The sequence below is a fragment of the Sporolactobacillus shoreicorticis genome (assembly GCF_024125445.1).
Lineage (GTDB): Bacteria > Bacillota > Bacilli > Bacillales > Sporolactobacillaceae > Sporolactobacillus > Sporolactobacillus shoreicorticis.
The window spans coordinates 57,672-115,342 of record NZ_JAMXWM010000011.1 but is presented as its reverse complement, the minus strand read 5'-3'; the positions used below and the strand labels follow the sequence as shown (position 1 = coordinate 115,342).

57 protein-coding genes (2 of these 57 cut by a window edge) are annotated in these 57,671 nt (G+C 43.5%); 11 read left to right on the top strand and 46 right to left on the bottom strand.

All coding sequences use genetic code 11. The features are described 5' to 3' along the window. The 15 genes from ftsA to NIE88_RS10920 form a co-directional block, all read right to left on the bottom strand. Positions 1–241, bottom strand: partial view of a cell division protein FtsA gene (gene ftsA, locus NIE88_RS10990; protein ID WP_253062106.1) — the beginning only. The gene continues 1,046 nt to the left of window position 1, outside the view; 241 of the gene's 1,287 nt are visible here — the first part of the coding sequence; its start codon is at positions 239–241; its stop codon lies off the left edge, out of view. Positions 242–652: 411 nt separating this feature from the next. Further along, positions 653–1,435 (bottom strand): cell division protein FtsQ/DivIB, encoded by a 783-nt coding sequence (locus NIE88_RS10985; protein WP_253062104.1) that lies wholly within the window; start codon positions 1,433–1,435, stop codon positions 653–655. Positions 1,436–1,607: 172 nt separating this feature from the next. Then, the gene (gene spoVE / locus NIE88_RS10980) at positions 1,608–2,705 is read right to left on the bottom strand and encodes a stage V sporulation protein E (RefSeq protein ID WP_253062102.1); all 1,098 of its coding nucleotides are present in this window, start codon (positions 2,703–2,705) and stop codon (positions 1,608–1,610) included. Between the two features lie 64 nt (positions 2,706–2,769). Then, entirely contained in the window at positions 2,770–4,131 is a 1,362-nt protein-coding gene (gene murD / locus NIE88_RS10975; protein WP_253062100.1) for a UDP-N-acetylmuramoyl-L-alanine--D-glutamate ligase, read from the bottom strand. Beyond that, a complete protein-coding gene (gene mraY, locus NIE88_RS10970; protein WP_253062098.1) occupies positions 4,128–5,105 on the bottom strand; it encodes a phospho-N-acetylmuramoyl-pentapeptide-transferase in 978 nt (325 codons plus the stop codon). The genes murD and mraY overlap by 4 nt, the downstream gene beginning before the upstream one ends. Positions 5,106–5,321: 216 nt before the next feature. Continuing rightward, the gene (locus NIE88_RS10965) at positions 5,322–6,710 is read right to left on the bottom strand and encodes a UDP-N-acetylmuramoyl-tripeptide--D-alanyl-D-alanine ligase (protein WP_253062096.1); all 1,389 of its coding nucleotides are present in this window, start codon (positions 6,708–6,710) and stop codon (positions 5,322–5,324) included. A gap of 41 nt (positions 6,711–6,751) precedes the next feature. Then, positions 6,752–8,221 carry a UDP-N-acetylmuramoyl-L-alanyl-D-glutamate--2,6-diaminopimelate ligase gene (locus NIE88_RS10960; protein WP_253062094.1) on the bottom strand — a complete coding sequence of 490 codons (1,470 nt, stop codon included), beginning with the start codon at positions 8,219–8,221 and terminating at the stop codon, positions 6,752–6,754. Between the two features lie 178 nt (positions 8,222–8,399). Beyond that, positions 8,400–10,340, bottom strand: coding sequence for a stage V sporulation protein D (locus tag NIE88_RS10955; protein ID WP_253062092.1), 1,941 nt, complete (start codon positions 10,338–10,340; stop codon positions 8,400–8,402). 74 nt (positions 10,341–10,414) lie between these two features. Further along, the gene (locus NIE88_RS10950) at positions 10,415–12,607 is read right to left on the bottom strand and encodes a PASTA domain-containing penicillin-binding protein (RefSeq protein WP_253062090.1); all 2,193 of its coding nucleotides are present in this window, start codon (positions 12,605–12,607) and stop codon (positions 10,415–10,417) included. A gap of 14 nt (positions 12,608–12,621) precedes the next feature. Continuing rightward, positions 12,622–12,978 (bottom strand): cell division protein FtsL, encoded by a 357-nt coding sequence (ftsL, locus tag NIE88_RS10945; protein ID WP_253062088.1) that lies wholly within the window; start codon positions 12,976–12,978, stop codon positions 12,622–12,624. Continuing rightward, a complete protein-coding gene (gene rsmH / locus NIE88_RS10940; protein ID WP_253062086.1) occupies positions 12,975–13,931 on the bottom strand; it encodes a 16S rRNA (cytosine(1402)-N(4))-methyltransferase RsmH in 957 nt (318 codons plus the stop codon). The genes ftsL and rsmH overlap by 4 nt, the downstream gene beginning before the upstream one ends. A 46-nt stretch (positions 13,932–13,977) precedes the next feature. Continuing rightward, positions 13,978–14,409, bottom strand: coding sequence for a division/cell wall cluster transcriptional repressor MraZ (mraZ, locus tag NIE88_RS10935; protein WP_253062084.1), 432 nt, complete (start codon positions 14,407–14,409; stop codon positions 13,978–13,980). A 214-nt stretch (positions 14,410–14,623) separates the two neighbouring features. Then, a complete protein-coding gene (locus tag NIE88_RS22425) occupies positions 14,624–15,193 on the bottom strand; it encodes an RsfA family transcriptional regulator (protein WP_290446426.1) in 570 nt (189 codons plus the stop codon). Positions 15,194–15,359: 166 nt separating this feature from the next. Then, a complete protein-coding gene (rpmF, locus tag NIE88_RS10925; RefSeq protein WP_253062082.1) occupies positions 15,360–15,533 on the bottom strand; it encodes a 50S ribosomal protein L32 in 174 nt (57 codons plus the stop codon). A gap of 24 nt (positions 15,534–15,557) precedes the next feature. Further along, on the bottom strand, positions 15,558–16,073 hold the full coding sequence (locus tag NIE88_RS10920) for a YceD family protein (RefSeq protein WP_253062080.1): 516 nt from the start codon (positions 16,071–16,073) through the stop codon (positions 15,558–15,560). Positions 16,074–16,253: 180 nt separating this feature from the next. Here NIE88_RS10920 and NIE88_RS10915 point away from each other — a divergent pair, with 180 nt between their 5' ends. Continuing rightward, positions 16,254–17,501, top strand: a complete 1,248-nt coding sequence (locus NIE88_RS10915) for a nucleotidyltransferase (RefSeq protein WP_253062078.1) — start codon at positions 16,254–16,256, stop codon at positions 17,499–17,501. Between the two features lie 41 nt (positions 17,502–17,542). On the opposite strand, the gene NIE88_RS10910 is transcribed toward NIE88_RS10915, so the two are convergent. Continuing rightward, positions 17,543–18,556, bottom strand: coding sequence for a SepM family pheromone-processing serine protease (locus NIE88_RS10910; RefSeq protein WP_253062076.1), 1,014 nt, complete (start codon positions 18,554–18,556; stop codon positions 17,543–17,545). Between the two features lie 180 nt (positions 18,557–18,736). Here NIE88_RS10910 and spoVV point away from each other — a divergent pair, with 180 nt between their 5' ends. Next, positions 18,737–19,945 carry a dipicolinic acid transporter SpoVV gene (gene spoVV / locus NIE88_RS10905; RefSeq protein WP_253062074.1) on the top strand — a complete coding sequence of 403 codons (1,209 nt, stop codon included), beginning with the start codon at positions 18,737–18,739 and terminating at the stop codon, positions 19,943–19,945. On the opposite strand, the gene coaD is transcribed toward spoVV, so the two are convergent. The 10 genes from coaD to cyoE all read right to left on the bottom strand — a co-directional run bounded on the left by coaD (position 19,934) and on the right by cyoE (position 26,943). Further along, positions 19,934–20,431 (bottom strand): pantetheine-phosphate adenylyltransferase, encoded by a 498-nt coding sequence (gene coaD, locus NIE88_RS10900; protein WP_253062072.1) that lies wholly within the window; start codon positions 20,429–20,431, stop codon positions 19,934–19,936. The genes spoVV and coaD overlap by 12 nt on opposite strands. After that, entirely contained in the window at positions 20,424–21,008 is a 585-nt protein-coding gene (gene rsmD / locus NIE88_RS10895; RefSeq protein WP_253062070.1) for a 16S rRNA (guanine(966)-N(2))-methyltransferase RsmD, read from the bottom strand. The genes coaD and rsmD overlap by 8 nt, the downstream gene beginning before the upstream one ends. A 576-nt stretch (positions 21,009–21,584) precedes the next feature. Further along, the gene (locus NIE88_RS10890; RefSeq protein WP_253062121.1) at positions 21,585–21,851 is read right to left on the bottom strand and encodes a YlbG family protein; all 267 of its coding nucleotides are present in this window, start codon (positions 21,849–21,851) and stop codon (positions 21,585–21,587) included. Between the two features lie 306 nt (positions 21,852–22,157). Beyond that, entirely contained in the window at positions 22,158–22,601 is a 444-nt protein-coding gene (locus tag NIE88_RS10885) for a YlbF/YmcA family competence regulator (protein ID WP_253062068.1), read from the bottom strand. Between the two features lie 77 nt (positions 22,602–22,678). Next, positions 22,679–22,927, bottom strand: a complete 249-nt coding sequence (locus NIE88_RS10880; RefSeq protein WP_253062066.1) for a YlbE-like family protein — start codon at positions 22,925–22,927, stop codon at positions 22,679–22,681. 16 nt (positions 22,928–22,943) lie between these two features. Further along, positions 22,944–23,390, bottom strand: coding sequence for a spore coat protein YlbD (gene ylbD / locus NIE88_RS10875; RefSeq protein WP_253062064.1), 447 nt, complete (start codon positions 23,388–23,390; stop codon positions 22,944–22,946). Positions 23,391–23,480: 90 nt separating this feature from the next. Next, positions 23,481–24,533, bottom strand: coding sequence for a CAP domain-containing protein (locus NIE88_RS10870; RefSeq protein ID WP_253062062.1), 1,053 nt, complete (start codon positions 24,531–24,533; stop codon positions 23,481–23,483). A gap of 106 nt (positions 24,534–24,639) precedes the next feature. Continuing rightward, positions 24,640–25,179: a CAP domain-containing protein gene (locus tag NIE88_RS10865; protein WP_253062060.1), complete on the bottom strand. Its 540-nt coding sequence runs from the start codon at positions 25,177–25,179 to the stop codon at positions 24,640–24,642. A gap of 128 nt (positions 25,180–25,307) precedes the next feature. Next, complete coding sequence (locus tag NIE88_RS10860; protein WP_253062058.1) at positions 25,308–25,823, bottom strand: GNAT family N-acetyltransferase; 516 nt, start codon at positions 25,821–25,823, stop codon at positions 25,308–25,310. A 196-nt stretch (positions 25,824–26,019) separates the two neighbouring features. After that, complete coding sequence (gene cyoE, locus NIE88_RS10855) at positions 26,020–26,943, bottom strand: heme o synthase (protein ID WP_373689429.1); 924 nt, start codon at positions 26,941–26,943, stop codon at positions 26,020–26,022. A gap of 478 nt (positions 26,944–27,421) precedes the next feature. Here cyoE and NIE88_RS10850 point away from each other — a divergent pair, with 478 nt between their 5' ends. Continuing rightward, entirely contained in the window at positions 27,422–28,345 is a 924-nt protein-coding gene (locus NIE88_RS10850; RefSeq protein WP_253062054.1) for a COX15/CtaA family protein, read from the top strand. A gap of 76 nt (positions 28,346–28,421) precedes the next feature. Here NIE88_RS10850 and pyc read toward each other — a convergent pair whose 3' ends face one another. From pyc to NIE88_RS10835, 3 genes are all read right to left on the bottom strand, one after another. Beyond that, on the bottom strand, positions 28,422–31,865 hold the full coding sequence (gene pyc, locus NIE88_RS10845; RefSeq protein ID WP_253062052.1) for a pyruvate carboxylase: 3,444 nt from the start codon (positions 31,863–31,865) through the stop codon (positions 28,422–28,424). A 15-nt stretch (positions 31,866–31,880) separates the two neighbouring features. Continuing rightward, positions 31,881–33,017, bottom strand: coding sequence for an FtsW/RodA/SpoVE family cell cycle protein (locus tag NIE88_RS10840; protein ID WP_373689427.1), 1,137 nt, complete (start codon positions 33,015–33,017; stop codon positions 31,881–31,883). A 198-nt stretch (positions 33,018–33,215) separates the two neighbouring features. Beyond that, positions 33,216–33,497 carry an Fpa/YlaN family protein gene (locus NIE88_RS10835; protein ID WP_253062048.1) on the bottom strand — a complete coding sequence of 94 codons (282 nt, stop codon included), beginning with the start codon at positions 33,495–33,497 and terminating at the stop codon, positions 33,216–33,218. A gap of 168 nt (positions 33,498–33,665) precedes the next feature. Here NIE88_RS10835 and NIE88_RS10830 point away from each other — a divergent pair, with 168 nt between their 5' ends. Beyond that, positions 33,666–33,881, top strand: coding sequence for a YlaI family protein (locus NIE88_RS10830; protein WP_253062046.1), 216 nt, complete (start codon positions 33,666–33,668; stop codon positions 33,879–33,881). Positions 33,882–34,008: 127 nt separating this feature from the next. Here the strand turns inward: NIE88_RS10830 and typA are convergent, their stop codons facing one another. Further along, the gene (gene typA, locus NIE88_RS10825) at positions 34,009–35,862 is read right to left on the bottom strand and encodes a translational GTPase TypA (RefSeq protein ID WP_253062044.1); all 1,854 of its coding nucleotides are present in this window, start codon (positions 35,860–35,862) and stop codon (positions 34,009–34,011) included. Between the two features lie 191 nt (positions 35,863–36,053). Here typA and NIE88_RS10820 point away from each other — a divergent pair, with 191 nt between their 5' ends. Next, a complete protein-coding gene (locus NIE88_RS10820) occupies positions 36,054–36,242 on the top strand; it encodes a hypothetical protein (protein WP_253062042.1) in 189 nt (62 codons plus the stop codon). A 9-nt stretch (positions 36,243–36,251) separates the two neighbouring features. Here NIE88_RS10820 and NIE88_RS10815 read toward each other — a convergent pair whose 3' ends face one another. After that, on the bottom strand, positions 36,252–37,082 hold the full coding sequence (locus NIE88_RS10815; RefSeq protein ID WP_253062040.1) for an inositol monophosphatase family protein: 831 nt from the start codon (positions 37,080–37,082) through the stop codon (positions 36,252–36,254). A gap of 157 nt (positions 37,083–37,239) precedes the next feature. Continuing rightward, complete coding sequence (locus NIE88_RS10810; RefSeq protein WP_253062038.1) at positions 37,240–37,428, bottom strand: YkzI domain-containing protein; 189 nt, start codon at positions 37,426–37,428, stop codon at positions 37,240–37,242. A 216-nt stretch (positions 37,429–37,644) separates the two neighbouring features. Between NIE88_RS10810 and NIE88_RS10805 the strand changes: the two genes are divergently transcribed. Beyond that, entirely contained in the window at positions 37,645–38,295 is a 651-nt protein-coding gene (locus tag NIE88_RS10805) for a YktB family protein (RefSeq protein WP_253062036.1), read from the top strand. Positions 38,296–38,365: 70 nt separating this feature from the next. Here NIE88_RS10805 and lpdA read toward each other — a convergent pair whose 3' ends face one another. The 4 genes from lpdA to pdhA all read right to left on the bottom strand — a co-directional run bounded on the left by lpdA (position 38,366) and on the right by pdhA (position 43,265). Next, positions 38,366–39,775 (bottom strand): dihydrolipoyl dehydrogenase, encoded by a 1,410-nt coding sequence (gene lpdA / locus NIE88_RS10800; protein ID WP_253062034.1) that lies wholly within the window; start codon positions 39,773–39,775, stop codon positions 38,366–38,368. Positions 39,776–39,777: 2 nt separating this feature from the next. Next, a complete protein-coding gene (locus NIE88_RS10795) occupies positions 39,778–41,064 on the bottom strand; it encodes a dihydrolipoamide acetyltransferase family protein (protein ID WP_253062032.1) in 1,287 nt (428 codons plus the stop codon). Positions 41,065–41,199: 135 nt separating this feature from the next. Continuing rightward, complete coding sequence (locus NIE88_RS10790; protein ID WP_253062030.1) at positions 41,200–42,177, bottom strand: alpha-ketoacid dehydrogenase subunit beta; 978 nt, start codon at positions 42,175–42,177, stop codon at positions 41,200–41,202. Further along, a complete protein-coding gene (pdhA, locus tag NIE88_RS10785) occupies positions 42,174–43,265 on the bottom strand; it encodes a pyruvate dehydrogenase (acetyl-transferring) E1 component subunit alpha (RefSeq protein WP_290446425.1) in 1,092 nt (363 codons plus the stop codon). Before pdhA ends, NIE88_RS10790 begins: the two co-directional genes overlap by 4 nt. Positions 43,266–43,662: 397 nt before the next feature. Between pdhA and def the strand changes: the two genes are divergently transcribed. Then, positions 43,663–44,220: a peptide deformylase gene (def, locus tag NIE88_RS10780; RefSeq protein ID WP_253062028.1), complete on the top strand. Its 558-nt coding sequence runs from the start codon at positions 43,663–43,665 to the stop codon at positions 44,218–44,220. 56 nt (positions 44,221–44,276) lie between these two features. Here the strand turns inward: def and NIE88_RS10775 are convergent, their stop codons facing one another. Next, positions 44,277–45,065 carry a Cof-type HAD-IIB family hydrolase gene (locus tag NIE88_RS10775; RefSeq protein WP_253062026.1) on the bottom strand — a complete coding sequence of 263 codons (789 nt, stop codon included), beginning with the start codon at positions 45,063–45,065 and terminating at the stop codon, positions 44,277–44,279. Between the two features lie 270 nt (positions 45,066–45,335). On the opposite strand from NIE88_RS10775, the gene NIE88_RS10770 reads away from it, so the two are divergent. Together NIE88_RS10770 and rnjA are read left to right on the top strand one after the other, a co-directional pair. Next, positions 45,336–45,545 (top strand): DNA-dependent RNA polymerase subunit epsilon, encoded by a 210-nt coding sequence (locus tag NIE88_RS10770; protein WP_253062024.1) that lies wholly within the window; start codon positions 45,336–45,338, stop codon positions 45,543–45,545. Between the two features lie 4 nt (positions 45,546–45,549). Next, complete coding sequence (rnjA, locus tag NIE88_RS10765) at positions 45,550–47,256, top strand: ribonuclease J1 (RefSeq protein ID WP_253062022.1); 1,707 nt, start codon at positions 45,550–45,552, stop codon at positions 47,254–47,256. Between the two features lie 110 nt (positions 47,257–47,366). On the opposite strand, the gene NIE88_RS10760 is transcribed toward rnjA, so the two are convergent. Together NIE88_RS10760 and NIE88_RS10755 are read right to left on the bottom strand one after the other, a co-directional pair. Next, positions 47,367–47,882 (bottom strand): GNAT family N-acetyltransferase, encoded by a 516-nt coding sequence (locus tag NIE88_RS10760; protein ID WP_253062020.1) that lies wholly within the window; start codon positions 47,880–47,882, stop codon positions 47,367–47,369. 235 nt (positions 47,883–48,117) lie between these two features. Next, a complete protein-coding gene (locus NIE88_RS10755) occupies positions 48,118–49,131 on the bottom strand; it encodes a cytochrome d ubiquinol oxidase subunit II (protein ID WP_253062018.1) in 1,014 nt (337 codons plus the stop codon). A 1-nt stretch (position 49,132) separates the two neighbouring features. Here NIE88_RS10755 and NIE88_RS10750 point away from each other — a divergent pair, with 1 nt between their 5' ends. Then, positions 49,133–49,387, top strand: a complete 255-nt coding sequence (locus NIE88_RS10750; RefSeq protein ID WP_253062016.1) for a hypothetical protein — start codon at positions 49,133–49,135, stop codon at positions 49,385–49,387. 56 nt (positions 49,388–49,443) lie between these two features. On the opposite strand, the gene NIE88_RS10745 is transcribed toward NIE88_RS10750, so the two are convergent. The 6 genes from NIE88_RS10745 to ccpC all read right to left on the bottom strand — a co-directional run bounded on the left by NIE88_RS10745 (position 49,444) and on the right by ccpC (position 57,034). Further along, complete coding sequence (locus tag NIE88_RS10745) at positions 49,444–51,258, bottom strand: ABC transporter ATP-binding protein (protein WP_253062014.1); 1,815 nt, start codon at positions 51,256–51,258, stop codon at positions 49,444–49,446. Further along, on the bottom strand, positions 51,255–53,024 hold the full coding sequence (locus tag NIE88_RS10740; RefSeq protein WP_253062012.1) for an ABC transporter ATP-binding protein: 1,770 nt from the start codon (positions 53,022–53,024) through the stop codon (positions 51,255–51,257). The genes NIE88_RS10745 and NIE88_RS10740 overlap by 4 nt, the downstream gene beginning before the upstream one ends. Positions 53,025–53,369: 345 nt before the next feature. Then, positions 53,370–53,918 (bottom strand): peroxiredoxin, encoded by a 549-nt coding sequence (locus tag NIE88_RS10735; protein WP_253062010.1) that lies wholly within the window; start codon positions 53,916–53,918, stop codon positions 53,370–53,372. 338 nt (positions 53,919–54,256) lie between these two features. Beyond that, positions 54,257–55,366, bottom strand: coding sequence for an N-acetyldiaminopimelate deacetylase (locus tag NIE88_RS10730; RefSeq protein ID WP_253062008.1), 1,110 nt, complete (start codon positions 55,364–55,366; stop codon positions 54,257–54,259). 42 nt (positions 55,367–55,408) lie between these two features. Continuing rightward, the gene (gene dapD / locus NIE88_RS10725; RefSeq protein WP_253062006.1) at positions 55,409–56,119 is read right to left on the bottom strand and encodes a 2,3,4,5-tetrahydropyridine-2,6-dicarboxylate N-acetyltransferase; all 711 of its coding nucleotides are present in this window, start codon (positions 56,117–56,119) and stop codon (positions 55,409–55,411) included. A gap of 45 nt (positions 56,120–56,164) precedes the next feature. After that, positions 56,165–57,034 (bottom strand): transcriptional regulator CcpC, encoded by an 870-nt coding sequence (gene ccpC, locus NIE88_RS10720; RefSeq protein ID WP_253062004.1) that lies wholly within the window; start codon positions 57,032–57,034, stop codon positions 56,165–56,167. A gap of 150 nt (positions 57,035–57,184) precedes the next feature. Between ccpC and NIE88_RS10715 the strand changes: the two genes are divergently transcribed. Further along, positions 57,185–57,394, top strand: a complete 210-nt coding sequence (locus tag NIE88_RS10715; RefSeq protein WP_253062002.1) for an aspartyl-phosphate phosphatase Spo0E family protein — start codon at positions 57,185–57,187, stop codon at positions 57,392–57,394. A 225-nt stretch (positions 57,395–57,619) separates the two neighbouring features. Here the strand turns inward: NIE88_RS10715 and NIE88_RS10710 are convergent, their stop codons facing one another. Continuing rightward, positions 57,620–57,671: the end of an inorganic phosphate transporter gene (locus NIE88_RS10710; protein ID WP_253062000.1), read on the bottom strand. 956 nt of this gene lie beyond the right edge of the window; only the last 52 of its 1,008 coding nucleotides appear in the window; its start codon lies off the right edge, out of view; it ends in the stop codon at positions 57,620–57,622.

Below are 57,671 nucleotides of genomic sequence, written 5' to 3'. Positions count from 1 at the left end.
CGGAAATGCCGACAATCACACTTTTAATATTAATACCCACCATACGTTCTGCCTGTTCAACAGCGTTGCCAATTGAGCGGACCGTCGCATCAATGTCGACAATCGCTCCTTTTTTTATCCCGTACGAAGACGCTTCACCAACACCAATAACATTTAAACGTTCCCCTGCCATCTCGCCGATCACGGTCTTTATACTGGACGTGCCGATATCCAGACTGACAAAAACATCTTCACTGTTCATTCTGTGGCACCCCCTTTTTCTTGAATATCTTTGATGATTTCTCTATTCAGGGATGATTGGATCGAGCAAGCTGCATACGAATATCCGTAATTCATTTTTAGAGACATTATTTTCAACCCAATACTTTTTCTGTTCCGGTAAATAGAATCAAACCTCAATACTGTTTGTATTCTACAAAATGGAGCATTTCCCTTTTAAAATTTCAAACCTTATTCAAATTGATCTTATTTCACAAATATATCGGCATTTATTCAGACAAAATGAATAGATATATAGCCCTATTCACTGAAAAGGCCGAAAAGAGTTCATGCTATTAAATTCTTAGCTATTTAATAGTCTACACCAACTTGAAGGACTAGAAAAGATTAATTTGCTTGTTTTGCAAATTGACCGAGGAGATTTTTCATACTTTCACTTTTTACTTGCATTCTGGGTTGCACCTTGCTCCGTATCATTCGGAATGAAATAGGTACCAACACTTAGATGGATCGTACCGGGCTTTCCTTTTGGCAGATTGGCAGCAATCTCAGGATATAATTTGATGTTCTGAGCAAAGGTCTGTGTACTGGCAATGACTTTGTTGCCGTCATTCATGTACAAAACAAGATCGTCTGCGCTTCCTGATTTTCCTATGTAATGAATATCAGAAATATTATGTGCCATCTGTCTGGAAATCTTAGAAAGACCTTCAGCGACTTTTTTTAATGGTCCGGATTTTGAGAATCCAAACAGTACGGGTGCATCGACAGGCAATTTACCGCTTTGAAGCTTGCTCAGCACCGCACCATTTTGAAGAATGGGATAAAAATTGCCGTCCTTTTGCAAATAGGCTTTACGTGTATATTCGGTAATTGTAATCTTAACCTGATTCGGAAATTCCTTCTCAATCACGGCCGTTCTTACTGTAGGCAGCTTTTCAATATTTTGCGCAACAGCCTTCTTACGAATATCCCATATATGTGTTTTATTCGTGATGCGGCTCACTTTTATGACTTTATCGCTGCTTACGATTTGCTCACCTTCAACAGCAATTGAGTGGACTCGGCTTAAAGGAGATTGAAAATAAACGACAATGAGTATTAAGAAAAAAAATAGAGAAGCATAAAAAGCAAAACGCCGATTCGCTTTCCGTTTTCGTTCCTTCTTTAACTGAGGAAGCCGATCCTCAAGCGCGACAACCTTCTTCTTATCCATAACACTCTCTCCTCTGCATACCTTGAACTGAAAATACGATCGGTATCCTGCGGGCATTGTATCTTTTGCTTATCTGGCCCCTTCTATTGTATTTTTTTTCGAAAAAAACAGCAAACCCTGTTTACTGAAAAACAGGGCTACAGTCAAACCATTGATGTGTGTGAACAGACGGTTAATTTATGTGACTGCTGACGTTTAATAGAATACCGATTGACACGAGCATAAGTGTCAGTGACGACCCTCCATAACTCAGAAATGGCAAGGTAATCCCGGTTACCGGAATCAGCCCGGTCACCACCGCAATATTAATCATAATCTGAATGGCAATCATACCGGTAATTCCAACAGCCAGCAGTGTTCCGAAAAGATCCGGAGCCTTTATGGCGATCACAATGCCGCGCCAAAGCATGAGGCAAAAGAGCAGAAGCACAAAAGTCGCACCGATAAATCCAAGTTCTTCACATACAATAGAAAAAATAAAGTCAGTCTGCGGTTCCGGCAGATACTGATATTTCTGCCTGCTTTGTCCCAATCCGAATCCAAGCAGCCCGCCCGGTCCGATCGCAAGCAAGGACTGCGTGATTTGAAAGCCGCCGTTTTTCGGATCCTGCCACGGATTAAAAAAAGCCGACAAGCGTTTCAAGCGATACGGAGCAGAAATAATTAACCCTGCGAAACCAAGGATACCTACCAATCCCATTAAGACAAAATGTTTGATACGCGCCCCGGCGACAAAAATCATGAGCACGCAAGTAAGCACCAGCACCATGCCTGTTCCAAGATCAGGCTGCAGCATGATCAGTCCGAATGCTAAGATTACCGGCATAAGTGCCGGAACAAGTCCCTTGCGAAATGATGGCAGACGTGACTGATGCTCCGAAAGATATTTTGCTAGAAATAAAATCAGTGCCACCTTGGTAAACTCCGACGGCTGGATTGAAAAGGCGCCGACACCGAGCCAGCTGCTCGCTCCGCCCCTTACAAGACCAACCCCTGGAATTAAAACAATCACAAGCAGAAAATAGCAGCCAATCAACCCTATTTTCGCCCACGCTCTCCAAAAATGGTAGTCAATGTGCATGACAGCAAACATCAAGGCTGCCCCGATCGAAGCAAAAAACAACTGACGCTTCAAAAAATACAGTGAATCGCCGAAATCATTGGCTGCCTTTACAGCACTTGCACTATAAACCATCATCAGCCCTATAGTCAGCAAAGCAAAAGTTAGGATAAGCAGCATGAGATCAGGTGATTGACGATACTTGCGCATGAGCAACACTCCGTTCAGATCAGGGACACGGATTGCCGAAGCTCCTCATAACCGGCCTGTCCCCTTATCTAAACTTATTCACTTCTGCGATAAAAATGTCACCGCGCTGCTCAAAAGATTTATATTGATCCCAACTTGCGCAGGCCGGAGAAAGCAAAAGAACATCGCCTGGTTTAGATAAAGCAAATGCCTCCGGTACAGCAGCTTCGACGTTCTCAACCTCCCTGATCACGGGAATTGAAGCTTTTTCACAGGCATCAAGCAGCTTCTTCTGCGTCTGACCGAAAAGAAGCACCGCTTTAATAGGGGCTTTCTTTAATTCGGGAATTAATGCGTCAAATGTGTTGCCGCGGTCGAGACCGCCGGCAAGTAGCACAATTTCTTTTCCCGGAAAAGCATGCAGTGCTTTGGATGTCGCGATAATATTCGTCGCCTTGGAATCATTGTAGATGGTTCGGCCCTGCACGACGTCCACATATTCCAGACGATGACGCGCTCCTTTAAAGGAACGCAGCACATCAGCAATATGCTGCTTCGGAACCCCGTACACACCGGCAACAGCTACAGCAGCAAGGGCATTCATCAGGTTGTGCTCGCCCGGCAGGCCCATCTCATCAGCCTTCATGATCGGTTCATCCTTAAAATAAATGACTTTTTCAGAAACATAGGCACCATCTGCCACTTTTGTTTTTAAAGAAAAAGGAACTTTTTGTGCTCTCGATTTTTCAGCAATATAAGTGACAACACGTTCACTGTCAGCATTATAAATAAGCGCGTCTGCCGCCGTCTGATTGGCTGTAATTCGCGCCTTAGCCTCGGCATAGTTTTCAACCGTTCCGTGATAGTCCAGATGATGATCAAATATGTTCAGAACAACAGCAGCATGTGGATGAAATTCTCTCGTTCCGAGAAGTTGAAAACTTGAAAGTTCAGCCACAATCACATTTTCTTCAGTTGCTTTTTGAACAACTGAAGTCAGCGCCGTTCCAATGTTCCCGGCGACAATCGGGGCATAGTTCGAGCCCTTCATCATCTCTCCGATCAGCATCGTCGTTGTCGTTTTTCCATTTGATCCCGTTATACCAATAAACGGCGCATCGGATAACAGGCCTGCAATTTCCACTTCGGTCACAATAGATATATTCAGCTCAAGGGCTTTTTGGACCATAGGATTTGTGTAGGGAATGCCCGGATTTTTGATCATTAAATCAATGCCGTCGAGCAGCTCAAGGGGATGTCCGCTGTCAACAACACGTATCCCTGTCGCCTTTAAATCGCGTGCATGATCGTTTTTACTTAAATCACTGCGATCATTAACCGTGACATCAGCACCCAAGCCTCTGATTAATTTGGCAGCGGCATAACCGCTCTTGCCCAAACCTAAAACAAGGACTTTTTTGCTTTTGAACCTATTCAACGTTTTCAACTGACAATCCCCACTTTCAGATAAACTCCGATGACTGCAAGCATAAGTCCAACAATCCAGAAGACGGTTACGACTTTCCATTCCGACCATCCTGACAATTCAAAATGGTGATGAATCGGACTCATCTTAAATACCCTGTGTCCCGTTGTCTTAAAGGCAATCACTTGAATAATGACGGATAACGTCTCGATCGCAAAGACACCGCCAATGATCGCAAGCAGAATTTCCGTATTTGTTAATATAGCCATACCGGCAAGTGCGCCGCCAATCGCAAGCGAACCTGTATCACCCATGAATACGCGTGCCGGATGCGCATTAAAGATTAAAAAGCCGAGAAGTGCACCGAGCATCACGATTGCAAAAACAGCAACACCCAGATTCATTGTAAACCAGGCAATCACCGCATAGGCACCAAAGGCAATGACAGCAAGACCGGAAAGGAGTCCGTCCATACCGTCCGTTAAATTTGTTGCATTTGGAACACCGATTAAAAGAAAGATAACAAAAAGCGGATAAAACCAATGCATATTGATCATAAAGTTGGTCCCGGGAAAGGACAAGTAGGTAGAGTAGTCATACCGTGTTACTATGAACCAAAAAATAAGCGAGATGATAATTTGTGCTGCCATTTTCTGTTTCGATGTCAGCCCCATATTCCGCTTCATCGAAATTTTAATAAAGTCATCAAGCAGCCCGACTAAGCCGAAACCTAAGGTTACAAACAGCAGCATATAGGTATCTTGCGAATTTACGTGATATTTCAATCCCATTACAAGAATACCGACGAGTAATCCGATCAAAAAAATAACGCCGCCCATTGTCGGTGTCCCGCTTTTTTTTTGATGACTCTTAGGCCCCTCTTCCCGGATATACTGTCCGAAATGAAATCTCCTTAAAAGCGGAATAAAAAAAGGTGCAAAAACAAGTGTCACAAGAAAAGAAATCGCTAATCCAAATAATAAGGTCAATGTCATGAATTCTTTCGCTCCTTTTAATGCGCGACTGCCCATTAGCAAAACATAATAAATTTTTATACAGATGATGAGATGAAACGTTCGCACTGTTGGTTGAATCAATGACTGCTAATCTGTGAACGCTGGAAGGAACCCAGGCTTTCGTGCCCTGTTTTCATTAAACCCTTCGGCAATCTGTCTGCTCTTAAAGACTCGCTCATCTGCTCATTCACAAATTCACCGATTGGTCGATTCTTTAGCGCGGAGGCCTGCCGATAATTCTTCAAGTTTAAGCAGTCGCGATGCTTTAAACAGCATCACTGTTTGATCATCCAGCAATGATTTGAGATAAGCATGCGCAGCTGCCTTTGTTTCATATGACCGCACATCAATAGTTTGATCGCCGCCCGTTTCACGCAAACCATCCGCAATCCACGCACCCTTTTCGCCGATCGTAATCACATGTGTCAATGGAGCAGTCAGGCTCTTGGCAATGCTTTTGTGCTGATTTTTCTCATTCTTACCAAGCTCATACATATCACCAAGCACCGCCACTCTACGCTTAAAACCAGGCAATTTCTTCAAGGTTTCAAGAGAAGCAATCATTGATGACGGACTGGCATTATAACAGTCTTCGATTAGAAGCGATCCATTCAGCCCATCAACCTTTTGAAAGCGTAATTTTGTCACGTGCAGATGTTCTAATCCATAGCGAATCGTTTCCATATCCGCCCCCATAATTCTGGCAGCGGCAAAACTGAGAACGGCATTTCTTACATTATGTTTGCCAAGCACCGGGATGCGAAAATAATCCTTCTGATTGTTCAGTGAGAAACGGCTTCCGTCCACAGATTCAACAATATCCGCAATGCACCAATTGTTCTGGACGCCGAAGCCGCAGCGCACAATTTGATAGGCATAGGTCTGAATGTTTGCAAGCAGCGGTTCGTCACCGTCCAAAATCAGAGTGCCTCGTTTTTTCAACCCATTGACAATTTCGAGTTTTGCTTTCGCAATTCCTTCCCTACTCCCCAAATACTCAATATGTGATTCACCAATGTTGGTGATGATCGCAATATCGGGTTTTGCCATTTGGCTCAGAAAAGTCAGTTCGCCGAAATGGTTCATTCCCATTTCAAGTACGAGCACTTGCGTATCTTCCGCCATTGACAATATAGTCAGCGGAACGCCGATATGATTATTTAAATTTCCTTGCGTTTTCGCTGTTCTGAACGTCTGAGAAAGAATACTGAAGATCATATCCTTTGTTGTCGTTTTTCCATTCGATCCGGTGACTGCAATTATTTTCGGCCGAACTTGATTCAAGTAACTTTTCGCCATGCTTTGGAGAGCGGTTAACGTATCACGGACAAAAAAAACAGGAAAATCTGCCGGCAATAAGTCGGGCAGCGGTTCTCTTTCCATCCAGAGCGCGGCAACTGCTCCGCTCAATATTGCCTGCTTTAAAAATTGGTGACCATTGAAGTTTGCCCCTACTAAAGGTACAAAAAGACCGCTTGCAACCGATTTGCGGCTGTCGGTCATGATCGTTAATCGATCAATATGTCCGGCGTCACCGATCGACTGAATCGCCTGACCTCTGACTATATCTACTCCAATACTCATCGATACTCTCCCCTAATGTCATGCGAACAATTGATGTTCGATTATTTTATATTATTGCGCTCAAGAATCGCTGATTGCGCTTCTTCGCGATCGTCAAAGTGATGTTTTGTCGTGCCGATGATCTGATAATCTTCATGTCCCTTGCCCGCAATCAAAACGATGTCGCCACTTTCGGCGTGCCGCATTGCAAATTGTATGGCTTCACGGCGGTCAACAATTTTTTTATAAGAACGCCCTTTCACGCCGTGCTCCATTTCTCGAAGGATCGCCTCAGGATCCTCAGTGCGCGGGTTGTCGGACGTCAGGATCGCCAAATCACTCTTATCGACAGCGATTTTAGCCATAAGCGGACGCTTTCCGCGCTCACGGTCTCCTCCGCATCCGACAATCGCGATCACACGTTTCTTAGCGAATTCTCTGATTGTATCAAGCGCATTCTCCAAACTGTCCGGTGTATGTGAATAGTCAACAATCACAGTGAAGTTCTGTCCCGCATCAACAGGTTCAAAGCGCCCGGATACACCTTTTATTTGTTCGACCGCGCGAATCATCTCGGTTATGGCCAATCCGCGTACGGAGCATGCGGCGAGCGCTGCCAAGACGTTGTACACACTGAATTTACCAATTAATTTCATCGATACCGGGTAAGTCTCTCCCCCGGTCTCCAGAATAAAATCCGTGCCCGCTGGTTTGATTTGAATCGATGCCGCATGGAAATCAGCGGCTTTATTAATACCATACGAAATGACAGGGACAGCCGTCATGTGTCTGTATACATCAGATGCCGGATCATCTGCATTCAGGACAGCAGCCTTTTTCTGACCGCCGTAGCTGTTGCCTAGCTGTGAGAAAAGCAGACTCTTCGCATACATGTAGTCCTTCATTGTTCCATGAAGATCCAAATGGTCTTCGGTCAAGTTGGTAAAAATACCAATGTTAAAATCACAGCCGTGAACCCGCCCATCGTAGAGTGCGTTTGACGACGTTTCCATAACGGCAGAGACAGCTCCCCGTGCCTTCATTTCGGCTAAATTTTTATGGATAAGATGGACTTCGGGCGTCGTATTCGCTACCGGAATCAATTCATTTTTATAGCGCATGCCCATCGTACCAATAAGACCCGTATTCATTCCTGCCGCCTCTTGGATGGACTGCACGAGATACGTGATCGTCGTTTTTCCGTTTGTCCCGGTAACGCCGATCATGTGGAGGCTGTGACTCGGATGGCCGTAATAATGATCAGCCACCATGGCTAAAGCGCGATGCGTATCGCTGACATAAATTACAGGAATCGAAACATCAATACGATTCTGGGCAATGATGGCTGCCGCACCGTTCTTTTCAGCCTGGACAGCGAAACGGTGTCCGTCGACATGGTGGCCTTTGATGCAAAAAAACAAGGCCCCCGGCTTTACAAGCCGTGAATCGATAATGAGATCATTAATTTCTGGATTTCCCATTCCTTCTTGCTTAAAAGAGGCAAGCGCCCTCAGGCAATCCGCAAGTTTCATTGATTGACACATCCCTCATCAACTTTATCTGAACCACATACATAACCCGTCATCAGTAGTTCTTCCATGCAGCAGATCATTGAACAGGGTACAGGGTTTCCCGATCACCCTTCAAGGCTTATGTATGCCCGGGAGCCGGCTTTAAGACACGCCGGCTCCCTTGCGTCCATTGATTATTTTAATCGTCTGCTTTCTTTTTGTCACCTAAGTATATCATTATTGTTGAACCTTGTTTGACCTTAACCCCTGCTTTCGGAGACTGCATAGTGACAACGTCACCACTTCCTTCCGTTTTCAGTTTCAGGTCAATTAAGGTGTTGCGCAAATCATTTTTATCCATTCCTTTTAAATTCGGAATGGTGATCATCGGCTGGTCGGGCCAGCGAGCTTCTTTCTCTAATCCGCCCGTCTGCTTTTTAACACCCATAGCGCTCAAGCTGTCGCTGATGATGCGTCCGGCAATCGGTGCGGAAACTGTGCCGCCGAACTGGACGGTTCCTTTAGGATTGTCAACCGCCACGTACACGACGATTTTCGGATTATTTGCTGGTGCAAATCCCATAAACGATACAATGTAGTTATTACTCATATAGCGTCCGGTCTTTGGATCCACCTTTTGTGCCGTCCCCGTTTTTCCTCCGATCCGATAGCCTTGAACATAAGCATTGCGCCCCGTACCTTGCGCGACGACACTTTCCAAGGTATTTCGTACCGCTTTTGATGTTGCTTCTGAAATAACATGACGCTTCATCACAGGTTCAATTCGATTAATCGTCTTTCCGGTATCCGTATCAATCCAAGCCTTCGCCAGCTGAGGCTGATAGAGGTAGCCACCATTAACCGCAGCAGAAACAGCCGTGATTTGCTGAATCGGCGTTACGGATACTCCTTGACCAAAGGCTGTCGTTGCTGCTTCCAAAGGACCTATTTTGTCTTTATTAAACAGAATACCTTTCGCTTCGCCTTGAAGATCAATGCCCGTCTTCTCTCCAAAACCAAATTTATCGATATAGGAAAATAATTTATCTTTTCCGATCCGCTCGCCAAGGGCTACAAAACCCGGGTTGCATGAATTCTGCACGACTTGCAGAAATGTTTCAGATCCGTGCCCCCCTTTTTTCCAGCAATGCAGCTTAGAACCTGCCACTTCGATCGATCCTGAATCGTAGAAGTGATCCTTTTTCAAATCCACCGCTTTTTCTTGAAGGGCTGCCGCGAGTGTGATGACCTTAAACGTTGATCCCGGTTCATAGGTTTTCCAAATCGGTAAATTATGATTGTACACTTCCGGCGATACCTTTTTATAGTTCTCAGGATTAAAGTCAGGTTTCGACGACATACCCAGAATTGCACCGGTATTAGGGTCCATAGCAATCGCCATAGCGCTGTCCGGATTATAGGCGGCAACCGCATTATTCAGTTCACGCTCAATAATCGACTGCACGCGAGAGTCAATGGTCAGCATCAAACTTGACCCGCTGGTGGGCGGAACATATTTATCTTTAAGGTCCGACATTCGATTCCCGTTCACATCGGAAAAATAATCGACATGGCCGTTTTTTCCTTTCAGACCATCATTGTAATACGATTCCAGTCCGGTCAGTCCTTGATTATCAATGCCAGCAAATCCAAGCACGTGCGACAGATAATTTCCTTTTGGATAATCGCGTTTAAAATCTTCAGCGACAAAAACACCCGGGAGGCCCAGTGCTTTAACTTCCGCTGCCTTTTCATTCGAGATTTTTCTTCCTTCAGGAGTGATGCGGACGATCGATTCAACTTTTGAAATTTTTTCGTAAGCTTTTTTTTCGCTCATATTAAGAACGGATGCCAGTTTTTCCGCTGTCATCTTTTTATTTTTCACTTGGCGCGGTACAACAAGAACAGACGGGCTGCTCACATTAGTCGCCAGAACTTTGCCGCGGCTGTCCAAAATACGGCCTCTTTCGGCCTCATACGGAATCTCTCTACTCCAGGAATTCAGCGCATAGTTCATCAGCCATTTATTATGAAAAACTTGCAAGTATGCCAGTCTGCCAACAAAAATCGCAAAGATAACAAGTCCTGCGGACAGGAAAAACAACAACCGCCTTCTCACGGTAACTTTCGACACACGCACGTTTAGCCCCTCCCATCTTTCCTTGTCCTACCCATATGAATGAACAAGGAATAATAGAACAAGCTGTCCGTGCATTACGGATTTTTCGTGTTGGGTGATGAATGATCCGGATGTGAAGCTGTCTTGTTTGTTTTTTCTGCCTGCATGGTGACATGTAAAGCACTGCCGGATTTAATCACTGCACCCGCCGCAATACTTTGCTCGGCAACAAATCCTTCGCCCTTAGCACTCAGTTTAAGATTTTCTATATCGGCCAGCTTCATCACATCGGCCAGCGTCCAACCGGTAAGATCCGGCATTGTTTTTTGGCCCACTCCGGATAAAATAACTTTGCTCCCGGTAAAAAGCTGCTCACCTGCATACGGCAGCTGCTTTTGAATCGTTCCTGAACCGATTGAGATCGGATTAATTCCTTGATCCTTTAATTTTTGAACGGATTCGTTCATATCCGTTCCAGTATAATCAGCAAATTTTTGCGATGGAATCTGCAATTTTTCGCTGGATTCGCTCGCCTTTTTGTCAACTTGAAGATATTGAAGAGCGCTTGTCATCACCGGGCGCACGATATCAACCACTGGCTCCGCACCGAGATCGGTATCTTTTAGATGCGGTTGTTTTACCGCTACATACACAATTAATTTTGGATCTTTTTGCGGAGCCATGCCCAAAAATGAGTACACATAATTGTTTTTACCGAACATATACTGACCGTTTAGGGAAATCTGTGCGGTCCCTGTTTTCCCGATCACATCATAGCCGGGAAGATCGTACGCAAGACCGGTTGCACTGGATCCGCTCACCACTTTTTTTTCAGTAATTACTTTACGCATGAGCGCACGTGTCTGCTTGGCAGCAACGGCAGAAATAGGATGCCCCGCTACAACGGGATGATGCTTCAAAACCGTTTGCTTCGTTGCCGGATCGACAATTTTATCAACGATGTAAGGACGCATCATCGTCCCGTTGTTACCGATTGCTGTAGCAGCCTGAACAATTTGCATCGCTGTAAATGCAGAGGCTTGACCAAATGAGGCTTCCAATTTGTCAATCTTCCATTGCCAGTTGACAACACTCGAACGTTCTCCCGGAAGGTCGATTCCCGTCTTTTCCATAAACCCGAACCTTTTTAAATAGTCCTTGAATCGATCTACTCCGAGATACTTATCCGTGAGTACCGACATGCCAACATTTGAAGACAGCTCAAAGCCCTGGTCAAAAGTAATCGTCCCCCATCCCTGCCTTCTCCAATCATGAATCGTACCGCCGCTGGTTTTATAGTCACCGGATGGATATGTGTCGGAGCCCTTATAAACACCTGCATCAATTGCCGACGCAACGGTAAATGTCTTCATCACCGAACCAGGTTCGTAGGGATCGGAAATGCTTGCATTGCTGAACTTTTTGATATCGCGTTTATTGGGATTAAACGTCGGATATGAGGACATCGCAAGTATTTTTCCGGTTTTCGGATCAGCAGCAACGCCGATCATGCTGTCAGGCTTATAGTCTTTATTGACTCGAGACATCGCTTGATCAAGCACCGTTTGAATTCGTGAATTCAGCGTCAGATAGACATCTTTCCCCGGAGATGCCTTCTTAACTTTTTGTGTTTCATCCGGAATCGGTACCCCGGACAAGCTGCGATAATAGCGAACGGAACCGTCTTTTTCGGTCAGATACTGATCCAGGGATTGTTCGACACCGAATACTCCTTTCTGTTGGTCGTTTTCCTGATTCGTTTGGGTAAAACCTAAGGCATAAGCGGCACTCGACTGTTCAGGATAATAGCGCTTCGATTCGGTAAGATAGCCGATTCCCGGTAATTTCAGACGGTCGATCTGCTTCTTCTTCGCATAGCTCAGCATTTTACCCTTCGAACCGAACTCAACCTGATAAGCATTGCGATTGAGCTTTTTTAAAATATCAGACTCCTTCATCTCCAAAATAGGGGCTAAGGCTGCCGCTGTCTTTTTTTTATTTTTCACATGATTATCACTGTCGGTACTAATAATTGCGTAAAGTGTATAAGCAGGAACATCCTCTGCAAGTATCTGACCATTGCCAGAGTAGATCGTTCCTCGTTTCTCATCTACGACTTTATATTGCGACCATTGCTTCTCTCCAACCTTCAATAATTGATGATTATCGATTTCTTTACCCTGGGCAATAAATACAAAACGGCCAATAATGACAAAAAAAGCCAGCATAAAAAGACCGCCGACTATACCTGCCCAAAAACTTATTAATGTTCGTTTGCGTTGGAACATGGGAACAAACCACCTTAAGGAAGTACCTTTATATTTTTAATGTCTAATTTCAGGCCCAGTTCCTTTTCTGCAAAACGGACAATCCGCTCAGGAGAACTTAAACGATCAGACTCTGCCTTCAATTGCTGCGTCACTTTTGACTGGTCATTAATCTTCGATTGGAGCGAAGCGGCATCCTGTGAGGCCATATAAAGCTTTGCTTGATTGGCAACAATGCAGAGCGCCAGCAGAAAGATGACCATACCTGCCACAATCCAAAGACTTTTCTCGCCCTTAGTGATTCGCCGCGTAATCACAATCTGTTCTTGCTGAGGGGCGCGTTCCACATATTCCTGTCTCTGTACCTTAAATGCTTGCTGACTCTGATTCATTGCTTCTCATCCTCCTTAATTTCCCTGACTTTTTCTGCAACTCTGAGTTTCGCCGACCGAGATCGATTATTTACCGTTACTTCTTCTTCAGATGGAACAACAGGTTTCCTGCCGACCTTCTTTAGCACCGGCAAGAAAGCGTCCGAAACAACAGGAAGGCCGGGAGGAAGCTCCGGCGATTCACTGTATTTTTTGAAAAACTGCTTGCACAACTTATCTTCAAGTGATTGAAAAGTAATTACAGCGATCCGTCCGCCAACCGCCAGCATACGAAGCGATTGTGACAACGCTTCGTCAAAGCTCCCAAGCTCATCATTCACTGCAATACGAAGTGCCTGAAAAATGCGTTTTGCAGGATGACCGCCTTTTCTTCTAGCAGGAGCCGGTATCGCATCTTTGATAATCTCTACCAGCTCACCAGTCATGTCAATCGACTTATTTTCACGATACTTCTCAATTTTCCTCGCAATCTGTCTTGAAAACCGTTCCTCACCATACATAAAAAAGATCCTTGCCAGCCGATCCGTCGGCCATTCATTCACAATTGCGGCCGCTGTCAACTGCTGCTGCTGATCCATTCTCATGTCAAGCGGACCATCATGCTGATAGCTGAACCCTCGATCTGCATGATCAAATTGCGGTGATGATACGCCAAGATCAAAAAGTATTCCATTTACTTGGAGCACACCGCGTTGCCGAAGTTCTCGTTCCAAATGTCTGAAATTTGCTTTTATCAATGTTATTTCCCCAGAATAGGCTTTTAATCGTTCTGATGCAGCGTTCAACGCTTCGTCATCCTGATCAAATGCATAGAGATGACCGTTTTCCAGCTGTGCGGCAATGGCTTCGCTATGCCCGCCACCGCCAAGCGTACAGTCGACATAGATACCGTCAGGATTCAGTTTCAGACCCTTTATCGCTTCTTTCTTTAATACCGTAACATGCTCAAACACTGACACCGACTCCTGTCTCACAGAACCTCAGTTCATTCAGCCCGGGTTACAGGTCCAAATCAAGCAGGCTCTCCGAGATGTCATTAAATGATTCTTCAGATTGTGCAAAATACTGTTTCCACATTTCCTGATCCCAAATCTCAAGCCGTGTGGAAACACCGATAACCACACAATCCTTCATCAGTTTTGCATAATCTCGAAGACCGTTGCTAATTGATACCCGCCCCTGCTTGTCCAAGACACATTCACTGGCCCCTGAAAAAAAGAACCGAGTAAATGCACGGGCATCCTTTTTCGTAAAAGGAAGTGCCTTTAATTTTTCTTCTATTCTGTGCCATTCATTCATGGGATAAACAAAAAGGCATTGATCAAGGCCGCGAGTAATAACAAATGTGTCTCCAAGTTCATCACGAAACTTCGATGGAATGATGAGGCGCCCTTTTATGTCTATGCTGTGATTAAATTCTCCCATAAACATCAGAGCCGCCTCCTCTTTTGTTTTACTTTACCACAATCCCCCACTTTCCACCACATCATTTTCTAAATTCGCTGTTTTTAGTCCTCATCCCTTTTTATTTAAAAAAAATATGCCTAAGTGCTTCATTTATTTCTATCGATGCGATTTTGTTAAAGGATTCTTGCTGAATGTCACAAATAGAAAAAAAGTGCCCAGGTTGGGCACTTTTTAATGATTATTCATTTAATGCAGGTATTTCTTTTCTTGCTTCATCAACAGCCTTCAACACTTGAAGCAGCGACTCATAATTGTGTTTCAAATGAGAATAATCCTTTTGCAGCTTATGATAGGCCTCATCCAATAGCTTGTTCTCGATTTTCAAGCTGTTCAACTGCTCACTTACCTGTTCCGAATGATCCCATGCAGCAGATTGGGTTTTCAATTGGTTGAGAAAGCGAATCACTTGATCAATATCCGGTTCAGCATCGCTATAGTCATTTGTCCCCGTACTTCGATCATTGCCAGGCTGCTTTATGTCATTCTCATTTGTTAAGTCTGCTGCTCTTTTCTTTTCTTTTTTACTCTCTTTACGTATTTCTTTTGCTTCATGCAATGCCTGCTGATAAATCTTTCGGATTGCGGAATTCCATCGAAATCCACATGCCGCCGATGTACGCGAGAGCAGTCTGCCTGCCTCTGCAAAACCGGCGAGTTGCGTGCTTCCTTCTTTAATATGGCGAAGAACGATTTCCGCGAGTTTCACATCTTCTTCATGTGTCCACGCATCTTGTCTTATGGATGGCATTTTCTTCCCTCTTTTCTCTCAAATATCTGACTGGAGCGCAGCTCTTGTTTTAAACCTTATGCCGATGATAGGATCGATAGAATAAAACCTCATGATTTCTTAACAACTTTTGAGAGAAAAAAGGTAAAAAAAAGAAGAGCCACACGCTCTTCTAAACGAAAATCAATTAATTTTCAACGACTTCTTCACCTTTGTACGAGCCACATGACGGGCACACCCGGTGAGCTAATTTATATTCACCACAGTTATCACATTTTACCATACCTGGAACAACAAGTTTAAAATGTGTACGCCGCTTATTTTTGCGAGTAGTTGACGTTCTTCTTTTCGGTACTGCCACGGTTGACACCTCCTCGGACAATAATTAATTGTCAAAAAACTTTCTCAGTTTTTCTAACCTTGGATCAATCTGCTGCTTCGACGATTCCTCATTAACAAGTGTCCAGCCGTTTCCTGAAAAGCGGCGGGAGTCACGAGCTTTTTCACTGACAACGCGCATTGGTTTCTCAACCAAAATCGCTTCAACAAGATAAGGGATCAAGTCGACTTGATCATTCTCGATTTGATGAACGAATTCTCCCTCAATCTCGTTTTCAGTTCCCGCCGACAGTAGAAATGTCTCTGCGGTATTGATCTGAAAGGGATAATCGACATCTTCCAAAGTAACAGCACATGGCAACACCATCTTGCCTGTCAGCCGCAAATGAAAAGTCAGCGATTGTTTAGAAAATTCCACGACATCCTTAACGTCAACAGGTACGATGCTTCGTATTTCAGGATCCGTGCGAAACAACTCCAGAGGTAATACAACTTCTTCGTGAAAACTCAGTCCCTCTTCTTTAAATTGCAGCAGATCAGGTACTGACCATGATAAAGACATACTGAACCACCTCTAGACAACAAATGTTATTATAAGCCCCGCACAACGGAATGTCAATCCGCTGCGCGACCGTTAAGTAAAGATTATCACATCAAGTGAATTGTTGGCAATTTCTCTTTCTAACGAAGAATATGATAAAATGAATCAATTCATGATTTCAAAATAAAAGGGGAAGTCGTCATGATTATTGCCGGAATTGTCGCCGAATATAACCCATTTCATAATGGACATTCCTATCAGCTGGAAGCATTGCGAAAACAGATACACCCTGACGCAGTCGTTGTTGTTATGAGTGGTAATTTTCTTCAGCGCGGTGAACCGGCCATTGTATCAAAGTGGACGAGAACACAAATGGCACTTGAAGCAGGTGTTGACTTAGTTGTTGAGCTCCCTTATGTTTTTGCAGTTGGTAAAGCAGATGTATTTGCGCGCGGAGCGGTCTCAATTCTTGATCGGCTTGGGGTCAACAGACTCTTTTTCAGCAGTGAATGCGGCAGAATTGAACCATTCTTCAATAGTCTTTCATTAATTGGTCATCATAAAGCGGATTATGAGGCAAAATTAACCGAATCAATGGCGAAAGGGATCAGCTATCCCAATGCCCACGCAGCGGCTTACCGCTTCATTGCCCAAAACTGCGAAAAAGAGCTCGTTGATTTGTCACTGCCAAACAACAGTCTCGGATTTCACTATATTAAAGCACTTCATCAGCTCGGCAGCAAAATGAAGCCGATAACGATCAAACGATTGCAGGCGGAACACAACGATCAAACCTTTGATAACGATGCGGCGATCGCCAGCGCTTCAAGTATTCGTCTGCACCTCATGTCTGGAGAGCAGACTGACTCAATCTGCAATAAACTGCCCGGACACGTGGCAGAAGCCTTAGTTGCTGCAAAAACAAAGATAGGCTATGCAGGCTGGGAACGCTTCTTCCCTTTTTTAAAATACCAACTGCTCTCCTCGAATGCAGCTCGTCTGGCGCAGATTTATGAAATGGAAGAGGGAATCGAGCATCGGCTGCTTGAATGTATCCGAACCGCATCAACATTCGATGCGTTTATCGCGGCAGTTAAGACAAAGCGGTATACATGGGCAAGGCTGCAGCGTCTTGCCGTCCATATTCTGACGGATACATTGAAAGAAGAGGCAAAACCGCTTGCTCTAAGCAGTGATCCGGGTTCAACCCGCTTGCTCGGGATGAATGGCAAAGGTCAAGCGTATTTGGCCGATATTCGAAAAAGCGCAGCTATTACGGTTATTTCAAAAATAAGAAATCATCGTTCGCTCCTGCTTAATATTGACCTTAAAACCGCCCAGGTCTACGATTATTTAATCAATACGGACCATAAACCAATGAGGTATACAGAAACGAGTCATCCACCGATTCGATATGATGAAACAAACAGACGATTGTTAAATGAGTAACCTTTCTCATTCACCAATCGTCTGTTTCACTTGATGTACCTTCAGCGTTTTAAATAATTCACTGCATCCTCAAATGATTTCACCGATACAATTTTCATCGATGTGCCAATTTCTCTGGCCGTCTTTTTCGCTGTTTGATATTCATGATCAGCAGCAGGAGCAAAAAAGATATCCGCACCTGACTTGCTGGCTCCGACTACCTTTTCAGAAATTCCTCCAATCGGTCCGACTTTTCCATTCATCTCAATCGTTCCTGTACCGGCAACGTCTCTGCCCTTGGCTAAATTCTGTTTATCCAGCTGATCATAAATTTCAAGCGTCATCATTAGACCTGCCGATGGTCCGCCAATATTTTTAATTGAAAAGTTTACTTTTGGGTCCACATCCACCTTGACATGGTTGTCTTGATAAATACCAATCCCCCATCCTCTTCCTGAACCAGTATACGCCTTAGGAAATCGAGCAGCTTGAACCGTTACTTTTTTCACTTTATTCTTTCGAACAAGTGTCAAAGCAAATCGATCGCCAACCTTTTTTCGCTTAATCAAACGATTCATGTCTTCAGTTGTTGTAACCTTGTGGTTGTCCATTCCGATAATCAAATCACCTGTTTTAAGTATTTTGCTGTTTGGCATTGATTTCATCACGCCGAGTATCAACACGCCTTCCTCCAGAAGCGTCGGTTTCTTTCCTGCTGCTTTATAAGCAACATACGCTGCCGATTGCTGCGCACTGCTCATATAATTTTCCTGTCGGAGATTATAATCCTGCTCATCCTCATCAGGCATCTTCACCTGATTCTCTTTTACCAAGGTCGTATATTTGTTCCCGTCAAACTTTGCCCAGAGATACTGATAAATATTTGCTTGGCCTAGATATATGTACACAAGTCTGTAGTTTCCGTCAATTTTTTTTGCCCCCTTAACCTTAACCATCCCTGACATTGATTCAGCTTTGCCGGGACGCTGCACATAATAAGGTGTCCGGTAAAAATTCAGCCCAATTAATAAGATGACAAGGACAATCACCAGCCATTGAATGACCTTTTTTCGCATGTTTACCGCCCCTTCAATTTAACAAATCATAAAAAAAGAAAACATAACATTTCTGATTATATGTAATTGACGTTTATTTATTTCGACTAACTGTTGGTCTATCTGTCTGAGCATCACCGTATAGTAAAAGTAACGGACAAGTTCTTCCAATCGGCAGAAAAATGTAGGTGAGATAAATTAATGAATCGTTCAAAGGGCTTAACTTATCTGCTGGCTGCCGGCTCTGTGGCGACGGCCTATCTTATGGTTCGCTTCCCAAATGCGGCTGTCCACGGATCATTACAGGGATTGACTATTTGGTGGAAGCAAGTGTTTCCCGCACTCTTTCCATTTTTTGTTCTTGCAGAACTCATGATTGGCTTTGGTGTTGTCAATTTTGCCGGTGTTCTCATGGAACCGATCATGCGTCCGCTCTTTCGCTTGCCAGGTGTCGGGGGTTTTGTGCTCATGATGGGTATTGTCTCCGGTTTTCCAGCCGGAGCCCGTATTACTGCGGATCTCTATAAAGGGAAAAAAATTACAAAGACGGAAGCAGAGCGGCTCGCCAGCTTCACGAACTTCAGTAATCCACTCTTTCTCTTTAGTGTTACCGCCGCCGGATTCTTTCATCAAGCATCCTTAGGCATCGTTTTTGCACTTTCCCACTACATCGGCAACATTTGTGTCGGATTGGCGATGCGCTTTTTGGGCAAAAAAAACAAGGAGACACACACTGCCGCTTCCCACTCAATTTTGATGCATGCTCTAGACAGCATGCATCAAGAGCGGATCGCGCACAACGAGCCGTTTGGCAAAAGAATGGGTGACGCCGTCGTTGCCTCTGTCTCCACTTTACTATCAATCGGCGGATTTATCGCTTTATTCTCGATGCTTTATCAATTGCTTGTTCAGGTTGGTATCGTCAGCTTGCTAAGCACCGGATTGAGCATCTGCTTCAAAGTGATCGGTTTTTCCGCAGATCTTGGTTCGGCCGTTGTTCCAGGATTGTTCGAGCTGACAATCGGTGACAGCAAGGTCGCTGAAGCAACAGTTATCCCTTTAATTGAGCGTGTCATAGTTGTCTGTGGATTGCTCGGTTTTTGCGGTTTTTCTATTCAGGCACAGGCGGTAAGCATTCTCTCACAGGCCGGGTTGAGTTCACGACTCTTTTTGATCGGCAGGCTGCTGCAAATGATTTTCTCATCGACAGCCGCTTTCTTTCTCTATCACATCTTCCAAAAAGGCAGCCGGTCAGCCGCACAGACTGCATTCGTTATGGGTGAACCCTTCGAAGCACTGACACATCGAACCGCTGAATTCGGACCAGTCACCACATTTGTTATACTGATCATTTTTATTTGCATTTTGCTGAGACGTCTCGGAACACATGCACATCAATTACACAGATGATCTTTTCCCAAATTTATGAACAAGTGCCTTTTCAACAGGCTCCGGCACAAGCTCATGAACGGAACCGCCATACATAGCGGCCTCTTTAACCATACTGGAACTCAAAAATGAATAGTGATTGCTCGTCATCATAAAGCATGTCTCAATTTTCGGATTAAGACTTTTGTTAATTGCAGCGATCTGCAATTCATACTCAAAATCGGAAATTGCACGCAATCCTCTGAGTACGATACCTACCTTTTTTTTCTGCACATAATCTACGAGCAGTCCCTCAAAAGAATCAACAGTTACCGAATCAAGATGAGCGGTAGCCTTTTTTAACAGATCCACACGCTCTTCAACAGTAAAGAGTGGATTCTTCGACGAATTATTCAGAACAGCAATGATAATTTGATCAAACACTGATAATCCTCGCTGTAGAATATCTAAATGACCGTAGGTGACCGGATCAAAGCTTCCCGGATATACTGCAATACGTTCACTCAAATGGATCACTTCCCTGTTCAAGTTGAAAATAATAAATAGATACTGCCGTCTGTCCTTGATAGGTTCGGTATTTCTTACGTATCAGCCTTCCGCCGACAACGTCCGCAAGCTTCACGTTCTCTTCATGCTCAGCAACAATTATCGCGTGTTCAGCCAGCATATTTTGCCGCAACAGTGTTTCCATGTCTCGTTGAATTTGCTGTTTTGCATAAGGCGGGTCCAGAAAAACAAGATTAAAGCATTGTTCATTTTTACTCAATTTGCCCAGAGCCCGTGCTGCATCAAGCTGCAAGATTTTTGAACGGTTCTCATAACCGCACAGGCGGACATTATCTCGAATGGTTTGACAGGCTGCCCCGGCGCGGTCAACGAACACGGCTTTATTGATCCCCCTGCTGAGCGCTTCAATACCTAATCCACCACACCCTCCGTACAGATCAAGAGCTGTTCCTCCGTCGAAAAAAGGACCAATCATATTAAAAATAGTTTCTTTAACCTTATCTGTTGTCGGCCGCGTCATTCTTCCATTGACAGCTTTTAATTTTCGTCCTCTATTTTCTCCTGAGATGACTCTCAAGAAAACACCCTCCTTACTTAAGAGGCCGTTGATTGATCACATTGAACAGTCTCACCATAAAAGAACATGGTTTCATCTGTATTCTAAAAATCGAAATTCCATCAGACTGTGAATCAATGTGAATACCTCATCTAGCAATAAAAATGGTAAAGATGTATAGAACTTGTGCCACTCGTACATACTATTTTTTGGCAACATCGTTTAAGATGTTGACCCAACCGCGGATACTTACGTTTCCCCATAAGTTTTCCGCCGGTTTCTCCTCTCCCATTGTCTTGCATCCTTTGATGCGTAAAGACAGCCCGCAGTTTGTCTGCGGGTTTTTTTATACAAAAAAGTGATAAAACATAAGAGATCAGCCATATCTAGTATGGAGAAAGCTAACGATCTCGCCAGGTTTTCTCCATAAGATGGCTTTTTCAAGATTGAGATGAAGTAAGTAGGCAATTCGGTAAAACCTATGTCCTTCAGTACATGAACAATCGATCATTCTTGCTGTCGCAATGCTCCCATTACCCTGGTCCATGAGTTTGGCACATTTCATTTGTCCAGCACGACTGAGTATGGAACAGCGGATTAATTAAATACTTCATCTTTTTCTTCAATTTTTGACTTGCCCTTTTCATATGTTGTTCGAACATGCTGCAGTTGAGAGACATCAACCGTTTTAATAAATTTCATTTTCTGCAGCTGGCTAATCGTTGCATCACTTTGCTCGTGATTGCAATAAAGAATAGCATATTTCATCCGTTTTGATATATAGTGCACATAACCATAGCGTCTGAGCACTCGCAAATATTTTGTATTGTAAAGCCAAACAATAATGCTGTCTCTTTTTTGCATGTCCACCGGAACACACCACCCCTTGTTTCCGTTCTATCTTTCTCTATGCTGCCTGAAACCGTATTGACAGATTAACTCCTCAATCCTCCCACTGACCCGTATCCCCACAGAACTTATATAAGTTCAATGGAGGCTCAGTTCTCTATTTATAAATCGGCAATAACATCCTGTAAATCATCATATGACTCGATCTTTTCCTATTATAAAAGAATCCTCCACCAATCATGAATTCGTTCTACGCGCATGCGGAAGTCACTGATGTTGTTATCAATATATACCTTCGAAAAGCTCGACGACCGGCAGAATTTACCGCACGCGGCAGCCGCATTTCCCTCCGGATCCGCAGCCTGTACCGCATGAACGATCAAAAAACGGATCTCCGGTCGGCACCTTTATCGAAGATGAAACCGAACGAGCAAGAATGGTACTCACTTCACCCAGCAGCTCATTTAATTGATTTTCCTTTTTCTTATAATCGGCAATAAACGGATGAACATCCAGCTCTCGTTTGCACTCCATCATTTCTTTTATAACCGACTTATAATCAGGGTGATATCTGCCAAAGCGCTGAACTTCATCATACTTGTCTCTGACCATTAGAAATTGCTTAATCAATTGCTGCGATTTTTCATCGCGTTCTAATCTATTCTTACTTTCTTGATATAACGCATAGTATTCCGAATGGAGCACCATGGAAGCAAGCTCCTCAGCGTGGTCCAACAGAGAGGCATTTTCTAATGTCCCAATCATTCCGTCACCCCCGGTTCTATTAAAATATACAACAAATAGAGCTAAAGCGCCATTATTCCGGATGTTATTTCCTTCTCTTAATCTTTAGATTTCTGTGCACTCATCGCCTGAGCCATTGAAACAAGCATGCTCATCATGCTGGCTCGTTGGTTAAACCGATCTAAACGCTGACTGAATGTACGGCCATAGAACTGATTTGCCGCAGATTTGAGATGACTCAGTTCCCAAGGAGACCGGCTTAATTTCCGATACCATTCCGGATGCATGCGTACAAACAATTTCTCTTCAGGCCGGCTGTCTAAGTACTCTTGAATTTCAATTCTCATCTCAGGTTCAATCCTTTCAAAAGAAAAATGGGTTTTGACTGTTTGAACGGTCGGACGGTTGGGATGATGGATGTTCAGCAGAACCTGGATCATTCCCATCGTTCTGCTTATTCTGTTCATTATTTTGTTGGAATTGGCCGATAAATGACCGAATGCCTGTCAAAGCGCCGCTGATTGTATCAAGGCGTTCCTGCCATTGTTTCGTGTCAATTGTGTCAACCACTTCCAGCATTTTATTTAACGAAAAGGTTGAACTCTTTTTTTTCTCATGGCTTTCTTCAGTATCTTCCGCACGCATACCGTATTTTTTCCAAACATCATTTTTTTCACCGAAGATTACCCAATCATCAAACACGTCGCGCCACTTTATACCGTTTTCATGAACATATTCTACGATTTCCGGATGACTGCGCAAAAAATTTTTGAACTTTTTAATTGCCGCATTTGTTCTTTCTTCTGCCAAAGGGCACACCTCCCCAAAGGTTCTGCTAAGATTATCTTAAGCAAAAGCTGACCCAGGTGTGCGTCTGAGATCAAAAAAAACAGGTTTCATTCAGGGAATCATTGGCCTGACGAAATCCTGTGTGTAATAATTTTGATAAGAACCGACACCGAGTTCTGTAAAGTCGTCATTTAATAAATTCTTACGGTGATCAACGCTGTTGAGCCAACCAAGGCTTACTGCAAGAGCATCCGGATACTTGGCGGCGATATTTTCACCTGCCATTTGGAAATTAATATTCTCCCGATCCAATCGCGTCTTCAGGTCTCCAGACCATTTAGAGCCATGTGAAAAATAGTTTTTCATTTTCATTTCCTTGCTGTGCTTATAAGCCGCTTGCTGTGCCGCATCGTTCCATTGAAGCATTTTTTTCTTAAATCTCAGCCGAAGTACATTGCTGACATCAAAGATCTCCCGATCCTCGCTTTGGTTTACAGCTGTCCATTGCGCTTCGGTAAGCGTCGGCGTTTCGGGTAAATTTCCTTGATACGTCATTGAATACGGATGCTGCATAGCCAAGACCTCTGTAGTCATATAACGAATGCCGATTAAGCGATCGGAAAGATGGTCAAAATTTAACTGGACCCATATTTTCCCGAATTTCATTAATGGGCGAACCATCATGTCTTCTTCATTTAATTCAAAATCAATCTTTGTTCCCCTATAAGTTAAAGAGACTTCATCCGCAATCGGGACCTTTTCATATATTTTCTGGGATTCATCACCAATCGCAAACGGATTGGTCTTTAATTTCTTTCCAAGTGCATAAATTGTGGTGACGCGGTTTGTCTCATTGTCTATGCCAATTTGCACGTACTTCTCACTTGCTTTGCCATAAATAAACCAGCGATAACCAAATTTACTGGGATCAGTGCGCTCCGGTTTTCCTAATGTACGCAGTATTTGTTTTTCTGTTTTGCCCATCAATGAGTGTATGCCGCTCTTCGGAACCTTAAAGGTTTTATGAGCGGTCATTGACATCTGGCGATTCTTGCTCGAGGAAGAGGTTGTATTGTCCGAGGGAAGACTAACCAGACTAATTAAAAACGTGCCCGCAAATACAATCACCGCAATGGCGAAAATGATTACATTTGTTTTTCTCATCATCTTCTCCCCCTTCAAGTCTCCAAAACTTTCTTCTATTATAACAGGCCTCGGATTGCACGGACAGAACGTGCATCGGTTACCATGCCTTTCTTCTCAGATCCCGTTAGTCACTGCTGCTTGATTCATCAGCAAGAAATACGATCCATATCCGTCCCTTTTCACCTGTGGCATAGCCGATTCCGATTCTTCTTCCAGCAGTATTTGAGTTGATCGAAGCAGCCTGTCTCGAATTTTGCCAAAGCGTTCTTATCTGTTCATCAGAATTGTCTGTGTGTAAAAGAATCATTTGAGCTGCGCTTTCGCTGTAACCTAGTGAACGAAGCATCGTTCCTGCGTTTCCTGTATGTTCCGCACGGCCGGATGCGATCCGTTTCGCTTCAATTCTTGCAACTCGGAATAAATTCCAGTCCGCTTTAAGGACTTGAAAATGATGCTTTTTTCTTTGTTTATTAATGATTGCAAACAGTTCCCTTTCCTGCCGATCGACCGGCGAAATTTGCCGATCAACTACTTGACTATGTGTGTCTTTTTTTGCTGATACGGGATGCCAAATTCCAATGTAGAGAACAAAGACAGCAAGTAAACCTATTGAAAGAATACGAAACAAAGCACGGTGTTCTTTGAACGAGACTGGTAGTTTCATCGAATTGAATTCCTCCTTGAACTTTCAGTCCCATCCTATCCAAAATAACATCTTCCTAAACATTCAAATTACCAGCTGACTTGTATGATACATTTACTTTAATTGTCTAAAAAAGTTCCTAATTTAGTCTATTTTGTTTCTTCATTCTGTGCGGTTATTTGCTTTGCCATATAAAAACCGTCTTTTAATTTTCCATCTCTCATAAAAGCTGATTTTCGGATGCCTTCTACTCGATATCCTGATGTACCGAACAAAAGCAGTGCTGCTCGATTGTCAAAATCAATACAGGTCTCGATTCTCAGCAGCTGATGCTCCATGGACCACTCTTCAAGATCCTTAAGTATCATTTTGCCAAATCCTTTACCCCGCCATTGTTCTCGCAATCCGATACTGCATGAAGCCAGATGTGCCATCTCGCTGGATGCATGGCCTTGAATCGAAGCAAGACCAATATCCGTTTGTTCGTGCTGTGCTATAAAATAGACGGCTCGTCTTTTAGATGTGCCGCATAATAATTCCGCAAATTCTTGGATTGTCGCTTTTCCAATTTCAAAGCCAAGATCCTCCCTCACTCTGCATATGTCACAGTATAACCGAAAAAGCCGCTCCGCATCTTGTTCATGCGCCTCCGATAAGATCAGCACCGCTGAACCCCCCTCAAGAAACAATCACCTAAATGTATGGTTAGTCCCTGATGTGTATGCGAAAAAATTCAGCTGTTATGCTCGTAATCCATGAAAACTGAAGAAAGCTTTCATCTCATTTTATCAAACCAGAGAACTTCTAAGACATGAAAAGGCCGGAAGAAAATTCTTCCGGCCCTCAGATTATTTGATTTTATTAAAAAAAGGTTGAAACAATCATGATGAGAAACAAAACCGTCATATAATTTAAGGAATAGACAAACATTAACCGGGCCCACTTCACAGTATCCTTTGCCATCAATCCGTAAATGGCGAGCCCCAACCATGTAAAACCCAGAATCAGTGCACTGACTAAATAGACCGGGCCAAGAGCGTACAGAAGCAAAGAGGTTGGTACCAGTACAGCTACATAAAAAATCATCTGTCTCTTCGTGATCTCGAAACCGGCAACCACCGGCAGCATCGGAATACCTGCACGACGATATTCCTCAACACGTTTCATTGCAAGTGCCAGAAAATGCGGCGGCTGCCACAGAAACAGAACGAGAAACAAAATCCATGGTATCGGTGATTGAAGCGAAGGGTCCACTGCCGCCCACCCAATAATCGGCGGAACAGCCCCGGCAACACTGCCCACAACCGTATTCATGGAATGGCTTCTTTTCAACCACAGCGTATAGACAAGCACATAAACAAGAAGCCCTAACAATCCGTATATCGCTGCGGTTACCGATGCCGCGAGCAGGGCAAGTAGGCCGAGAACAGAAAGAGACAAGCCCATAATCAATACAGTTCTCCCGCTCATCTTCCCCGTAGCGGATGGCCGTTCATGTGTCCGTTCCATCAATGGATCAATATCCCGATCAATAAAGTTATTCAATGAACAGCCTCCGGCAATGACAAGCGCAGTACCCATTAAAACAAATATCACAGATCCTGCCAGTGTCCCAATATTCTCTTCATTAAAAAATAAAGCCAGCCATAATCCGGTAAACGTTGTCATCAAGTTGGAATTTACAATACCTATCTTTACAGTCGTGAGCACATCATGAACCATTTTTTTCCAAGGGGCAGCATCAATAGATTCTAATGTCTGCTCATCTGATCCGATTATCCTCATTAAAAAACAGCCTTCTTTCTCTATTGTTGCAGCCATGAACGACTCCATCAAATTTATCCTGCAATCTTTTGGGCGTATGCCGCCGACCAATGATGCAGAGGAAGCAGCCCGCCATTCTCCGCTTTAAAGAACCAGCTTTTTTTTGTAGAATTCGTGCATCGACATATAAACAACAATTACCGCTGCTTATACTTTGAGAAATATATAAATAATGGAGCCATAAATACTTTGAAGCAGTTCTTCCAGATAATTATTATTATATACGATCAAATAACTTTTGTCGTCGATTTACATCAATGATATTAATCACAATGTAAATGCTATAATACATTTATTTATGTCTATTATTTGTCAATTAACGAGTTTAATCCAATAAATTGAGCGAATTGTTCTGGAATCCTTTAACATTCTGCTAGAATAGGAATGCGGAGCTGAGCATGAAAACCAGCAACCTTAAATCTGAAATCAGGTGATACATATGAAAGATCGCTCTTTAAAAATCTTAAGTGTTGCAGGCTGCCTTTCGGTTCTGATTGTTGTCCTCATGGGCGCTCTTGTAACCAATACAGGTTCGGAGTACGGTTGCGGAAATAACTGGCCGCTGTGCAACGGCCAGATTATTCCTAAAGCACAAGCCCATCAAACATGGATTGAATTCAGTCATCGTGCGGTCTCAGGAATTGCATCGATTCTTGTTGTCATTCAGGCAATCTGGTTATGGATTCGTTTTAAAAAAATATGGGGTGGACGCTTTCTCGTTGCCGCCTCTGTCTTTTTCATTTTTTTACAAGCATTCCTAGGAATGGCCGCTGTCGTATGGGGACAATCATCGATCGTACTTGCACTTCATTTCGGCATCTCACTTCTTTCATTTGCAAGTATGCTGCTGCTTACTTGCCTTGTTTTCGAGAGTATCGAACCCGATCGTCATCTATTTAAACTCACCCTACCCAAACCGATGAAATGGAATTTTATTCTGCTGGGCATATACTCTTATATCTTGATCTATTCCGGGGCCTTTGTCCGTCACACGGAATCCAGTCTTGGATGTACGGATTTTCCATTATGTAATGGTCATGTGTTTCCTGAACCGCTGATCAGCAAAGCCGGCGTTCAGTATTTGCACCGCGTTCTCGCATTAATTCTGCTGATCTGGCTGATTTGGAGTTTGGTTGTGTCACTCAGAAACTATAAGAATGAGCGGCTTCTTTCCAATTTGCTCTTCATCGCTTTGATCTGCACAGCACTGCAGGCTGTGTCAGGAATTTTCATCATAACGACAAAAATGAATTTACTGTTTCTACTTCTTCATGCACTATTTGTCACAGGCTATTTTGGCGTGATAACAATACTGATTCTGTTTGGCTGGAGACCCGGTGCGCGCAGCAATTCTGTTCATTAAGTCATTTATTAACAAAAAAGAAGAACCCAAGCAATGGCTTGAGTTCTTCTTTTTTGTATTTCTCATTGTAACCCGATCAGCTTAATTCAATCATCAAGTCACCCGTTTCAATGACATCGTTCTCGCTGACATATACTTTTTTGATCGTTCCGTCCGTTGGTGCCTGAACGGTCGTCTCCATCTTCATCGCTTCGGTGACAAGCAGGTGATCACCCTTCTTAACACGTTCACCTGAGGAAACAAGTACTTTTACGACCGTTCCCGGCATTGATGCCCCGATCTGATTCGGATTGTCTTTTTCAGCTTTTGCGTGTGCGATCTCGGATGCCTGAACGTTCATATCTTTTATCGATACTTCGCGTGGTTGGCCGTTTAATTCATAATACAGTGTCCGCGTGCCGTCCTTTTGCGGATGGCCAATTGAAATCAGCTTTACAACAAGCATCTTTCCTTCTTCAATCGTAACAGACACTTCTTCTCCGAGACGCAGTCCGTAGAAAAAGGTAGGTGTTTCTAAAACGGTCGTTTCTCCATAAGTATCACAGAAATGCAGATAGTCTGTGTAAACTTTCGGATAAAGCGCCGCAGATAAAACTTCATGAAATTTAAACTTACGTTCAAATTTTTCTTCCAATCGCGCTTGGATATCCGCGAAATTAATCGGTTCAAGATGCTTGCCCGGACGATCTGTCAATGGTTGCTTGCCCTTAAGAATAATGCGCTGCAATTCTTTTGGAAACCCTTGGTAAGGCTGACCTAATTCGCCAATAAAGAAGTTTACTACTGAATTAGGGAAATCAAGCGTTTGCCCTTTTTCATAGATACTATCTTCATTCAAATGATTCTGTACCATGTAGAGTGTCATATCGCCGACAACTTTAGAAGATGGAGTTACTTTGACAATATCGCCGAATAGAAGATTAACACGGCGATACATATCCTTTACCTCTTCAAAACGGTCACCAAGTCCAACGGCGATTGCTTGCTGGCGCAGATTGCTGTATTGTCCGCCCGGCATTTCAAGCTTATAAATTTCTGCATTCGATGTTTTCATGCCGCTTTCAAATGGGAAATAATAGTGCCGTACTTTTTCCCAATAATGACTCAGAGATTCCAATGCATTGATATCAATGTCCGGTTTCCGATCATTGGCACCGAGCGCGTAATATAAAGAGTTTACGCTTGGTTGAGAAGTCATACCGGCCATTGCTTCAACGGCAACATCGACAATATCAACACCGGCGTCGATTGCCCGAACATAAGTATAGATGCCGTTACCGCTCGTATCATGTGTATGCAAATGAATTGGAAGTGAAATTGTATCCTTTAATTCTGAAATCAGTCGATAAGCTGCTTCCGGCTTAAGAAGACCGGCCATATCCTTAATTCCAAGAATATGTGCTCCGGCAGCCTCTAAATCTCTCGCCATTTTTTTATAATAATCCAAATTGTATTTTGTCCGCGACATATCCAAAATATCGCCTGTGTAGCAAATCGTTCCTTCGGCAATTTTTCCACTTTCAATAACCGCATCCAGAGCGACACGCATACCGTCAAGCCAGTTTAAACTGTCAAACACGCGAAAGACATCGACACCATGCTTTGCTGCTTCTTTGACAAATGCCTTGATTAAATTATCCGGGTAATTCTTGTAGCCTACCGCATTGGAACCGCGAAGCAGCATCTGGAGCAGAACATTCGGCATTTTCGCTCTTACTTTGCTCAACCGTTCCCACGGATCTTCTCTTAAGAAACGATAGGAGGTATCGAAGGTCGCACCGCCCCATGCTTCTTCTGAGAACAAATTCGGCAGCAGATGCGCCGTTTGCGCTGCAACGCGTATAATATCCTTTGTCCGCATGCGTGTAGCGAGCAAGCTTTGATGTGCATCACGGAACGTCGTATCCGTCAAAAGCACTTGCTTTTGAGCTTTAACCCAATCGGCTACTCCCTGGGCTCCCTTCTGTTCCAGAATCTGCTTTGTACCCCCAGAGAAGGGTTCTGACAATTTAACATCAGGAATCGGCGGCACATCAAAAACAGGCTTTTTATTTTTTTGAATACCCGGATAACCATTAATCGTTATGTTGCCGATATAGGACAACATTTTTGTACCGCGATCAAGGATTTTATTAAATACAAAAAGTTCCGGAGTAGTGTCAATAAAGGTTGTTGACACATTGCCCTCTAAAAATTCCGGATGCTGAACAACGTTTATTAAAAAAGGAATGTTTGTTTTGATTCCTCTAATCCGGAATTCCTTCAAGTTGCGCAGCATTTTGACCGCGGCACTCTTAAATGTACGTGCATTAGTAGAAAGCTTCACAAGCAAAGAATCATAATATGGTGTAATAACTGATCCTGTATAGGCATTGCCGGCATCAAGCCGAACACCAAAGCCGCCGCCGCTTCGATAAGCGACAATCTTTCCGGTATCCGGCATAAACTGATTGCTCGGATCTTCTGTTGTCACACGACATTGAATCGCATAGCCATAAGTACGGATATCCTTCTGTTCCGGAATAAGTACAGGGTCTTCGTGCAATCCGTAGCCTTCTGCAATAAGGATTTGAGAGGAAACAATATCGATACCGGTAATTAATTCCGTAATTGTATGTTCCACTTGAACACGCGGGTTGACTTCAATAAAATAGAATTCCCCGGACGGAGTCACTAAAAACTCCACAGTCCCGGCGTTCAGATAATTGACGCTTTTCATTAATCGAACGGCCGCATTACAGATATCATGGCGTAATTTTTCGCCGAGTCCGCGGCTGGGCGCAACCTCGACAACCTTTTGATGGCGCCGCTGCACCGAACAGTCACGCTCATAGAGATGAACAATTTCTCCGGACTGATCTGCCATAATTTGAACTTCGATATGGCGCGGATGGTCCAGATATTTTTCAACGTAAACATCCTCTTTGCCGAACGTCTGCTTTGCTTCTGAGGTTGCCCGCGCGTACGCTTCATCAACGCCCTGAGCACTGCGCACAATCCGCATACCACGGCCGCCGCCTCCAAGCACAGCTTTTATAATAATCGGATAACCGTGAGTTCTTCCAAATGCTTTCACTTCATCCACAGAAGAGACCGGACCTCCGGAACCGGGGATAACCGGAATAGCCGCATTAACAGCCGCTTCTCTTGCCGCTGCTTTATCGCCAAACGTAGTCAGATGCTCTGATTTTGGTCCAACAAAAATAATTCCTTCTTCTGTGCAGCGCCGTGCAAAATCAGCATTTTCAGAGAGAAAGCCGTAACCAGGATGAATTGCATCAACATGATGCGCTTTTGCCACTTCAATAATACTTTCAATGTCTAAATACGCTTCAATCGGATTTTTCCCCCGGCCGACCAGATAAGATTCATCTGCTTTATAACGATGATACGAGCTGATGTCTTCCTTAGAATAAATGGCAACCGTTCGGATACCGAGTTCCGTGCAGGCGCGGCAAATTCTGATGGCAATTTCACCCCGGTTAGCGATCAACAATCGTTTAATTTTTTGCTTTAACATTCTCTCTCTCCCCTTCTAATCTAATTGGCTGTTCGATCTTTTCATATTAACAAATGCAGAAATGTTTATTAAAACGCATATAGAGAAGACCATCATAATCAATGACGAACCACCATAGCTTACAAACGGCAATGTTACACCTGTAATCGGCAGCAATCCGGTAGCAGCGCCTAGATTGACAATTGTTTGAATTGCCAGCATGCTGGAAATACCGATTGCAAGCAGACTGCCAAACACATCCTTACATCGAATTGCAGTCACAAAACCCTTAAACACCAGATAGGCAAGACAAAAGACTACAAATAAGATTCCCAACAAACCGAGTTCTTCTCCGATGATTGAAATAATAAAGTCCGTCTGCGGTTCAGGAAGAAATCCTGTTTTTTCAATGCTATGCCCGAGCCCTCTTCCGTTAAACCCGCCTGATGCAATGGCTATATATGAATTAATCAGTTGCCGCCCTGTCTTGTCAGCATCTGAAAAAGGATCATATGCAGCAGTAAATCGCCCTAATTGATTACTGCTTAAAAATTTATTATAAAAAAGCAGGACAAAAACTGCGGCGATTCCACCCAAAAACATTAAGTGTTTTGCCCTAAGACCTGCGCAAAGTACCATCACCGTTGCAATGGAGATCAGAATCATGGCCGTACCAAAGTCAGGCTGAGCAGCAATCATGCAGAAGTAAGCAATAACAACAATAAGCGGTGGAAGTACTGACGTCTTAAAATCAGAAATGACATGCTGCTTATTTGAAAAGACCGATGCTAAATACATAATTACAGTGATTTTTACAAGCTCTGCCGGCTGGATATTGAATGAACCTAAATGAAACCATGACTGCGCATTATTAACTGTATTTCCCAACGTGAAAAGCAAAAAGAGCAAACCAAGAGATAGGATAATCATCGGTTTGACTAGTTTGCGGTAGGCCTGATAAGGAAAAATCAGACCGAAAATGCCAACTGGAACCGCCAGAAGAAACCACATTAACTGATGAATAAAAAAATAGCTAGGCGGCTGCGGCGTCTCAAAAAAAAGTCTTGCCCACACCGAACCTGCACTGTAAACCATGATCAAGCCGAAGCCCACCAAAAGCAGCATGACTGCAAGCAAAGAATAATCATAATGATGCAACAGCTTTTTCAACATGAGATCCACCTATCTGATCCATTATCGTAACATTTGGGATACCTTTTCATAGGGCTGCACGTATAAAAATTTGTCTGTTCGCCTTCATGTTAACCGGCACGAAACCTCTCCATTAGAAAACAGAGCAGTTTTGCGTTTGTTCGATAAAAAAGCCCAAACTACGCCAATAAACAGGCTTCAAGTTTGAGCAAAATAGGTTTATTTTCGTGTCGATGCTTCATGAAGTGCGGAAACCTGCCGTTCAAGCGAGCTAAGCAGTTCTTTTCCCTCATCCGCACGAACAACGCCTAAGCGAACCGCGAAATCAATTTCGCGGGACAAACCAAACATTTGAGTATCCAATACTTCTTCATACAGGGGGCATTGGGGCATTGTCAAATTATCCATTTGTACCCCTATCAGCTTCAGAATTTTCTGTGCGTCGGCCTGCAACAATTCATAGGCTTTTTCCCGTTTGCCTATTTTTATTTCGACTGACATCCTGCTCCCCCCTTGTCTCAATTTACTTGCCTAATTTTTATCTTACCCTCTGTTATGCTAAAATGCAAGATTAATCACAGTCATGATCCAGAAATGGTTTTAATCGAATCACCCATGCCTCACATGCATTTATAAAACCTGTTATACTATGCCTAAGGAGGTCTTTTCATGCAAGTAAAATGCGCACTATGTGACAAGATATGCCGGCTTGATGATCAATCCATGATTGCGAAGCGTCTCAGGAACAGGCCGATTCATACTTATTTATGCGACACCTGCAATAAGAGAATCAGTGAGCGAACACGAGCACGCTGGGCAACCGGAAAATTCACTTTGCACCTCCCGGTTAATGAGGGAAAAAAGAAAACAAAGCACCTTGATTGACAATAAAAAAGCGTCCGAGCCTCCGATTGAGGCCTGCAGACGTTTTTTATTCTTTTCTGTACAAACAAGCGATAAAGAAAAGATAAGAAGCACTGATAAAAACACTTGGCTGAGCCAAGTGTTTTTATCAGCCATTAAACTTAGGAATCTTGCTCCCGCGTCTTTCGAAGCGTTCGCGTTCGCCCTTATTCAAGATTTTTTTGCGCATACGCACACTCTTTGGTGTGATTTCACAATATTCGTCGTCATTCAAATAAGAGAGCGAATCTTCCAGCGACATTTTGCGTGCTTCCTTCAATGTCACCGTTTGATCCTTATTTGACGACCGCACATTTGACGCATGCTTTGCTCTTGTAACGTTAACCGTCAAATCGTTTTCACGGTTGTGTTCACCGACAATCATACCTTCGTAAACATTGACACCGGGTCCGACAAACATCTCGCCGCGATCTTCAAGTGCAGCAAGGGAATAGGCCGTTGTCTGACCCTGATCCATTGATACGAGCACCCCATTGCGGCGTCCGCCGATTTCTTCCTTGATGAATGGCGCAAAGTGATCAAAAGTATGGTTTAAGATACCGTAGCCGCGAGTATCGGCCATAAATTGACGGTTATAACCGATAAGGCCGCGAGAAGGAATCATAAAAGTCAAACGTGTTTGACCCGGCTGTTCCTGCCTCATATCTTTAAGTTCAGCCTTGCGCTTACCCATAGATTCAATAACTGCGCCCACGTATTCTTCTGGAACATCGATTTGAACTGATTCATAAGGTTCGCAAAGTTTACCATCAATTTCTTTTGTGATAACGCTTGGTTTTGAAACTGACAGTTCATAGCCCTCACGCCTCATCGTTTCGATCAAAATAGACAGATGAAGTTCTCCACGTCCGGAGACAACCCATGAGTCATGAGAATCCGATGCTGATTCTACCTTCAAGCTGACGTCGCGTTCCATTTCTGCCAACAGACGATCCTCAATCTTTCTGCTGGTAACGTAATCACCCTCTTGACCTGCAAAAGGACTCGTATTCGGAAGAAATGTCATTTTCAAAGTTGGTTCATCAATTCTCAGTGGAGCTAAAGGATCGACCTTATCCACATCATTAATCGTATCGCCGATATCAATATCAGATACACCAGTAATTGCAATGATGTCACCTGAGCACGCTTCTTCAATCTCCATTCTCTTCAGCGCATGGTAGCCGAAAAGCTTCGTAATGCGAAATTTTTCAACATTTTCTCCGCCATTTTTAACCAAAACGGCTTCTTCACCAACCCTAATTTTGCCGCGGTAAATACGGCCAATGCCGATGCGTCCGATATAATCGTTGTAATCAAGCATCGTTACTTGGAATTGAAGACTTTCATCACGATTATCAATCGGTGCCGGCGCATACTTAAGAATCATGTCCAGAACGACACTCATATCCTGATCGACATGCCCAGGATCTGTTCCCGCAACACCATTGACCGCAGAAGTATATACAACAGGGAATTCCAGTTGATCTTCATCTGCACCGAGATCAATAAACAAATCAATAACTTCGTCTACAACTTCTGCAGGACGAGCCATTGGTTTATCAATCTTGTTAACAACAACGATCGGCTTCAAATGTTCTTCCAAGGCTTTCTTGAGAACAAAGCGTGTCTGCGGCATGCATCCCTCGTAAGCGTCAACCAGAAGGAGAACACCATCAACCATTTTCATGATTCGTTCTACTTCACCGCCAAAATCCGCGTGTCCCGGGGTATCCACAATATTTATTGTATGGTCTTTGTAAGAAAGGCTCGTATTCTTCGCCAATATTGTAATGCCGCGTTCCCGTTCAATTGCATTTGAATCCATTGCTCGTTCATTAATGTGTTGATTTTTACGGAATGTCCCGGATTGCATCAACAATTTATCAACCAAGGTCGTTTTACCGTGGTCGACATGTGCGATAATCGCGATATTCCGCAATTCTTCCCTAAATTTTGTCATTTATTCTGTACTCTCCTCATAATATCCAATCACTTCGCATGAGGTAGTCGAAACTACACATGCAAATTATTCTCTCACAAGCACCCGTTAGTTGTCAATTTTTTCTGTGACTGTTGAAAATTAATTTCATCTTTTCATTTTCTTTGTGCTTTTTTCCGAATACCTTTATCATATCTTTAAGAGGTGATTACATGTACCGCATGTCCCTATATTCACTTATTTTTCTGGTCGCAATGAGTCTGGTCGGCATCGTTACAGGAATGGTTTTCGCACGTCCGCTGTTCACTTTGCTCTGCGCATTTGCCGTCATTCTTTTTATGTGGCTCGGCTTTTTGCTAAAGGCTGTGCAGCAAAAAAGCGACACACGCAAGCAGCAATAAAACACAGAATTATCTAGGTTCGCTGATAAATCTGCCATGATTCACTTGTTCACAAATATGACTGGTCATATATTCATGCAGACCGGGACGAGCAGCAAGCACAGACTGTTTCGTCAAAATATCAATAGGTGTGCCGTCTGCTCTTGAATAGTGACCACCGACTTCTCCTATAAGTATTAGACCTGCCCCATAATCCCATGGCGATAGCCGCATTGTGAAATAGGCATCCAAATAACCTGCCGCGACATAAGCAAGTTCCAGAGATGCCGCGCCGTAAGCACGAGTTCCACTGCTGCGCCTGACAATGTCGGTCATTATTTCTTCATGAATTCTGCGATTCGGTTTCAACCACGTTGGGCTGAGATCAATCAGTGCATCGTCAATGGCAACTTCTGTAAGAGCAGACAATTTCCTTGTATTTTGATAAGCTCCGCTGCCTGAGATGCAATGAAATAATTCATCAGCCATAACATCATAAATGAAGGCGGCTCTTCCGTGCCCATTTTCATAAATACCGATTGATATAGCAAAAAAGCGTTTCTGCATCACGAAGTTCAAGGTACCATCAATCGGATCGAGAAGCCACAAAACGCCATGCTTATTTTTTACTCCGTCTCCGTATCCCTCTTCAGAAATAATCTTGTCGTCAGGATAAGCAGTTCTGATTTTTCCGATCAGGAAGCGTTCAATCGACCGATCCATATTCGTTACGAGATCGTTATGAGCGCTTTTTTCACTAATTTCAAGTGGTTTGGTTAATGACTCACGTAATTGGCTTGCCGCTTCTTTAATCCAACTGGTCACTTCTTCTTCAAGAGCCGCCCAGTCTCTATTGATCATCTGTTGTCACTCCGTTCCTGCACGTTCATCTAATAATGCATTCATTAAAATAATAGTACATCATTTGAGTTAAAAAGGAAAAATCACCGCCTCGGCAGGCAGTGATCACGCTGAACGCGCTCATTATTAGGAGCAAAAAATACAAATCTCTCTTTAATTATATTTCGAGAAGCAGCATTTCCCGGCGAAGAACTTCGAGCTTTTGTTTGCATTGATGGATTGTTTTGTCATCCTTTTTGATTAATGCTTTATGCAGTAAGGTCAGTTCCTGATCGATTGCATGACGCACTTGAGGAATTCTTCGTTCCGCATCCTTCCTGCTCAGAGTCTGACTGATCTGTTTCATGGCGGATGCCACATCCCTTCAGTTTTAGTTCAAAAAGAGGGTTCTTTGTTTCCATTCTTTTTAGCTGAACGATTGATGTTGTTTCTTTAGTTTATGCTGAAAGAGCGTGCGTATTGCCATAAAAATCACTGTTCTTGAAAAGTGACAAACCCATTTTTGCTTACAAGACTGTGGTACACTATGATAAAGAAATCAACCGTATAAGGAGTGGACACAATGTCACAAAGCGGCTTTACAAAACATGATTTTGATCTAATGAAACTGCCCGGTTTGGAAAACAGAATGCACGCAATTCGTGAGCATGTGCAGCCGAAATTCAGCAGGATAGCTGATCAATTGGTCCCGTTTTTGAATAAAAGTGCTGATGCGGAAATGCCATTTTATCCGCATATCGCCCGTCATGCGCGTCGAACGGTCAATCCGCCGGACAGCACATGGCTGGCAATTGCCCAAGACAAGCGCGGCTACAAAAAACATCCTCATTTCCAATTTGGTATTTGGCCGACGCACCTTTTCTTCTGGCTGGCCGTTATTGAGGAATATCCGGATAAAGCTGAGCTTGGAGAAGCGTTGCTCGCTCGGATTCGGGAACTCGTAAAACAGACGCCCGCCGATTATGCCTGGTCTGCAGATCATATGAAAGATGAATACCGCTTTCATCATGACCTGAATGAAGAAGAACTGAGTCAACTGTTTCTTCGCTTAAAAACGTTTAAAAAGGCTGAACTGCTCTGCGGTGTAGTCATCCCGAAAAATGAAGCGATAGCGAAAAGTGCAGACGAACTGACCGCTTATTTAAAAGAACAAGTTGCCATTTTACTGCCACTTTACATGCTCGCACGCGCATGCTCCGGAGTATCTGTTTGATCATCTGTTAATAATGTACAAAACGGCCTGAGTACCCCGATGGAACTCAGGCCGTTAACTGTCTCCGCTCTTATTTTGCAATATGAATTGGATGACCGAGGACCACATCCGCCGCTTCCATTGCAATCTCGCCTAATGTCGGATGTGCATGGATCGTTAGTGCGATATCCTCAACCGTCATTCCTGATTCAATCGCCAAACCGAATTCTGCGATCATATCGCTGGCACTGGTTCCGACAATCTGAGCACCAAGCACGAGCCCGTCTGAGGCACGGGAAACGATCTTCAAGAAACCGTCCGATTCGCCGAGCGAGAGTGCGCGCCCATTTGCGGCAAAAGGGAACTGGCCGGATTTTACTTCATAACCTTCTTTGACAGCCTCCTCCTCAGATAATCCGACAGAGGCAATTTCCGGATCAGAGAAAACGACGGCCGGCATCGCGCGATAATCAACTTCAGATGCTTCTCCGCTTATCGCTTCAGCAGCAATTTTCCCCTCGTAAGACGCTTTATGAGCAAGTGCTAACCCCGCTACGATATCGCCGATCGCATAAATTTTTTCGTTCGTCGTCTTGCCTTGTTTGTCAACCTTGATTAACCCGCGTTCCGCTAATTCAACGCCCGCCAAGTCCAGACCAAGATCCTTTGTGTTTGAGCGGCGCCCGACGGTCACCATCACATAATCCGCATCAAAAACTTGTGCTTTGCCCTTCACTTCAGCAGTCACCGAAACACCGTTTGCCGATTCATCTACGCCTTTGGCAAGTGCATTGGTGTAAACGGTCACTCCTTTTTGCTTCAGTTTCTTCTTTACAGGAGCGATCAAACGTTTTTCAAACGCAGGAAGAATGGATGGCGTTCCCTCAAGAATAACAACTTCGGTACCGAATCCCGCAAATGCCGAACTCAATTCAATCCCAATATAACCGCCGCCGATAACGACCATTTTTTTAGGAATTTCTTTTAAAGCAAGTGCTCCGGTCGATGAAAGCACGCGATCACTCCATTTAAAACCAGGTATTTCGATCGCACTTGAGCCCGTCGCAATAATGCAGTGATTAAACTTATAGCGTGCCGACTCATAGCCATGGTTCACACGAACCACGTCCGTATCAACGAACAAAGCCTCGCCTTCGACAAGTTCAATCCCGTGCGCCTTAAAAAGTCCTTTCACACCGCCGGTCAACCGCTCCACAACCGAACCTTTCCACTCCTGTACTTTAAGAAAATCAATTGTTACGTTTTCCGCCTTGATGCCATAAGCTTCAGAATGATTCATTTGTTCAAAACGGTGGCTCGCTGATATCAGTGCCTTTGAAGGGATGCAGCCGACATTCAGGCAGACACCCCCAACATGCTCTTTTTCAATGACAATAACTTTTTGTCCCAATTGAGCAGCGCGAATAGCCGCGACATAACCGCCCGGACCTGCCCCAATGACAACCGTATCTACTTCTGTGGTAAATTCCCCTACTACCATATCTACCCCTCCAAAATAAGGCGTTGCGGATCGACTAACAGCCTCTTTATTTTGTTCATTGCCCTCTGAGCAGTCGCGCCATCAATGAGACGGTGATCAAAGCTCATAGACAGAGCAAGCATAGGTGCGGCAACAATCTCTCCATCGCGTACGATGGCTTTGTCAGAAATTCTTCCGACCCCAAGAATAGCGGATTCGGGCTGATTAATCACAGGAGTGAACCATTGGCCGCCTTCTGAGCCAATATTTGAAATTGTACACGTTCCGCCGTTCATATCCTCAGAAGTCAAATTACCGTTACGCGCTTTTTCCGCAAACTGCTGAATTTCAGTTGCGATCACGTACATCGATTTTGATTCGGCATGCTTGATCACCGGGACAACCAGTCCCGCATCTGTATTCGTTGCAATACCGATATGATAATAATGCTTATAGATAATTTTCTGATTCTCTTCATCAAGCGAGGCATTCAACACCGGAAACTCCTTCAGTGCCGAAACAAGCGCCTTTACAATATACGGCAGATAAGTCAGTTTTACGCCAAGGGCCTGCGCCTCTTCTTTAAATTGTTTTCGATGCGCCACAAGCTTTGTTGCCTCAACATCGTCCATAATTGTAACATGCGGCGCATTCTGCATCGAACGTGCAGTCGCTCGTGCGATTGCCCTTCTGATTCCGGCAAACCGCTCACGGGTCTCAAAGGCATTCTCTTGACTAGCAGCCACATTTTGATTTTCCTCACTGTTCCTGTCAATCGATTTCTTTTCAGGTGATTGGATCTTCTCCTGTTTTTCCTCAGGAGCAGTAAGAAATTGATCGACATCTTCTTTTAGTACCCGCCCATTTCGACCACTGCCCTTTATTTGATTCAGGTCAGCACCTTTGTCTCTGGCGTATTTTCGAACGGACGGCATGGCAATGACCCGATTGCTGCCATTCGGGTTTCCAGAATTTTTGGTCTTTGTTTCGTTTGGTTCAATTTCTGCGGCGGCAAACCGTACATCTTCTTCTTCGGGTGCAGCACTTTCTTGGCTGGCTTCAACATCTGCATCGTCCGATTGCAGGGTAACAACGACTGTTCCCACCTCAACAATTTGGCCTTCCTCAGCGTTTAATGCCAGAACTGTTCCATTTACCGGAGAGGGGATCTCGACAACCGCCTTGTCATTTTGAACCTCCGCCAAGGGATCATCCTCATGGACAGTGTCCCCCGGTTTTACAAACCATCTAAGAATTTCTCCTTCGTGGATTCCTTCACCGATATCCGGTAATTTAAATAAGTAGGCCAACGGTGTTCACCCTCCTTTCACTTTCTCAAAAAATTTACGCGCATCATTCTCTTTTTTTAAAAAGTTCAACTTCACCATTCATTGTGTGAGACATTCGTGCGGAACAAAATTGCGAACACAAAATTTTTCTATTTATTAAAAATTCAGTGTTTCTTTCACTTGATCAATAATATCCCTTTCATTAGGCAGCCAGACATCCTCAGCTGCAGCGAAAGGAAAAACGGAATCGGGAGCAGCCACTCTACCTACAGGTGCGTCAAGATGAAGCAGAACCCGATCATTTATTTCCGCAATCACTTGGGCACTGATACCCGCCTGTTTTTGGGCTTCTTGAACAACAACTGCCCGATTTGTTTTTTTTATTGAATCCGCAATTGTCTCCGTATCCAGCGGACTGATTGTCCGAAGGTCGATGAGTTCACATTCGATACCTTCTTTGCTTAGTTGCTCAGCTGCCTTGAGTGCGGTACGCACCATTGCCCCATACGTAATAATTGATACATCTTTTCCTTCACGAACAATGTTGGCTTTACCGATTTCAACTGTGTAAGCTTCTTCAGGTACTTCTTCTCTGAACGAACGATAAAGCTTCATATGTTCTAAGAAGATAACCGGATCGTTGTCGCGAATAGCAGCAATCAGCAAGCCCTTGGCATCATAAGGATTCGACGGAATAACAACCTTGAGCCCAGGGCATTGCGCGAAAAGGCCTTCCAAATTATCCGCATGCAGTTCTGGAGTCCTCACTCCGCCTCCAAAGGGCGAACGAATCGTGACCGGTGCATGATAGTTGCCCCCGGAACGATAGCGCAGACGTGCGAGCTGCGACGCAACACTGTCCATTGCCTCGAACACAAATCCGAAGAATTGGATCTCCATGACCGGTCGGTAATTCTGCAGTGCGAGCCCCAATGCGAGCCCGCCGATACCGGATTCGGCCAAGGGAGTGTCAAATACACGTTCCTCGCCAAATTCATCATAAAGACCCTCCGTTGCTCGAAAAACACCGCCGTTTTTCGCCACATCTTCACCAAATACAAGCACATTTTCATCATTGCGAAGCTCCGTTCGCATCGCGTCGGTAATCGCTTGGATCATCGTCATTTGTGTCATCGCTGATCCCCCTCCCGCGCGCCGTACTTCTCAATCTGTTCTTGAACATTTTGCGTTGGTTTTTCAAACATATTGCCAAGTAAATCAGTAACTTTTTGCTTCGGAACTCCGTCCGCCTGTTTCAGAGCTTTTGCCACATCGTCTTTTGCCTGCGCCGACGCTTGTTCTTCATCTTCGCGCGACCAAATCCCCTGCTTCTCAAGATAAAGACGAAAACGGATAAGCGGATCACGCTTCTCCCATTCATTGGTCAATTCATCTGTACGATAACGTGTCGGGTCATCGCCGGCCATCGTATGCGGTCCGTAACGATAGGTGAGTGTTTCAATTAATGTCGGTCCATTGCCGGCCAATGCATGATCACGCGCCTCTTTTGCCGCCGCATAGACAGCAAGCGGATCCAATCCGTCAGCTTGAATACCTCTGATTCCGGCAGCGACCGCTTTTTGTGCCAATGTCTGTGCCGCTGTCTGTTTTTCAACCGGCACAGATATAGCGAATCGATTGTTTTGACAAATAAATACAGCTGGTGCCTTGTAGACACCGGCGAAATTCATCGCTTCGTAAAAATCACCTTGCGACGTTGCTCCGTCGCCAAAGTAACAAAATGCAATTTGTGATTTTCTGCGTTTCTTCAGGCCAAGTGCGATTCCGGTTGTTTGTGTCGCCTGAGCTCCAATAATGATTTGCGGCATAACCGCATTAAGCTCCACGGGATATTTTCCGCCTTCAAAGTGTCCTCTTGAATAAAGAAACGCTTTATAAAGTGGAAGTCCGTGCCAGACAAGCTGTGGAATATCACGATAAGAAGGAAGGAGCCAATCTCCCTTGTCCATTGCAAATTCACTGGCTACCATTGATGCTTCTTGACCGGATACAGGCGCATAAAACCCCAGTCTTCCTTGCCTATTCAATGAAAGTGCACGCTGATCCCAGATTCTCGTATAGACCATGCGCCGCATTAATTCCCTCAATTGATCATTTGTCATTTCGGGCTTTTTTTGCTGATCTACGATATGCCCTTGCTCGTCAAGAATACGTAACGTCGAAAAAAAGTCTTCAATCTTTCCAGAATAATTCACAGGCAAGTCTCTCACCTCTTCCCATCAGTATGCGTGTTTTTTGTCATCCCAATCAATGAGACATATATCACTTAAGCGCTTTCAGAGACGGAGATTTCTTAACATATATTCCGCTCCGATGCCCCCTTTCAATTCGCCTTCATTCATGAACACTGAAATGGTCTGCAAGTGGTTGCGCAAATATGTGTAAGATCCCATCTGCTCTTCACTGATTTCAGTTTATAATACGTCATTCAATGAAGTCAAACGTAACGGTTTAACCGTCAATTTATGTTCTCGCTGAAATCAAAGCACATTTCAAACAAGAGAGTAAACATTAGGAATTATTAATGATACACTAGTAACAGATTAGAAATAAAGCGAACCGATACTTTCGGTCGCGGCTGAAGGAGTGACTTAGTTCATGATTACAATGAATGATATAATCCGGGAAGGCAATCCGATTCTGAGACAAGTCGCCAAAGAAGTTCCTCTCCCGGCAACAGATGAAGAAAAAAACACATTGAGACAAATGTTGGAATTTCTGAAAAACAGTCAGGATGAAAAAGCAGCTAAAAAATACGGACTGCGCGCGGGAATCGGGCTGGCTGCCCCACAGATCGCTCTTAGCAAACGGATGATTGCACTGTACTTAGATGATGAAAATGGCAAACATTATGAATACACGCTCTTTAATCCGAAAGTCATCAGTCATTCAATCGAAAACACTTATCTGGAGGGCGGCGAAGGGTGCTTGTCTGTTGATCGCGAAGTTCCGGGCTTTGTACCGCGTCATGCTCGGGTTAAAGTTAAGGCATTTGATATCGATGACAAACCGGTTACGCTTCGTCTCAAGGGATATCCTGCAATTGCAATCCAGCATGAAATCGATCATTTGGACGGTATCCTCTTCTATGATCGAATCAATAAAGAAGACCCATTTAAGATTCCAGATCACGTCATGGAAAAAGATATTTATTAAATAATTGGCAGGCAAAGAGGATCGCAAAATGCGATCCTCTTTGCCTGCCAATTGAATTACAACAGACCTACCTGTTTTAATCCGTTATAAATCCCATCTTGATGAACCGAAGTGGTAACAAGGTCCGCTGATTTTTTTGCTTCATCAACTGCATTGCCCATCGCAATGCCGGTTCCTACATAAGAAAGCATCTCAATATCATTATTTCCGTCGCCAAAAGCACACGCCTCGTCTGGTGTCAGGTTCAGCTGCTTTAGCAGCTGTTTAATTCCCTCCGCCTTCGATCCGTATCTTGGGATTACATCAACACCGTATTTATGCCAGCGTACGTAACGAAAACGATTAAACGGTTCATTCCGGAGAAAGCCAGCTTCGTCATGATCCGAGTAGAAAAGCAGTCCCTGATACACTTCGTGATTTTCAAAAAAATGAGGATCGCTTTCAGGAAAAGAAACGGGGAGTTTCAAACTCTCAATACTCGCTCTTGCCTTGTCATCAGGTTCGCCATCCATTTTCAGAGACTTATCTGTTACAAAAGCAAGCGACCAGCCAATTTCTCTAGTCTGTGACACCAGTGTACCCAAAGTATCGGCAGCTAATGGATTCGTGTAAACCGGCTTGTCATTATGAACGACGTACGAACCATTAATACTGACAAATGAGTGAATGTCTAATTGACTGCGCAATGCGCGGAACATGAACGGAGAACGACCGGTTGCAATCGCAGTGATTACACCTTGCTCCTGTAATTTCTTGATCGCTTCCGCTGTTGAATCCGGAACCAATTTATTCTGATCGTACAAAGTATCGTCAATATCAAAAAAAACAATTTTAGGCTTCGTCAAACGTATAATCCTCCTTCTGTTGAATACGACAATCAAGCCCATCCAACACATATAATGCGTTAAAATCTATTTCTTCTCCCATTATATCAGTTCCAAAGATTTTTTTTGTTGATTCAGTATGTTTTTTTACTGCTTGTCAAAGCTAATTCTAAACGGGAAAATGACAATCGAATCTTCTGAATTCATGCGGAAACAGAGCTAGACAGTGAAAAAGATCAACATTTCATATATAATGATTTGTAGAACATTTTTTTGGAAGGAGCATGAACCATGATTTATAAAGTATTGTATCAACAATCGAAAGATGAGGTCCCGGTACGCGAGCAAACGGAGACACTCTATCTTGAAGCAAGCGACGTTCGCGACGTTCGCAAAAAAATGGCAGACAAACCGTATAACGTAGAATTTATTCAACCTCTTACAGGTAAATTTCTCGAATATGAAAAAACGTCTGCTGAATTTAAACTGGAGAAGCTGTAATCCTATGAAATTTGTTAAGAACCATCAAACTGCCGTATTCTCTCTTGGCGGACTGGGAGAAATCGGCAAGAATACCTATGCTGTTCAATTTCAGGATGAGATCATCGTTATTGATGCCGGCATCAAGTTCCCTGAAGATGAACTGCTTGGTATTGATTATGTGATTCCTGATTACAGTTATTTGGTGAAGAACGCAGATAAAATTAAAGGATTATTTATCACACATGGTCACGAAGACCATATTGGCGGCGTTCCTTATTTGCTGCGTGCGGTTAACGTACCGATCTATGCCGGGAAACTTGCGGCAGGGTTAATTCGAAATAAACTGGATGAACATAATCTTCTGCGTCAAACTGTGATTCACGAAATCACGGAAGACGATATCATCAAGTTTCAAAAGACATCAGTCAGTTTCTTTCGAACGACCCACAGTATTCCCGATTCCTACGGCGTTGTTGTTAAAACACCTCAAGGTAATATTGTTGAAACCGGAGATTTTAAATTTGATTTCACTCCGGTTGGCGGACAAATTGCCAATTTGACGAAAATGGCTGAAATCGGCAAAGAAGGTGTGCTCTGTCTCATGTCTGACAGTACAAACGCCGAAGTGCCCGGATTCACCATGACTGAACGGGAAGTCGGCGAAAACATTAAAGATATTTTCCGTAAAGTAACCGGACGAATTATATTCGCTACTTTTGCATCCAATATCCATCGGCTTCAACAAGTGGTCGATGCTGCGGTTGCTACGGGACGCAAAATCGCCGTGTTTGGCCGCAGCATGGAAGCCGCAATAACAATCGGCGAAGAGCTCGGCTATGTTCAAGCCCCAAAGGATACATTTATTGAACACCAGCAAATCAATCATTTACCTGATCAGGAAGTCACTATTTTGTGTACCGGGAGTCAAGGCGAGCCGATGGCTGCTTTGTCTCGAATCGCGAACGGTACGCATCGCCAGATTCAAGTCCAGCCGGGCGATACGGTGATCTTCTCCTCTTCTCCGATTCCCGGGAACAAGGTCGGCATTAATCGTACCATCAACCAGCTTTACAGAGCAGGCGCTGAAGTCATTCATGGAAAATTGAGCAACATTCATACCTCTGGGCATGGCGGTCAAGAAGAAGAAAAGCTCATGCTCCGTTTGCTTAAGCCAAAATTTTTCATGCCGATTCACGGCGAATACCGAATGCTGAAAAAACATGTTGAGACTGCGCATGCTTGCGGCATTCCCTATGATCATTCATTTATTATGAATATCGGCGATGTGCTCGCACTTGACCAAAACTCAGCAAAAGTCACTGGAAAAATAACATCCGGATCCGTTTATATCGACGGCAGCGGAATTGGTGACATCGGTAATATCGTCCTGAGGGATCGTAAAGTTCTCTCGGAGGAAGGGTTGGTCATTGTTGTTGTCAGTGCCGATATTGAGGCACATAAAATATTGGCAGGTCCGGACATTATTTCTCGAGGATTCGTTTATATGCGCGAATCCGGCGACCTGATCAATGAAGCGCAAAGTTTGCTTGCTTCTCGTTTGCAGGAAGTTATTCAAAGAAATCCTTTGCAGTGGTCGGAAATAAAAGGCGAAGTTACCGATTGTTTAGCCCCGTTTCTTTACGAACGAACACGCCGCAGGCCGATGATTCTTCCAATCATTATGGAAGTTGATGAAAAGGCAAATAAACAAGTTGAAAACAGCAAATAAATTCAAATAAAGCACAGCAGACCCTTATCAGGCTGCTGTGCTTTATTTGAATTTACGATTTAGTAAGAAAATCAATAGATTCGGCTTTCCTGCTCATTCCAGTTGTTTTATTATCTCTTTACTGAAAATAAATAATGTGGTATATCTAGCCCATGGTAATGCTGTATGAAGCTAGTTTTGATTATCATGCCGTTTCTAATCGCTAAATTCATTGAAGCAATATTTGTATCTCTGACAATGGAAACAACTTCTTCTTTGTTCAGTTTTTCAAAGGCATAGCGTTTGCAAGCTTTTGCAGCTTCTATCCCGTAACCTCTATGCCAATGCTTCTTAACAAGATGGTAGCCAATTTCCAAATATGATTTGCCTTCAATGGTTTGATTAGTAAGCCCGCATTCACCAATAACTTCGCCTGTATCACAGAGTTCAATAGCCCACAAGCCGTATCCGCTTTCCTGATACGACTTCATATTCCAATCAAGCCATTCTTGAACTTCTTCATCTGAAAAAATGTGGTCATAAGCATACATCACTTCCATGTCTTGCAAGAAATGATTAAGATGATCAATATCGTCAAATCTCCAAGTACGTAATCGAAGCCGTTCAGTTTCAAGAATATAGTTCATGCAATTTTCACCTTTTCATTCTCAAGGAGTCGTTCGTGTCTGTTCTCTTGCTCCTTTTTACGATTCAGATTTTATCCTGATCTCATCGCACTGTCAGATAAAGTTATACTTTTAACCATCCCCTAAGAACTGTAAAACATCATGAAAGATTGGTTTGATCTCAAGAATGGTGCTGCGATAGCTTTCAACATATCTAATAACTGCGGTTGCTATTATTCATCCCTGTTTCTGGCTATTATTTATCCTTTTGAATGGTAAGATCACGAAACACTCGTTTCTCTCTCCATGCTAAAATACTCATGAGCGCGCTTATCGCAACCAGCAGTTCAATGAGAAAAAACCAAGGTGATTGTGCCCATGCGGCAAGACGATGATCAATCATAATATCCGGATAGATCAGATAGGGAAAGTGAGAAACTGTGTAGCCAAACAATGCAAAAAAATACTGAAGCATGACAAGTATAAAAATCCACTGATACTTCTTCAGGAACACAAGGGTCACGGCAATAAGCAGACTGATAAGCGAAAGCATGAATGTCCATGAATGGTCTAACGTGCGCAAAAAGTGTTCAGGATTCTGCATCTCAAGACCAAGAAAAACTAATCCGCTGGTAAAAACCATAGGCATACTTAAAAAAAGCGCCTTATTTCTAAAATGTGCGACTAATTCATGATCCTCAATTTTCGAAGCGAAGAGAACCATGTACATTGCGCTTATATAAAAAATACTGGTGAACGCAACAAGCATGACCGACCAAAAATAGAAATTGGAGAACAGACGTATGACAAATGGAAACAGCGCGCTTGTACCAACATCTGAAAAACCGCCTTCACTAATCACCAATGCAATACTCAGAACCGCAGGAATTAAGATACCGGTTATGCCATTACCAGCTAAAAAAACACCCCGCACTTTATCCTCTTTTGGCAACAGTTCGGTCAAAGCAAAGAATGTTCCCTTGATCACGGTTAAAAAGATAGCAAGTACTCCACAGAATACGAGCGGTGTCTGGAAATTGAGAATCATCTCCGGAGATAAGCCGATAATTGCTGTAAAAATTAAAACGAAGCCTATATTCATTAATTCCGAGATCGGCGACAGCCAACATTGAAGCGGCGCATAGAGACGGTCCAAGCGTTTAACAGTCTGCCCGTAAAATAAATAGAATCCCGTGCCAAAGTCAATGGATGCCGCAATCATATATCCATAAACGACTACCCACAGCACAACCAGGATCAATTGTTGCATCATGATCCTCCCTCTCCAGTCCGCAGATCAACAAGTCTTCGGACACCTGCCTTTTCATTATACCAAAGAATTGACAATCATCATCAATGGTGAACTTTTCCCAACAGGGTTGCTTTTTATTCAGCAGCCTGATGCCCAAAATAGTAACAAAAAGGAGAATCGTCGAAGCGGTCATGTATACGGACTGTACATCAGTCATTCGGTTGGATCAAGATCCCGGCCTGCGGTCAGATACACTGTGCTGATCGGTTTTTAAGAAAAAAATAAACAGGGAAACGTATCGCTACGCGTCCACTGCTTGCTCTTTTTTAATTAAGAAACTCCATCCAGTGCATTATACTGGCTGAGTACCAAATCGAAGTATCTGCCTTTAAGGTTCATAAGCTCTTGATGATTGCCCTTCTCCATAATGTCACCTTCATTAAGAACAACAATTTGATCCGAATCACGAATTGTGGACAATCGATGTGCAATAATAATGGAGGTCCTTCCCTCAAGCAATTGCTTGAGAGCTGTTTGAATAACAGCCTCTGTTTCCGTATCGATACTTGCTGTTGCCTCATCGAGAATGAGAATTTTCGGATTTGAGAGCAGCGCGCGTGCGAATGAAAGCAGTTGACGCTCTCCAACTGAAAGAATATTTCCTCGTTCCTCGACCTCTGTCAGATACCCATCAGGCAATCTCTGAATGAAAGCATCCGCGCCAATTGCTTTTGCTGCTTGTATGACTTCCCCGTCAGAGGCATCCGGCTTGCCGAAACGAATATTGTCCATAATCGTTCCAGAGAACACATAGGTTTCCTGAATGACCGTTCCGACACTTGCACGCAGTTCGCGCAAATCAATGTTGCGCACATCGACACCATCAAAACACACGTGACCAGCTGTCACATCATAGAAACGGCTAATTAAATTCGCAATTGTTGTTTTACCCGAACCGGTATGCCCGACCAGTGCCCACGTCTCTCCCGCCGGAATATGAAACGTAATCCCCTTAAGTGCTTTTCTCGATGCATCATAACTGAATTCTACCCCATCAAAATCAATCGTTCCACGGATGTTTTTCATGCTTACACCATTTTTTTTATTGGGTACACTTGGCTGTTCATCAAGAAATTCAAAAATTCGCTCTGAGGAAGCCATTGCAACAAGCAGCTGATTATACACCTGCCCCAGCCGTGAAATTGGTCCCCAGAACATACCAAGATAAAACGAGAAAGAAACAAACGTACCCATTTCTATTGAGTTCCGGTGAATAAGAAATACACCGAACCAGATCAGAATAGCCGATCCCACTGCATTGGACAAATCAACAAAAGGTCGGAACATCGCATTTTTTTTGGATGCCTCCTGCCATGCCAAAAAGTTCTCCGTATTCACACCGTTGAAATATGCCCGATTTTCTCTTTCCTGTGTAAATGATTGTGTCACGCGTATTCCCTGAATGCTCTCATTCAAATGAGAGTTCAGCTTCGACATTTTCATGCGGACCTTTTGCCATGAACGCCGAATGCTGCGCCGCAGCTTCGTTGAGATGAAGAAAATCAGCGGAATAACAAGTAATACCGCAACTGCCAGCGGTGGGCTGAGTACAAAAAGGATCACAAAGATGCCAATCAAAGTAACTACATCCATCAATGTGTTAATGACGCCGTTCGTGAATAAATCCTGCATTGAATTCACGTCATTAATGACCCGGACAAGAATTGAACCAGCAGACCTTGAATCAAAAAAGCGATGGGAAAGATATTGAATATGATTAAATAAACGTTCACGCAAATCATGAATCACAAACTGGCCAAGCTGATTTGTGGTGCGAATCCGGTACCAGTTGCTTACAAATGACAGTCCATAGAGCAGAGCGGTAAGCGCGACCAGCCAATAAAGCAAGCTGTAGTTTTTTCCACTGATCGCCCGGTCAAATGCGTAAACACCAATGATAATCGGAATAATCAGTCGAACGGCTGTTGATACAGCCATAGCTACAATTGCTTTAGGAATCAGTGTTTTCAAATAAGGCCGTAAATAATTTAATAGGCGAAGCAGCTGCTTCCAGTTAAACGGTTTTTCAATGACTCGGTCTTCCGGATAAAAGAATCGCTCTTTTTTTGTTCCGCTCTTCATCATCGGCTCCTCCCTTCATGGACGATTTGTTGTTTCACAAGATCACGATCCTTGTACTGAATATCATAAATCCGTCGATAAATTCCGCCTTGCCGCACTAATTCATTATGCGTGCCGCGTTCTTTAATTCGACCATGATCAAGTACGAGAATTTGATCTGCCATCTGAAGCGAAGAAATACGATGAGCAATAATAAACGTTGTTCGCCCTTTCATCAACTCTTTGAACGCCTTTTGAATCAATCCTTCCGTTCGCATATCGACAGCACTTGTCGCATCATCAAGAATCAAAATACTTGGATTGACAAGAAGCGCGCGGGCAATAGAGATTCGCTGCTTTTGACCGCCGGAAAGTCCCATCCCTCTTTCGCCCAGCACGGTGTCATAACCGTTTGGAAGACTTTGTATAAACTCGTCCGCCTCAGCGCGCTTTGCTGCTTTGATGACCTCATCTAACGCCGCCTCTGGTTTACCATAAGCAATATTGTCGCGAATTGTTGAAGAAAAAAGAAAGTTTTCTTGCAATACGTAGCCAATATTACTTCTAAGGCAATTTAAATCGTACAATTTAACCGGACATTCATCGACCAATACCTCGCCGCAGCTTGCATCATAAAATCTGCCGATTAATTGAGTAATGCTCGTTTTTCCCGATCCCGTTGCTCCCATGAGACCAATGACGTTTCCAGATTTCGCTTCGAAGCATACATGACTGAGCGCTGCTGTTTTTTCATTTGGATAAATCAGCGACACATCACGGAATGCAACATTCCCAGAGAGGCACTCCTTTTGGACAGGGTGATCCGGAGATGTAATATCACTTTGCTCATCAAGAATTTGCAACAGCCGTTCCCCCGAAGCTTTTGACTGGGAGAAGGTATTGATCATAAATCCGAGATTCATCAGCGGATCCATAATGTACCAGACGAGGCTAAAGAAAGCAACCAAGGCGCCGGGATCCAATCTGCCGCTCATGACAAAATAGCCGCCCAGCGCAAGAAGAAGGACCACGCTGATATCGCCGATCAATTCCATGAGTGGAAAGTATTTTGCCCAAATATCTGCTGTTACCAAGTTTCTCGTTCTGTACGTCTTATTGTTTTTGGCGAAACGGCCAATTTCATAGTTTTCTCGGCCGAGTGATTTAATGGTGCTCATTCCGCTGATATTTTCTTGAACACGCGTGTTCATGCTTGCAAGTGAAAGCCTTATTTTCCGAAATGCCGGATGCACACGCTTGTCAAAGCGAAAAACACTGACACAAAGAAACGGCGTCATTGCTAAAGTAACAAGCGCCAATTCCCAAGAATAATAAAACATCAGGACAATACTGAAGCCTACGAGAACAACAAAATTAACCAGCTGTGTAAATCCTGCGGAAAGAAAAAAGCGAAAGCCCTCGACATCAGCAGTCAGACGCGACATCAAATCTCCGGTTTTCGCGTTGTCATAATAATGATAGGGCAGATACTGCAGTTTCTTGTAAAGTGCTTCTCTCAGGCGAAAAACCGAACTGACGCCGAACATATCACCCCAATACTGGCTGAAATAGCTTGATAATCCCTTAACAGCCATGATAAGCACAAATCCTAAAGACAGAATCGGAACAAGTGAAAAATTTTGACGAATCACCGCTTGATCAATCGTAAGCTGCAAGACAATAGGGTAAACAACTGTGATCGCGCTGCTCAACACCAAAAACAGGAGTGATCCGAATAAATAATGCCTGTCAGGCCAATAAAATTGCTGAAGCCTTTTGAAAATCTCCAATGTATCCCTTCCTCCCCTGCCAACCTATGCGAAAAACGCAGGTCAAAAAATATGTATCTTTTGCAATAACGACAATTTTATCAGAATGAGAGTAAACAACAAGTCATCCGCTTTTATTAATAGTCTTTGCGTATCACCTTTATTCTGATCTCTATTATAGCACATATGTTCGTTAACAATAAAAAAAGAAGAAATAAAAAATGAACAAACCACTAATTCATCTCAGCAATCAACGACTGAGATTTCTTAAGCTGTTCTTCATTATAAAAAAACAGAACAACCTAAAATCGATTGTCCTGTTTCTCATAAGCAGCTTTGAGCTGCCCATTTATATTTTTAATTCAATTACACATGCAGAGTTTCATCGCCAGGATGCCAGTTGGCCGGGCAGAGACCACCGGACTGAAGTGCTTGAAGCACACGCAGTGTTTCATCAACGTCGCGGCCGATGTTGTTGTCGTTAACAACCGAGTAACGAAGATCGCCTTCAGGACTGATAATGAATAATCCACGAAGTGCAACGCCTTCTTCTGGAATGAGTACGCCGTATTTTTCAGCAACTTCATGTGTATGATCTGCAGCTAAACTGAAGTTGATTTTACCAATGCCGCCTTCTCTTCTTGACGTCTTCATCCATGCTTGGTGTGTATAAATTGTATCGCAAGAACATCCGATTATGTCTGCTCCGAGTGCCTTGAATTCATCATAGCGATCACTGAAAGCAGTAATTTCAGTCGGACATACAAATGTGAAATCCATTGGATAAAAGAAGAAGATTGTCCATTTACCGGCTTTAATGTTCTCTTCCAAATTTGCTTTGCCGAAAGAGCCGTCCGCATCCACACTGTCAAGATTAAACAAAGGAGCCTTTGCACTTACAAGACGTTCTACCATATTTTAATCATTCCTCCTGAAAAATATCTTCTTTCCTCATGCAATATGAGGCTACCTATTATTATAATATGGGCATTATTTTAAGTCAATGTTAATTAATAATTAATTTAAATTGGTGTTGATCACTGTCATATCAGTATATATATCTATGAATGCTGAAAAAATATATTATCATTTAAAATAAATATTATCAAATAATATGATTTTCTCTAACTCTGATTGATCCATACAAAATAAATAATAACACGTTGCACGTTGTTCTCCCATTAATACGCTTACGGTCAAAAAAAGCGGAACGAAAAATAGATTCGTTCCGGAAATGTATTTATTCTTTTTATTTAAACGCCATCTCTTATATATGTACTGACTACCTTCACACCTTGAGCCAATGCCAATTCATCAGGTTTGAAATCAGCAGAATGCAAGCTTGACGTCTTGCCGACACCAAGCCAAAACATAAATCCCGGCAGTTCTTTCAAGAAATAACCGAAATCCTCTCCGGTCATTGCGTCGTCGCAAATCACATATGGAAATTCATTTCTCGCACAAAAACTGATGAATGGATCTACATAAGCATTGCGATTGAACACCTGATAATAATTTGCACCGTAGTCAATGATGCCCTTGCATTGATAAGCAATTTCAATTGCCTTTACATGACGTTCAATATCCTCTTTTATCAGCACCATAGTGTCTTGGCTTAATGTTCGAATTGTGCCTTCGACGCGGGCATACTCCGCAATAATATTCTGCTTGAAGCCCCCTGTTATTTTCCCAATGGTGAGCACTGCCGGATGAAGCGGATTAACTCTGCGGGCAACAATTGTTTGCAAGCCGACGATAAAATGACTCGCTGCAACAATCGTATCGTGGGTCAGATGAGGATTAGCCGCATGCCCGCCTTTCCCGTGGAAATCGATAAACAATTCGGATGTATTGGCAAACAGTATACCTTCTTTTGTAGCAACTGTGCCCGCCGGGAAATCCGGTGAAACATGCAATCCGAAAATCAAGTCCGGTTTCCACGCTTTAAATTTCTCACTCGCCATCATTGGCAGCGCACCGCCGGGTCCTTCTTCAGCCGGCTGGAAAACAAACAAGACATCCTCTTTAACCGGATGACGCACAATATTTTCCAACGCACCAAGTGCGATCGTCATATGAAAATCATGACCGCAGGCATGCATCTTCCCTGCATGCCTTGACTGAAATGCGTATCCTGTATTTTCTTTGACAGGAAGAGCATCGATATCTGTACGAAATCCGATGAGCTTTGAAGGATCAGTACCGGAAATACGGACAAGTAATCCGGTTTTCCACTTTTTTATTTGTAGTCGATCCTGCGGAAGCTTCTTAATTTGATCCAGCAGGAATCCCTGCGTTTTCACTTCTTCAAATCCAAGTTCCGGTATCTGGTGCAGTGCGCGCCTGATCGCAACATAATCCATTGTTGATCCCTTCCCACTGTGCGAGCAATCACCCGTAATTTATTATAATTGACGCAGATCCTGCATAATCTCCGTTTTAGAACGTGTTTTCTCATCTATCGTTTTCAGTACACGCGCAGGGGTTCCGACAACAACGGTATTTGCAGGAACATCTTTTGTAACAATTGATCCGGCGGCAACAACTGCTCCTTTGCCGATTCGTACCCCTTCAAGAACAACCGCATTCGCACCGACAAGCACATCATCCTCGACGACTACCGGCTGTGCTGAAGGCGGTTCGACAACGCCGGCAAGAACTGCTCCCGCCCCAATGTGGCAATTTTTTCCTACCGTCGCGCGTCCGCCAAGGACTGCGTTCATATCAATCATTGTGCCGTCACCGACTACCGCCCCAATATTTATTACGGCACCCATCATGATCACCGCCTGCTTGCCTATTTCAACTTTTTCACGAATGAGAGCTCCGGGTTCAATACGTGCTTCAATACCTTTAAGATCTAGCAACGGCACAGCCGAGTTGCGCGCATCATTTTCTACAATATAATCTTCAATCCTGTCCTTGTTTGCTGTAAGTACAGGCTCTATATCTTGCCAATCGCCAAACAGCGTACCTGCTTGTCCACTGATAAACGCGTGGACGTGCTCACCAAAGGATAAAGACGCTAAATCGCCCTTTATGTAAACTTTCACCGGTGTCTTCTTCACGCTGTTTTTCAAAAATGAAATAATTTCATAGGCATCCATCTGCTCCATTACCGTTCCTCCTAATAGTTGTTTCACTTGTTATATTATCTAATTTCATGTGAAAAGTCTATGTTTCACCAGGTTTACAAAGGCTCTCACCTGCTTTAGATTAAGCGTTTTTTCATCGTAGAGAAGCCAATTTTCTCTGACAATCGGATTGCCACGAATATCCAGCAGGGGAATGCGATTTATAAGGTCATGTGCCGTGAGACTGAGAGATGGCAATACTGAGTAGCCGATGCCGTGAGTGACCATCAGTTTGCATGTCTCAATCTGATCGACGATTATTGTGCGTACTGGGACTCTCAGGTTTTGCGAATGCCACCAATTCTGGATCACTTGATCATAGGATGAGTCACTGCGAAATTGAATGTACGGTCTCTCTTCACGATTCAATTCATCCAGCGATTTAATCTTAGAATCCACGAAATTAAGCGGATCAGAGAACAGATGCAGCTTTCCTCCGCCCCATTTTGGCATTCCACGGACAATTGCCACGTGACAATCAGCACGGTACATATGCTCCAATAATTCACTAGACCAACCTGTCGTTAAGGAAATTTTCACCAGAGGATGTTGTTCAACAAATGCCTTAAGTACATCAGGAAGCCAATACTGTCCGTTTACCGACGATACGGCAAGTTTTAATGTGCCATAAATTTCGGATTTATGAGCTTGAATCTCCGCACGTGTTTCAGCTGCACGCTCAAGCATTTCCCGCGCAAATCGCTCAACAATCTCACCTTCTGATGTTAATGCAACTCCTCGTTTCGATCGGATGAATAATCGTGCATTCCACTCACGTTCAATGGATTGCAGTCTCTGACTTAATGCAGGTTGTGAAACAAAAAGCCGGTCTGAGGCTTTTCTCATATTCCCCTCATCCGATAATACAATAATTAGTTCAAGATCCGATAATTTCAATATCCTTCCCTCCAACATTGCTTACTCAATCTATTAAATGCATCCGCTTATTATCATTATGCCACCTACATTTGGTAGACAAACGAAAGAGACATGCTATAATATATTTAATATTGTTAGATGTTCACGCTCAAGGAGGGCTTTTCGTTCATGTCTGAGTTGTCAGAGGTACTTATATCCCAGGAAATTAGCAGTATCTATTCTGAAGCTGTCGAAAAAAAACGGAAAAATTTATTGGATACTGCTAAAAAGTACGGCCTATATGCCGAACAAACATTACTTTGCAGCCAAGAACTTGATTTGATGATTGTAGAAATTCAAGAAAAATGTTCGCCATCTTCGCAAAGCGCACAGGTCTGAGATAGAGAGTACCTATGTTTCTTCTAGCCAGTCCTTCCCGGCTTCGTGCCGGTATTCATTTTTTATTTATCCTTCTTTGTAACCGCTATTAATTTATGATTAACCGATTATGATCAACATATCAATAATTGTGGTCACTTGCTCAGATGGCGCAATAGGTCCCCTCCATAAAGTATTAGATACAAAAAAGAGGCTCGCTGTCAACGAGCCGATTCGTACGAATGATTACAGAATCCAATTCAAAAGCCGGTAGATCACAGCAGCAGCAATCGCTGTG

Bases quoted from the DNA above. Each gene is read 5' to 3' on its own strand.
- spoVE (WP_253062102.1), bottom strand. From the start codon at position 2,705: ATGCGCAAGTATCGTCAATCACCTGATCTCATGCTGCTTATCCTAACT.
- NIE88_RS10835 (WP_253062048.1), bottom strand. From the start codon at position 33,497: ATGTCAGTCGAAATAAAAATAGGCAAACGGGAAAAAGCCTATGAATTG.
- NIE88_RS10755 (WP_253062018.1), bottom strand. From the start codon at position 49,131: ATGCAACAATTGATCCTGGTTGTGCTGTGGGTAGTCGTTTATGGATAT.
- NIE88_RS10915 (WP_253062078.1), top strand. From the start codon at position 16,254: ATGATTATTGCCGGAATTGTCGCCGAATATAACCCATTTCATAATGGA.
- NIE88_RS10880 (WP_253062066.1), bottom strand. From the start codon at position 22,927: ATGAGAATTGAAATTCAAGAGTACTTAGACAGCCGGCCTGAAGAGAAA.
- NIE88_RS10730 (WP_253062008.1), bottom strand. From the start codon at position 55,366: ATGGATTATGTTGCGATCAGGCGCGCACTGCACCAGATACCGGAACTT.
- def (WP_253062028.1), top strand. From the start codon at position 43,663: ATGATTACAATGAATGATATAATCCGGGAAGGCAATCCGATTCTGAGA.
- NIE88_RS10910 (WP_253062076.1), bottom strand. From the start codon at position 18,556: ATGCGAAAAAAGGTCATTCAATGGCTGGTGATTGTCCTTGTCATCTTA.
- NIE88_RS10865 (WP_253062060.1), bottom strand. From the start codon at position 25,179: ATGAAACTACCAGTCTCGTTCAAAGAACACCGTGCTTTGTTTCGTATT.
- NIE88_RS10885 (WP_253062068.1), bottom strand. From the start codon at position 22,601: ATGATTGGGACATTAGAAAATGCCTCTCTGTTGGACCACGCTGAGGAG.
- NIE88_RS10750 (WP_253062016.1), top strand. From the start codon at position 49,133: ATGATCCTCCCTCTCCAGTCCGCAGATCAACAAGTCTTCGGACACCTG.
- NIE88_RS10950 (WP_253062090.1), bottom strand. From the start codon at position 12,607: ATGTTCCAACGCAAACGAACATTAATAAGTTTTTGGGCAGGTATAGTC.
- NIE88_RS10760 (WP_253062020.1), bottom strand. From the start codon at position 47,882: ATGAACTATATTCTTGAAACTGAACGGCTTCGATTACGTACTTGGAGA.
- ftsL (WP_253062088.1), bottom strand. From the start codon at position 12,978: ATGAATCAGAGTCAGCAAGCATTTAAGGTACAGAGACAGGAATATGTG.
- NIE88_RS10810 (WP_253062038.1), bottom strand. From the start codon at position 37,428: ATGAAACAGATCAGTCAGACTCTGAGCAGGAAGGATGCGGAACGAAGA.
- NIE88_RS10770 (WP_253062024.1), top strand. From the start codon at position 45,336: ATGATTTATAAAGTATTGTATCAACAATCGAAAGATGAGGTCCCGGTA.
- NIE88_RS10735 (WP_253062010.1), bottom strand. From the start codon at position 53,918: ATGGTAGAACGTCTTGTAAGTGCAAAGGCTCCTTTGTTTAATCTTGAC.
- NIE88_RS10715 (WP_253062002.1), top strand. From the start codon at position 57,185: ATGTCTGAGTTGTCAGAGGTACTTATATCCCAGGAAATTAGCAGTATC.
- mraY (WP_253062098.1), bottom strand. From the start codon at position 5,105: ATGACATTGACCTTATTATTTGGATTAGCGATTTCTTTTCTTGTGACA.
- NIE88_RS10890 (WP_253062121.1), bottom strand. From the start codon at position 21,851: ATGCAAAAAAGAGACAGCATTATTGTTTGGCTTTACAATACAAAATAT.
- NIE88_RS10815 (WP_253062040.1), bottom strand. From the start codon at position 37,082: ATGATCAATAGAGACTGGGCGGCTCTTGAAGAAGAAGTGACCAGTTGG.
- NIE88_RS10805 (WP_253062036.1), top strand. From the start codon at position 37,645: ATGTCACAAAGCGGCTTTACAAAACATGATTTTGATCTAATGAAACTG.
- NIE88_RS10745 (WP_253062014.1), bottom strand. From the start codon at position 51,258: ATGATGAAGAGCGGAACAAAAAAAGAGCGATTCTTTTATCCGGAAGAC.
- dapD (WP_253062006.1), bottom strand. From the start codon at position 56,119: ATGGAGCAGATGGATGCCTATGAAATTATTTCATTTTTGAAAAACAGC.
- NIE88_RS22425 (WP_290446426.1), bottom strand. From the start codon at position 15,193: ATGCCATCCATAAGACAAGATGCGTGGACACATGAAGAAGATGTGAAA.
- NIE88_RS10960 (WP_253062094.1), bottom strand. From the start codon at position 8,221: ATGAAACTTGCGGATTGCCTGAGGGCGCTTGCCTCTTTTAAGCAAGAA.
- NIE88_RS10790 (WP_253062030.1), bottom strand. From the start codon at position 42,177: ATGACACAAATGACGATGATCCAAGCGATTACCGACGCGATGCGAACG.
- NIE88_RS10830 (WP_253062046.1), top strand. From the start codon at position 33,666: ATGCAAGTAAAATGCGCACTATGTGACAAGATATGCCGGCTTGATGAT.
- NIE88_RS10965 (WP_253062096.1), bottom strand. From the start codon at position 6,710: ATGAGTATTGGAGTAGATATAGTCAGAGGTCAGGCGATTCAGTCGATC.
- lpdA (WP_253062034.1), bottom strand. From the start codon at position 39,775: ATGGTAGTAGGGGAATTTACCACAGAAGTAGATACGGTTGTCATTGGG.
- spoVV (WP_253062074.1), top strand. From the start codon at position 18,737: ATGAATCGTTCAAAGGGCTTAACTTATCTGCTGGCTGCCGGCTCTGTG.
- pyc (WP_253062052.1), bottom strand. From the start codon at position 31,865: ATGTTAAAGCAAAAAATTAAACGATTGTTGATCGCTAACCGGGGTGAA.
- typA (WP_253062044.1), bottom strand. From the start codon at position 35,862: ATGACAAAATTTAGGGAAGAATTGCGGAATATCGCGATTATCGCACAT.
- NIE88_RS10840 (WP_373689427.1), bottom strand. From the start codon at position 33,017: ATGTTGAAAAAGCTGTTGCATCATTATGATTATTCTTTGCTTGCAGTC.
- rnjA (WP_253062022.1), top strand. From the start codon at position 45,550: ATGAAATTTGTTAAGAACCATCAAACTGCCGTATTCTCTCTTGGCGGA.
- cyoE (WP_373689429.1), bottom strand. From the start codon at position 26,943: ATGAGGATAATCGGATCAGATGAGCAGACATTAGAATCTATTGATGCT.
- NIE88_RS10870 (WP_253062062.1), bottom strand. From the start codon at position 24,533: ATGAGAAAAACAAATGTAATCATTTTCGCCATTGCGGTGATTGTATTT.
- NIE88_RS10985 (WP_253062104.1), bottom strand. From the start codon at position 1,435: ATGGATAAGAAGAAGGTTGTCGCGCTTGAGGATCGGCTTCCTCAGTTA.
- NIE88_RS10820 (WP_253062042.1), top strand. From the start codon at position 36,054: ATGTACCGCATGTCCCTATATTCACTTATTTTTCTGGTCGCAATGAGT.
- NIE88_RS10850 (WP_253062054.1), top strand. From the start codon at position 27,422: ATGAAAGATCGCTCTTTAAAAATCTTAAGTGTTGCAGGCTGCCTTTCG.
- NIE88_RS10920 (WP_253062080.1), bottom strand. From the start codon at position 16,073: ATGTCTTTATCATGGTCAGTACCTGATCTGCTGCAATTTAAAGAAGAG.
- mraZ (WP_253062084.1), bottom strand. From the start codon at position 14,409: ATGTTTATGGGAGAATTTAATCACAGCATAGACATAAAAGGGCGCCTC.